The sequence below is a fragment of the Microbacterium sp. NPDC090225 genome (assembly GCF_044772365.1).
Classification (GTDB): domain Bacteria; phylum Actinomycetota; class Actinomycetes; order Actinomycetales; family Microbacteriaceae; genus Microbacterium.
Genome location: NZ_JBIVYS010000001.1, coordinates 2,316,937 through 2,369,664, shown reverse-complemented (window position 1 = coordinate 2,369,664; position 52,728 = coordinate 2,316,937). Strand labels below are relative to the sequence as shown.

Annotated in this window: 64 protein-coding genes (2 of these 64 cut by a window edge); 26 read left to right on the top strand and 38 right to left on the bottom strand. The window is 70.4% G+C overall.

All coding sequences use genetic code 11. From position 1 onward, the window contains the following. From ACIQTT_RS11405 to ACIQTT_RS11390, 4 genes are all read left to right on the top strand, one after another. Positions 1-723, top strand: partial view of a J domain-containing protein gene (locus tag ACIQTT_RS11405; protein WP_402789747.1) — the 3' portion only. The gene continues 195 nt to the left of window position 1, outside the view; the window shows 723 of its 918 coding nt (coding positions 196-918); its start codon lies beyond the left edge, outside the window; its stop codon occupies positions 721-723. A gap of 90 nt (positions 724-813) precedes the next feature. After that, complete coding sequence (locus ACIQTT_RS11400) at positions 814-1,236, top strand: Fur family transcriptional regulator (protein WP_402789744.1); 423 nt, start codon at positions 814-816, stop codon at positions 1,234-1,236. A 76-nt stretch (positions 1,237-1,312) separates the two neighbouring features. Continuing rightward, a complete protein-coding gene (locus ACIQTT_RS11395; RefSeq protein WP_402789741.1) occupies positions 1,313-2,767 on the top strand; it encodes a catalase in 1,455 nt (484 codons plus the stop codon). 196 nt (positions 2,768-2,963) lie between these two features. Next, entirely contained in the window at positions 2,964-3,770 is an 807-nt protein-coding gene (locus tag ACIQTT_RS11390; RefSeq protein WP_402789738.1) for an alpha/beta fold hydrolase, read from the top strand. Positions 3,771-3,878: 108 nt separating this feature from the next. Here the strand turns inward: ACIQTT_RS11390 and ACIQTT_RS11385 are convergent, their stop codons facing one another. From ACIQTT_RS11385 to msrB, 3 genes are all read right to left on the bottom strand, one after another. Then, positions 3,879-4,118, bottom strand: a complete 240-nt coding sequence (locus tag ACIQTT_RS11385; protein ID WP_402789735.1) for a PLD nuclease N-terminal domain-containing protein — start codon at positions 4,116-4,118, stop codon at positions 3,879-3,881. A gap of 108 nt (positions 4,119-4,226) precedes the next feature. After that, positions 4,227-4,772, bottom strand: coding sequence for a peptide-methionine (S)-S-oxide reductase MsrA (gene msrA / locus ACIQTT_RS11380; RefSeq protein WP_402789732.1), 546 nt, complete (start codon positions 4,770-4,772; stop codon positions 4,227-4,229). Next, complete coding sequence (msrB, locus tag ACIQTT_RS11375) at positions 4,769-5,245, bottom strand: peptide-methionine (R)-S-oxide reductase MsrB (RefSeq protein ID WP_402789729.1); 477 nt, start codon at positions 5,243-5,245, stop codon at positions 4,769-4,771. Before msrB ends, msrA begins: the two co-directional genes overlap by 4 nt. A 146-nt stretch (positions 5,246-5,391) precedes the next feature. On the opposite strand from msrB, the gene ACIQTT_RS11370 reads away from it, so the two are divergent. Both ACIQTT_RS11370 and ACIQTT_RS11365 read left to right on the top strand, forming a co-directional pair. Continuing rightward, complete coding sequence (locus ACIQTT_RS11370) at positions 5,392-6,222, top strand: hypothetical protein (protein WP_402789726.1); 831 nt, start codon at positions 5,392-5,394, stop codon at positions 6,220-6,222. 69 nt (positions 6,223-6,291) lie between these two features. Continuing rightward, positions 6,292-7,209, top strand: coding sequence for a DUF808 domain-containing protein (locus ACIQTT_RS11365; RefSeq protein ID WP_402789724.1), 918 nt, complete (start codon positions 6,292-6,294; stop codon positions 7,207-7,209). A gap of 12 nt (positions 7,210-7,221) precedes the next feature. Here ACIQTT_RS11365 and ACIQTT_RS11360 read toward each other — a convergent pair whose 3' ends face one another. Together ACIQTT_RS11360 and ACIQTT_RS11355 are read right to left on the bottom strand one after the other, a co-directional pair. Beyond that, complete coding sequence (locus ACIQTT_RS11360) at positions 7,222-7,923, bottom strand: hypothetical protein (RefSeq protein ID WP_402789721.1); 702 nt, start codon at positions 7,921-7,923, stop codon at positions 7,222-7,224. A gap of 52 nt (positions 7,924-7,975) precedes the next feature. After that, positions 7,976-8,728, bottom strand: a complete 753-nt coding sequence (locus tag ACIQTT_RS11355; RefSeq protein WP_402789719.1) for an SDR family oxidoreductase — start codon at positions 8,726-8,728, stop codon at positions 7,976-7,978. 130 nt (positions 8,729-8,858) lie between these two features. Between ACIQTT_RS11355 and sigJ the strand changes: the two genes are divergently transcribed. Continuing rightward, entirely contained in the window at positions 8,859-9,785 is a 927-nt protein-coding gene (gene sigJ, locus ACIQTT_RS11350; protein ID WP_402789716.1) for an RNA polymerase sigma factor SigJ, read from the top strand. Here sigJ and ACIQTT_RS11345 read toward each other — a convergent pair. Further along, positions 9,779-10,156, bottom strand: coding sequence for a type II toxin-antitoxin system VapC family toxin (locus ACIQTT_RS11345; RefSeq protein ID WP_402789714.1), 378 nt, complete (start codon positions 10,154-10,156; stop codon positions 9,779-9,781). The two genes, sigJ and ACIQTT_RS11345, sit on opposite strands and share 7 nt — an antisense overlap. Continuing rightward, on the bottom strand, positions 10,153-10,323 hold the full coding sequence (locus ACIQTT_RS11340) for a hypothetical protein (RefSeq protein ID WP_402789712.1): 171 nt from the start codon (positions 10,321-10,323) through the stop codon (positions 10,153-10,155). The genes ACIQTT_RS11345 and ACIQTT_RS11340 overlap by 4 nt, the downstream gene beginning before the upstream one ends. Before the next feature lie 213 nt (positions 10,324-10,536). Here ACIQTT_RS11340 and ACIQTT_RS11335 point away from each other — a divergent pair, with 213 nt between their 5' ends. Next, positions 10,537-11,055: a GNAT family N-acetyltransferase gene (locus ACIQTT_RS11335; protein WP_402789709.1), complete on the top strand. Its 519-nt coding sequence runs from the start codon at positions 10,537-10,539 to the stop codon at positions 11,053-11,055. Between the two features lie 2 nt (positions 11,056-11,057). Further along, entirely contained in the window at positions 11,058-11,774 is a 717-nt protein-coding gene (gene pnuC, locus ACIQTT_RS11330; RefSeq protein ID WP_402789707.1) for a nicotinamide riboside transporter PnuC, read from the top strand. Positions 11,775-11,790: 16 nt separating this feature from the next. On the opposite strand, the gene ACIQTT_RS11325 is transcribed toward pnuC, so the two are convergent. The 5 genes from ACIQTT_RS11325 to ACIQTT_RS11305 all read right to left on the bottom strand — a co-directional run bounded on the left by ACIQTT_RS11325 (position 11,791) and on the right by ACIQTT_RS11305 (position 15,712). After that, the gene (locus ACIQTT_RS11325; protein ID WP_402789705.1) at positions 11,791-12,207 is read right to left on the bottom strand and encodes a hypothetical protein; all 417 of its coding nucleotides are present in this window, start codon (positions 12,205-12,207) and stop codon (positions 11,791-11,793) included. A gap of 248 nt (positions 12,208-12,455) precedes the next feature. Further along, on the bottom strand, positions 12,456-13,664 hold the full coding sequence (locus ACIQTT_RS11320) for an MFS transporter (protein WP_402789702.1): 1,209 nt from the start codon (positions 13,662-13,664) through the stop codon (positions 12,456-12,458). A 12-nt stretch (positions 13,665-13,676) separates the two neighbouring features. After that, entirely contained in the window at positions 13,677-14,240 is a 564-nt protein-coding gene (locus tag ACIQTT_RS11315) for a TetR/AcrR family transcriptional regulator (RefSeq protein ID WP_402789699.1), read from the bottom strand. Continuing rightward, positions 14,230-14,826 carry a sugar O-acetyltransferase gene (locus ACIQTT_RS11310; RefSeq protein ID WP_402789696.1) on the bottom strand — a complete coding sequence of 199 codons (597 nt, stop codon included), beginning with the start codon at positions 14,824-14,826 and terminating at the stop codon, positions 14,230-14,232. Before ACIQTT_RS11310 ends, ACIQTT_RS11315 begins: the two co-directional genes overlap by 11 nt. A 43-nt stretch (positions 14,827-14,869) precedes the next feature. After that, positions 14,870-15,712, bottom strand: a complete 843-nt coding sequence (locus ACIQTT_RS11305; protein ID WP_402789694.1) for a helix-turn-helix transcriptional regulator — start codon at positions 15,710-15,712, stop codon at positions 14,870-14,872. Between the two features lie 125 nt (positions 15,713-15,837). Between ACIQTT_RS11305 and ACIQTT_RS11300 the strand changes: the two genes are divergently transcribed. After that, complete coding sequence (locus ACIQTT_RS11300) at positions 15,838-16,806, top strand: SDR family oxidoreductase (protein ID WP_402789692.1); 969 nt, start codon at positions 15,838-15,840, stop codon at positions 16,804-16,806. Here the strand turns inward: ACIQTT_RS11300 and ACIQTT_RS11295 are convergent. Further along, complete coding sequence (locus ACIQTT_RS11295) at positions 16,784-16,963, bottom strand: hypothetical protein (RefSeq protein ID WP_402789689.1); 180 nt, start codon at positions 16,961-16,963, stop codon at positions 16,784-16,786. The two genes, ACIQTT_RS11300 and ACIQTT_RS11295, sit on opposite strands and share 23 nt — an antisense overlap. A gap of 34 nt (positions 16,964-16,997) precedes the next feature. Then, positions 16,998-17,360, bottom strand: a complete 363-nt coding sequence (locus ACIQTT_RS11290) for a DUF4406 domain-containing protein (protein ID WP_402789687.1) — start codon at positions 17,358-17,360, stop codon at positions 16,998-17,000. 56 nt (positions 17,361-17,416) lie between these two features. Here ACIQTT_RS11290 and ACIQTT_RS11285 point away from each other — a divergent pair, with 56 nt between their 5' ends. Continuing rightward, positions 17,417-18,163: a DeoR/GlpR family DNA-binding transcription regulator gene (locus tag ACIQTT_RS11285; RefSeq protein ID WP_402789684.1), complete on the top strand. Its 747-nt coding sequence runs from the start codon at positions 17,417-17,419 to the stop codon at positions 18,161-18,163. A gap of 286 nt (positions 18,164-18,449) precedes the next feature. Continuing rightward, positions 18,450-18,899: a carboxymuconolactone decarboxylase family protein gene (locus ACIQTT_RS11280; RefSeq protein ID WP_247633493.1), complete on the top strand. Its 450-nt coding sequence runs from the start codon at positions 18,450-18,452 to the stop codon at positions 18,897-18,899. A gap of 149 nt (positions 18,900-19,048) precedes the next feature. On the opposite strand, the gene ACIQTT_RS11275 is transcribed toward ACIQTT_RS11280, so the two are convergent. After that, positions 19,049-19,933 carry a helix-turn-helix domain-containing protein gene (locus ACIQTT_RS11275; protein WP_402789680.1) on the bottom strand — a complete coding sequence of 295 codons (885 nt, stop codon included), beginning with the start codon at positions 19,931-19,933 and terminating at the stop codon, positions 19,049-19,051. Between the two features lie 138 nt (positions 19,934-20,071). On the opposite strand from ACIQTT_RS11275, the gene ACIQTT_RS11270 reads away from it, so the two are divergent. From ACIQTT_RS11270 to ACIQTT_RS11255, 4 genes are all read left to right on the top strand, one after another. Next, positions 20,072-21,100 (top strand): zinc-dependent alcohol dehydrogenase family protein, encoded by a 1,029-nt coding sequence (locus ACIQTT_RS11270; RefSeq protein WP_402789677.1) that lies wholly within the window; start codon positions 20,072-20,074, stop codon positions 21,098-21,100. Between the two features lie 25 nt (positions 21,101-21,125). Beyond that, the gene (locus ACIQTT_RS11265; RefSeq protein WP_247624135.1) at positions 21,126-21,536 is read left to right on the top strand and encodes a cupin domain-containing protein; all 411 of its coding nucleotides are present in this window, start codon (positions 21,126-21,128) and stop codon (positions 21,534-21,536) included. Further along, positions 21,533-21,850, top strand: coding sequence for a carboxymuconolactone decarboxylase family protein (locus ACIQTT_RS11260; RefSeq protein ID WP_402789673.1), 318 nt, complete (start codon positions 21,533-21,535; stop codon positions 21,848-21,850). The genes ACIQTT_RS11265 and ACIQTT_RS11260 overlap by 4 nt, the downstream gene beginning before the upstream one ends. Positions 21,851-22,014: 164 nt before the next feature. Further along, the gene (locus ACIQTT_RS11255; RefSeq protein ID WP_402789671.1) at positions 22,015-22,608 is read left to right on the top strand and encodes a GNAT family N-acetyltransferase; all 594 of its coding nucleotides are present in this window, start codon (positions 22,015-22,017) and stop codon (positions 22,606-22,608) included. Positions 22,609-22,755: 147 nt separating this feature from the next. On the opposite strand, the gene ACIQTT_RS11250 is transcribed toward ACIQTT_RS11255, so the two are convergent. Then, positions 22,756-23,937, bottom strand: a complete 1,182-nt coding sequence (locus ACIQTT_RS11250) for an exo-beta-N-acetylmuramidase NamZ domain-containing protein (protein WP_402789669.1) — start codon at positions 23,935-23,937, stop codon at positions 22,756-22,758. Between the two features lie 4 nt (positions 23,938-23,941). Next, positions 23,942-24,808: a MurR/RpiR family transcriptional regulator gene (locus ACIQTT_RS11245; RefSeq protein ID WP_402789666.1), complete on the bottom strand. Its 867-nt coding sequence runs from the start codon at positions 24,806-24,808 to the stop codon at positions 23,942-23,944. A 152-nt stretch (positions 24,809-24,960) separates the two neighbouring features. Between ACIQTT_RS11245 and ACIQTT_RS11240 the strand changes: the two genes are divergently transcribed. From ACIQTT_RS11240 to ACIQTT_RS11225, 4 genes are read left to right on the top strand one after another with little or no spacing between them, the layout of a single operon-like run. Beyond that, positions 24,961-26,247, top strand: coding sequence for an ABC transporter substrate-binding protein (locus tag ACIQTT_RS11240; protein WP_402789663.1), 1,287 nt, complete (start codon positions 24,961-24,963; stop codon positions 26,245-26,247). A 55-nt stretch (positions 26,248-26,302) separates the two neighbouring features. After that, entirely contained in the window at positions 26,303-27,277 is a 975-nt protein-coding gene (locus ACIQTT_RS11235; protein ID WP_402789660.1) for a carbohydrate ABC transporter permease, read from the top strand. Then, positions 27,277-28,197 carry a carbohydrate ABC transporter permease gene (locus tag ACIQTT_RS11230; protein WP_402789657.1) on the top strand — a complete coding sequence of 307 codons (921 nt, stop codon included), beginning with the start codon at positions 27,277-27,279 and terminating at the stop codon, positions 28,195-28,197. Before ACIQTT_RS11235 ends, ACIQTT_RS11230 begins: the two co-directional genes overlap by 1 nt. Before the next feature lie 10 nt (positions 28,198-28,207). Then, complete coding sequence (locus ACIQTT_RS11225; protein ID WP_402789655.1) at positions 28,208-29,179, top strand: serine hydrolase domain-containing protein; 972 nt, start codon at positions 28,208-28,210, stop codon at positions 29,177-29,179. A 131-nt stretch (positions 29,180-29,310) separates the two neighbouring features. Here ACIQTT_RS11225 and ACIQTT_RS11220 read toward each other — a convergent pair whose 3' ends face one another. From ACIQTT_RS11220 to ACIQTT_RS11205, 4 genes are all read right to left on the bottom strand, one after another. Further along, complete coding sequence (locus ACIQTT_RS11220; protein ID WP_402789652.1) at positions 29,311-29,646, bottom strand: rhodanese-like domain-containing protein; 336 nt, start codon at positions 29,644-29,646, stop codon at positions 29,311-29,313. Then, positions 29,643-29,906 carry a hypothetical protein gene (locus tag ACIQTT_RS11215; protein WP_402789650.1) on the bottom strand — a complete coding sequence of 88 codons (264 nt, stop codon included), beginning with the start codon at positions 29,904-29,906 and terminating at the stop codon, positions 29,643-29,645. Before ACIQTT_RS11215 ends, ACIQTT_RS11220 begins: the two co-directional genes overlap by 4 nt. Beyond that, positions 29,903-30,367, bottom strand: a complete 465-nt coding sequence (locus tag ACIQTT_RS11210) for a hypothetical protein (protein WP_402789647.1) — start codon at positions 30,365-30,367, stop codon at positions 29,903-29,905. The genes ACIQTT_RS11215 and ACIQTT_RS11210 overlap by 4 nt, the downstream gene beginning before the upstream one ends. Positions 30,368-30,500: 133 nt before the next feature. Further along, on the bottom strand, positions 30,501-30,920 hold the full coding sequence (locus ACIQTT_RS11205) for a MarR family winged helix-turn-helix transcriptional regulator (protein ID WP_402789644.1): 420 nt from the start codon (positions 30,918-30,920) through the stop codon (positions 30,501-30,503). 179 nt (positions 30,921-31,099) lie between these two features. Between ACIQTT_RS11205 and ACIQTT_RS11200 the strand changes: the two genes are divergently transcribed. From ACIQTT_RS11200 to ACIQTT_RS11185, 4 genes are all read left to right on the top strand, one after another. After that, entirely contained in the window at positions 31,100-31,777 is a 678-nt protein-coding gene (locus ACIQTT_RS11200) for a response regulator transcription factor (protein ID WP_402789642.1), read from the top strand. Between the two features lie 16 nt (positions 31,778-31,793). Then, positions 31,794-33,113 (top strand): ATP-binding protein, encoded by a 1,320-nt coding sequence (locus tag ACIQTT_RS11195; protein WP_402789639.1) that lies wholly within the window; start codon positions 31,794-31,796, stop codon positions 33,111-33,113. Between the two features lie 231 nt (positions 33,114-33,344). Then, positions 33,345-34,154 carry a hypothetical protein gene (locus tag ACIQTT_RS11190; protein WP_402789636.1) on the top strand — a complete coding sequence of 270 codons (810 nt, stop codon included), beginning with the start codon at positions 33,345-33,347 and terminating at the stop codon, positions 34,152-34,154. A gap of 30 nt (positions 34,155-34,184) precedes the next feature. Then, positions 34,185-34,403 (top strand): RNA-binding S4 domain-containing protein, encoded by a 219-nt coding sequence (locus tag ACIQTT_RS11185; RefSeq protein ID WP_402789634.1) that lies wholly within the window; start codon positions 34,185-34,187, stop codon positions 34,401-34,403. A gap of 12 nt (positions 34,404-34,415) precedes the next feature. Here ACIQTT_RS11185 and ACIQTT_RS11180 read toward each other — a convergent pair whose 3' ends face one another. From ACIQTT_RS11180 to ACIQTT_RS11160, 5 genes are all read right to left on the bottom strand, one after another. After that, the gene (locus ACIQTT_RS11180; protein ID WP_402789631.1) at positions 34,416-34,976 is read right to left on the bottom strand and encodes a dihydrofolate reductase family protein; all 561 of its coding nucleotides are present in this window, start codon (positions 34,974-34,976) and stop codon (positions 34,416-34,418) included. 177 nt (positions 34,977-35,153) lie between these two features. Then, positions 35,154-36,512 (bottom strand): O-acetylhomoserine aminocarboxypropyltransferase/cysteine synthase family protein, encoded by a 1,359-nt coding sequence (locus ACIQTT_RS11175; RefSeq protein ID WP_402789628.1) that lies wholly within the window; start codon positions 36,510-36,512, stop codon positions 35,154-35,156. Next, positions 36,509-37,891 carry an NtaA/DmoA family FMN-dependent monooxygenase gene (locus ACIQTT_RS11170; protein WP_402789625.1) on the bottom strand — a complete coding sequence of 461 codons (1,383 nt, stop codon included), beginning with the start codon at positions 37,889-37,891 and terminating at the stop codon, positions 36,509-36,511. Before ACIQTT_RS11170 ends, ACIQTT_RS11175 begins: the two co-directional genes overlap by 4 nt. Next, positions 37,888-39,213, bottom strand: coding sequence for an LLM class flavin-dependent oxidoreductase (locus ACIQTT_RS11165; RefSeq protein ID WP_402789622.1), 1,326 nt, complete (start codon positions 39,211-39,213; stop codon positions 37,888-37,890). The genes ACIQTT_RS11170 and ACIQTT_RS11165 overlap by 4 nt, the downstream gene beginning before the upstream one ends. Then, entirely contained in the window at positions 39,210-40,244 is a 1,035-nt protein-coding gene (locus tag ACIQTT_RS11160; protein ID WP_402789619.1) for an LLM class flavin-dependent oxidoreductase, read from the bottom strand. Before ACIQTT_RS11160 ends, ACIQTT_RS11165 begins: the two co-directional genes overlap by 4 nt. 181 nt (positions 40,245-40,425) lie before the next feature. On the opposite strand from ACIQTT_RS11160, the gene ACIQTT_RS11155 reads away from it, so the two are divergent. Together ACIQTT_RS11155 and ACIQTT_RS11150 are read left to right on the top strand one after the other, a co-directional pair. Then, entirely contained in the window at positions 40,426-40,908 is a 483-nt protein-coding gene (locus tag ACIQTT_RS11155; RefSeq protein WP_402789616.1) for a DUF427 domain-containing protein, read from the top strand. Between the two features lie 4 nt (positions 40,909-40,912). Beyond that, on the top strand, positions 40,913-42,148 hold the full coding sequence (locus tag ACIQTT_RS11150; RefSeq protein ID WP_402789614.1) for a catalase: 1,236 nt from the start codon (positions 40,913-40,915) through the stop codon (positions 42,146-42,148). 280 nt (positions 42,149-42,428) lie between these two features. Here ACIQTT_RS11150 and ACIQTT_RS11145 read toward each other — a convergent pair whose 3' ends face one another. The 12 genes from ACIQTT_RS11145 to ACIQTT_RS11090 form a co-directional block, all read right to left on the bottom strand. Continuing rightward, a complete protein-coding gene (locus ACIQTT_RS11145; RefSeq protein ID WP_402789611.1) occupies positions 42,429-42,812 on the bottom strand; it encodes a type II toxin-antitoxin system VapC family toxin in 384 nt (127 codons plus the stop codon). Then, positions 42,809-43,075 (bottom strand): hypothetical protein, encoded by a 267-nt coding sequence (locus tag ACIQTT_RS11140; protein WP_402789608.1) that lies wholly within the window; start codon positions 43,073-43,075, stop codon positions 42,809-42,811. Before ACIQTT_RS11140 ends, ACIQTT_RS11145 begins: the two co-directional genes overlap by 4 nt. A gap of 231 nt (positions 43,076-43,306) precedes the next feature. Beyond that, positions 43,307-44,869 (bottom strand): ATP-binding cassette domain-containing protein, encoded by a 1,563-nt coding sequence (locus ACIQTT_RS11135; RefSeq protein ID WP_402789605.1) that lies wholly within the window; start codon positions 44,867-44,869, stop codon positions 43,307-43,309. Then, complete coding sequence (locus ACIQTT_RS11130; protein ID WP_402789602.1) at positions 44,866-45,783, bottom strand: ABC transporter permease; 918 nt, start codon at positions 45,781-45,783, stop codon at positions 44,866-44,868. The genes ACIQTT_RS11135 and ACIQTT_RS11130 overlap by 4 nt, the downstream gene beginning before the upstream one ends. A 1-nt stretch (position 45,784) precedes the next feature. Then, complete coding sequence (locus ACIQTT_RS11125; protein ID WP_402789599.1) at positions 45,785-46,828, bottom strand: ABC transporter permease; 1,044 nt, start codon at positions 46,826-46,828, stop codon at positions 45,785-45,787. A 3-nt stretch (positions 46,829-46,831) separates the two neighbouring features. Continuing rightward, entirely contained in the window at positions 46,832-48,400 is a 1,569-nt protein-coding gene (locus ACIQTT_RS11120) for an ABC transporter substrate-binding protein (protein WP_402789596.1), read from the bottom strand. Positions 48,401-48,429: 29 nt separating this feature from the next. Continuing rightward, a complete protein-coding gene (locus tag ACIQTT_RS11115) occupies positions 48,430-48,807 on the bottom strand; it encodes a DUF427 domain-containing protein (RefSeq protein ID WP_402789593.1) in 378 nt (125 codons plus the stop codon). 335 nt (positions 48,808-49,142) lie between these two features. After that, positions 49,143-50,027: a phosphogluconate dehydrogenase C-terminal domain-containing protein gene (locus ACIQTT_RS11110; protein ID WP_402789590.1), complete on the bottom strand. Its 885-nt coding sequence runs from the start codon at positions 50,025-50,027 to the stop codon at positions 49,143-49,145. Further along, the gene (locus ACIQTT_RS11105; protein ID WP_402789588.1) at positions 50,024-50,818 is read right to left on the bottom strand and encodes a sugar phosphate isomerase/epimerase family protein; all 795 of its coding nucleotides are present in this window, start codon (positions 50,816-50,818) and stop codon (positions 50,024-50,026) included. The genes ACIQTT_RS11110 and ACIQTT_RS11105 overlap by 4 nt, the downstream gene beginning before the upstream one ends. Further along, positions 50,815-51,591 (bottom strand): triose-phosphate isomerase family protein, encoded by a 777-nt coding sequence (locus ACIQTT_RS11100; RefSeq protein WP_402789585.1) that lies wholly within the window; start codon positions 51,589-51,591, stop codon positions 50,815-50,817. Before ACIQTT_RS11100 ends, ACIQTT_RS11105 begins: the two co-directional genes overlap by 4 nt. Beyond that, complete coding sequence (locus tag ACIQTT_RS11095) at positions 51,591-52,061, bottom strand: ribose-5-phosphate isomerase (protein WP_402789582.1); 471 nt, start codon at positions 52,059-52,061, stop codon at positions 51,591-51,593. Before ACIQTT_RS11095 ends, ACIQTT_RS11100 begins: the two co-directional genes overlap by 1 nt. Positions 52,062-52,072: 11 nt before the next feature. Further along, on the bottom strand, positions 52,073-52,728 hold the final stretch of the coding sequence (locus ACIQTT_RS11090) for a dihydroxyacetone kinase family protein (protein ID WP_402789579.1). 1,093 nt of this gene lie beyond the right edge of the window; 656 of the gene's 1,749 nt are visible here — the last part of the coding sequence; its start codon lies beyond the right edge, outside the window — the gene reads right to left on this strand; it ends in the stop codon at positions 52,073-52,075.

Here is a 52,728-nt window from a genome sequence, read left to right as displayed (position 1 = left end):
TACGACCGCGCGCGCAGCGGCGGCGACGAGTGGCGCGCGCCCGAGCCCGCCCGCACCGACACCCGCCCCCGCCCGAAGACCTCCGGCGAGGCCGGCGCCTGGCGTCGCGCGCGCTATGCGGCCCTGCTCGAGGAGTGGGCGGGCGAGAGCATCCCCGACCCGTACGCCCCGAGTCTCGTGCGCGCCGCGCCCCGCGCTCTGCGCCGTCTGCTCGCCGACGCCCTCGCCGAGGAGGCCACGGCGCACGCGGTGTCGGGTCTGGGCATGGGGTTCACCCTCTGGCACGGGATCGCGACCGGACCTGCGAGCGCGGGAGACGACGCGGATGCCGAGCACCGCCTCGACCACGTGATCCTCGGTCCGTCGGGTCTGTACGGGGTGATGTCGGCCGACTTCGGCGGGATCGTCGGGTTCCGCCGCGGCGAGATCACCGGCCCCAGCCTCGGGCACCGCGCCCCCGTGACCGACCTGCTGGCGCAGATCCGCTCCGTCGCCCGGGCGGCCCGCGTGACGTTCAGGGGCGCGATCGTGGTGCTGCCCGACGACGACCTGTCGATGCCGTCGACGCCGCTCGGCAGCATCCGCGGCCTGCCCGTCTTCGTCGTGCGCCGCAGCATCCTGCCGACGCTCCTGCGTCAGGGGCTGCCGGGCACACGGGTGATCGGCGGCAACGAGCTGTTCGACATCCGCACACGGTTGCGGCACAGCATCCACCATCTGTGACGGCGCACCTCCGACGCATGCGATCGGGCGACACGCGCGCCGACACGCCGCACTTTTGAATCACTAAAAAGAACAGGTAGTGTCGGAGACATGGAGACCACACTCGATCAGGCGCTTCGCGGCGCCGGACTGAGGGCGACCGCGGGCCGCGTCGCCGTTCTCGAGGCGCTGGACTCCATGGCCCATACGGATGCCGAACGCCTCTACCGGGCGATCTCGGAAGTGCTGCCGACCACGTCGATCCAGTCGGTGCACAACATCCTCGCGGACCTGACGACGGCGGGCCTCGTCCGCCGGATCGAACCGGCAGGATCCGCAGCGCTCTACGAACGGCGCATCGGCGACAACCATCACCACATCGTCTGCACCGCCTGCGGTGCCGTCGCCGATGTGGACTGCGTCGTCGGCGAAGCGCCGTGTCTCACCCCGTCGTCCGCGGGGGGATTCACCGTCCAGACAGCCGAAGTCACCTTCTGGGGCCTCTGCCCCAGCTGCCAGAACGTCGCGCAGTAGTCCGACGCATCCGCCACCGACCCGCCACCCGCGGAGAAGGGCTGTTCGTCGTACTCGCGTGCAGAAGGAGAACACCATGACGCAGAAACCCGCCACCACGACCCAGACCGGCACCCCGGTCGCGAGCGACGCCCACTCGCTCACCGTCGGAGCCGACGGCCCCACCGTCCTGCACGACCGCTACCTCGTGGAGAAGCTCGCCTCCTTCAACCGCGAGCGGGTGCCGGAGCGCAACCCGCACGCCAAGGGCGGCGGCGCGTTCGGCGAGTTCGTCGTCACCGAAGACGTGTCGGCCTACACCCGCGCGGCCGTCTTCCAGCCGGGCGCCACCAGCGAGACGCTGCTGCGCTTCTCCTCGGTCGCCGGCGAGCAGGGCTCCCCCGACACCTGGCGCGACGTGCGCGGCTTCTCGCTGCGCTTCTACACGTCGGACGGCAACCTCGACATCGTCGGCAACAACACCCCCACCTTCTTCATCCGCGACGCGATGAAGTTCCCCGACTTCATCCACTCGCAGAAGCGACTGGGCGACTCCGCCCTGCGCGACCCCGACATGCAGTGGGACTTCTGGACGCTCTCGCCCGAGTCGGCGCACCAGGTCACGTACCTCATGGGCGACCGCGGCCTGCCCCGCAGCTGGCGGCACATGAACGGCTACGGCTCGCACACCTACCAGTGGGTCAACGCCGCGGGCGAGCGCTTCTGGGTGCAGTACCACTTCCTGTCGAAGCAGGGCGTCGAGGCGATGCACGCCGACGAGGCCGAGAAGCTGGCCGGATCGGATGCCGACCACTACCGTCGCGACCTGTTCGACGCGATCGCCGCGGGCGACTTCCCGGAGTGGGACGTCTACGTGCAGATCATGCCGTACGACGAGGCCAAGGCCTACCGCTTCAACCCGTTCGACCTCACGAAGACCTGGTCGAAGAAGGACTACCCGCGCATCAAGGTGGGAACGTTCACCCTGAACCGCAACCCGGAGAACTTCTTCGCCCAGATCGAGCAGGCGGCCTTCTCGCCCGGCAACCAGGTGCCCGGCACCGGCATCTCGCCCGACAAGATGCTCATGGCCCGCGTCTTCGCGTACCCCGATGCGCAGCGCCACCGCGTCGGCACGAACTACAACCAGCTGCCGGTCAACCAGCCGCACGCGGCCGAGGTGCGCAACTACATGCACGAGGGCAACATGCAGTACCGGTTCAACCCAGCCGAGCACCGCGTCTACACGCCGAACTCCTACGGCGCGGCCGGCGGACCCGAAGCCGACCCGCTGGCCGGTGTCGAGGCGAGCTGGGAGTCCGACGGCGAGCTGATCCGCTCGGCGGCGACCCTGCACCTCGACGACGACGACTTCGGTCAGGCCGGCACGCTGTACCGCACGGTGTTCGACGACGAGCAGCGCGCCCGGTTCCTCGACACGCTGACGGGTCAGGGCAAGTCGCTCACGGTCGACGGCATCCGCGAGCGGTTCTTCCAGTACTGGACGAACGTGGATGCCGCGCTCGGAGAGGCTCTCCGCAGCCGCGTCTGATTCGCTGAGCCTGACTGGGTCCCTGAGCCTGTCGAAGGGCCCGCCACGGGATGCTTCGACAGGCTCAGCAACCCATGGCTGAGTCGCTGAGACCCACCACCCCCGTCGAGACCCATCGCCCCGCACGTCGGGGGCGGTGGGTTTCGGCGTTCCCGGTGGGTCTCGACGCGCGCGCACGCCCCGCCGCGGGAGGAGAATGGATGCCGTGGCTGTCCCTCTCTCCGACCTCACCCGCATGCCCGAACCCCAACAGGTCTACGCCGCCGACGGCACCCGCCTCGCGACGTACACATGGGGAGAACTCGACGCCCCGGTCGTCGTGATCGTGCACGGGTTCGCGTCCAACGCCCGCGACAACTGGGTGCTGACCGGCTGGGTGCGCGAACTCACCAAGGCCGGGTACCGCGTGCTCGCCCTCGACCAGCGCGGCCACGGACACAGCGAGAAGCCGCACCAGCCGGAGGACTACAGCATCCGCACCCTCGTCACCGACGTCGAGGCCGTGATGGACGCGTATCTCGTCGACGACGCCCTCTACGTCGGGTATTCGCTCGGCGCTCGCGTCGGCTGGGAGGTCGTGAAGGAACTGCCGCATCGCATCGGCCGCGCCGTGCTCGGCGGAGTGCCGGACGGCATCCCCCTCGCCCGCCTCGACCTCGACCAGGTGCGTGCGTACATCGCCGACGGCACCCCGGTCGCCGACCCGACGACGCAGAACTACATCGCCCTCACCGAACGGGTTCCGGGCAACGACCTGCAGGCGCTCGTGGCGCTGGCCGAGGGCATGCGGTCGTCCGGCGCGATCGACCCCGACCCGACGGATGCCCCGACCCGCCCGATCCTCTTCGCCACGGGCTCGAAGGACGCGATCATCGAGGGCTCGCGCGCCCTGGCATCCGCCGCCCCCGACGCCCGATTCTTCGAGATCCCCGACCGCAACCACTTCAACGCCCCGGGTTCTTCGGCGTTCAAGAGCGCCGCGGTGGAGTTCCTGCAGGCCTGAGGCGGAGGGGCTACTGCCGCCCGCTCGCAGCGCAGGAGATCTCACGCTCTGCAGGACCGGTTTCGGCATCCGCTCCTTCGATGCGTGAGATCTCCTGCGGAGTGTGCGTCACTCGGCGGAGTTCTCCGACACCCCCTCACCCTCGCGCGGGCGAATCACGAACCAGGCGGTCGGGCCGATGACGGGCAGCAGCACGATGATCAGGAACCACAACAGGAAGCGGATGCCATCGGTTCGGCGGTCACGCACGGCGGAGACGAGAGCGACCACCGCATACGCGCAGACGACGAGCCACACCAGGCTGAACACGATGTCGTACGCGGCCGGAACGAGCGGGTTGGCGTCCATACGGGAGTCTCCTCAGCGATCGGATGTCCAGCCTTACACGCCCGCCCCCACGCCCCCACGCACGCGAAAGGCCCGCCGCCTCCGAGAGGCGACGGGCCGGGCGGAGACTCAGACCGCGGTCTCGGCGCGCTTCGGCAGCACCCATCCCGCACGCGGGAAGTGGCAGGTGTAGCCGTTGGGGTACTTGATCAGGTAGTCCTGGTGCTCGGGCTCGGCCTCCCAGAACGGGCCCTCGGCCTCGATCGTGGTGACGGCCCTGCCCGGCCAGAGGCCCGAGGCATCGACATCGGCGATGGTGTCGCGGGCGACCTGCTGCTGCTCGGGGCTGAGCGGGAAGATGGCCGAGCGGTAGCTCGACCCGATGTCGTTGCCCTGACGGTCGCGCGTCGACGGGTCGTGGATCTGGAAGAAGAACGCCAGGATGTCGCGATAGGTCGTCTTGGTCGGGTCGAACACGATCTCGACCGCCTCGGCGTGACCGGGGTGGTTGCGATAGGTCGCGTGGTCGTTCTGACCGCCCGTGTAGCCGACCCGGGTGTCGAGCACGCCGGGCTGGCGGCGGATCAGATCTTCCATGCCCCAGAAACAACCGCCGGCGAGGACCGCCGTCTCGGTGCCGGGGGTTCGGGTGATGGTTCCGGTGTCATCGGTCATGACTGCTCCTCGGAGTCGTGGGTGGTGGTGCCGTCGAAGAGGCCGCTGTAGCGACCGTACCCCTCTTCGTCGAGCTGGTCGGCGGGGATGAAACGCAGCGCCGCGGAGTTCATGCAGTAGCGCAGGCCTCCGGCGTCGCGCGGGCCGTCGTCGAAGACGTGTCCGAGGTGGCTGTCGGCCCCGGTGGATCGCGCCTCGGTGCGCTTCATGAACAGCGTGCGGTCGGTGCGGGTGGTCACGGCATCCGCCTCGATGGGCTTCGTGAAACTCGGCCATCCCGTGCCGCTGTCGAACTTGTCGGTGGAGCTGAACAGGGGTTGGCCCGAGACGACGTCGACATAGATGCCGGCGTCGTGGTTGTTCCAGTAGGCGTTGCGGAACGGCGGCTCGGTGGCGTCCTCCTGCGTGACCTCGTACTGCAGGTGCGTGAGGTCGCTGACGGCCTCGGGCGTCTTGCGGAAGTCGTTCGACATGGTCTGTGTCTCCTTTGTCCGACGCCGCTGGCTGCGACGTCTCTGATCACAACCAGGGAGCGACCCGTTTTGGTCCCGCAGGGCTGAGAGCGGGCTGTGAGTTTTTCTTCGTCACGCGAGCGCGCGGACATGAGACGATTCCGAGGATGGATGCCGCCAACGATGTCGAACTGCGGGAACTCCGCGCACGCGCCTACGGCCCGAGGGCCGACATCACGAACGACCGTGCCGCGATGCGGCGTCTGCGCGAGCTCGAAGCGGCGCGACGTGCCGAGCTGAGTGGTGCGACGGCGGGTCCGGCGGTCGGCGCGGAAGAAGCGGATGCCGTGCCCGCCGAGCAGCTCCCCACCGAGGAGGCGGCGGCGGTCGCCGCCCGCTCCGCTGCCCCCACCGCCGACGACGGCGAGCCCGAGTGGTGGCAGCCGGGCGAGGAACCCGACGATGACGCTCGCGCCGGGGCGACGGCATCCGTTCCCCGTCGGCGACGCGTGCTCTGGGCGCTCTCGGTGATCGCTTCGGCCGCCGTGGCTGCCGGCGTGACCTACGCGCTCACCGGGGTTGCACCGGTGTCGGCATCGTCGGGTGTGCCGCAGACGACGACCCTGCATCCGACCTCGGCGACCCTCGTGCCGCAGGGCTTCGTGGGCGCCATCGAGAGCACTCCCGTGTACGACTTCTACGGCCTCACACTCTTCCTCGGTGAGGGCGGCTTCGGCGGCCCCATCGGGCCCGGCGGCGCCTGCATCATCGCCGTCTCGACCACCGACGTCCCCGCGATCGACTCCTTCGACGGGTCGTCGTGGTCGATCGACGGACCCGTCTACTCCGGCTGCAGCGCAGGGGCGTTCCCCGCGAGCATCGAGATCCCGCTCCACGCCGATGTGCCCGCAGCGCTCCGCGCGCGCTTCTCCGGCAGTAGAGCGATCCAGTTCGTGCTCGACGGCGACCGCATCGGGGTGTTCGTCGACGGCGGCTGAACGATGACGATCGGCGTCTCCGCGACTCGATAGAGTGTCTCGTCTGTACACACACCCTGGGGGACGCACATGTCGGTTGGTCTGCTCGCCGTCGTCGACGACATCCTGAGCGCGGCGATGAAGGCTTCGGCCAAGGCCGCGGGCGTCGTGATCGACGACGCCGCCGTCACGCCGCAGTACGTGCAGGGCATCACGCCCGCGCGCGAGCTGCCGGTCGTCGCGAAGATCGCCGTCGGGTCGCTGGCGAACAAGTTCGTCATCATCATCCCGGTCGCGCTGCTGCTCACGGCCTTCGCGCCGGATGTGCTGCCCTTCCTGCTGATCCTCGGCGGTGCGTACCTCTGCTTCGAGGGCGCCGAGAAGGTGCTCGAGTGGTTCGGGGTGCAGCACGGCCACGCCGACGAGGGCGCCCGCAACGAGAACAAGCTCGTGTGGGGCGCCGTGCGCACCGACCTGATCCTCTCGACCGAGATCATGCTCATCTCGCTGTCGAACCTCGAGGCTGGCCTCGACATCTGGACCACCCTGGCGATCCTCGCGGTGATCGCGCTCATCATGACCGGCGTCGTCTACGGCGCGGTCGCGCTGCTGGTGAAGATCGACGACATCGGCCTCAAGATGGCGAAGAGCCGCGAGAAGCGCGTGCGTCACACCGGCATGCGGATCGTGCGATCGATGCCCGGGGTGTTCCGTTTCATCAGCATCCTCGGAACGGTCGCCATGCTCTGGGTCGGCGGGCACCTGCTGCTGGTCAACCTCGGCGAGGTCGGCGTGCACTTCGGCGCCGACATCCTGCACGGGATCGAGCACATCCTCGAGCCCGCCGGCGCTGTCATCGTCTGGATCGGCGACACCCTCTTCTCGGCGATCGCCGGCCTCGCCACCGGGCTCATCATCGTCGGGATCGTGCTCGGGATCGCGAAGATCTTCGGCAAGAAGCCGAACTTCCACGAGGGCGAGGAATCCCCCGCCGACGTGCACGCCTGACGCTGCGGCGACTCAGCCGCGCCGACGGCGAACGACGATGCGCTTCTCGTCGGCGGGGTTCATCCGGTCGAACCAGACGTCGACGGATTCGCCCTCGACGAGCGGATCGGCGACGTCGATGACCGCGCCGCGACGAACGAAGCGCTGCGTGCCCTGGCCGTCGACGAAGGAGTAGGTGACAGCGGTGAGGATGCGCGTCGACTCACCGAAGTGCGTGTAGCCCTGATTCGTCACCGTTCCGTCGACCGGATCGGAACCGCGCACGATCTCCTCCTCGGTCCTCGCCTGCGTCGTACGACGACGCAGACCCACGACGGCGAGCAGGGCGAACAGCACGCTCACGCCGAGGAGGGAGACGCCGAGAACGATCGGTCCGGCGTTCAGCAGGCAACCGACTCCCGCGCCCGCGGTCACGAGCGCGATCGGCGCGGCCCACCCCGGGAGACGGAGGTTCTTGACCGAGAGCCGTACCCAGAAGATCAGCCCGGCGATCGCCGCGAGACCCCCGATCAGGGTGCCCGTCATCGCCACCAGCAGCCACCCGGTGTGCGCCGACACCTCGTCGGCCGCGGGCTCACGCGCCATCATGAGCACGCACGTCATCAGACCGCCCGCGCCGGCGAAGGCGAGGATGCCGGGGACGAAGAGATCCTTGATGGTCGGAACTCGAGCGGCTCGTGCGCGGCGGGCCGCATCAGGGTCGACGGTGCTCATGCTTCCATCTGAGCACACTCTGAGCGTGCGCTCCAGAGAGGCCCTCCCGACCTCAGCCGCGCGCGTGATCCGGGCTGCGCAGCCATTCGTCGAACGTGATCGCGCCCTGCAGCGCGTCGGGTCCGCCGCGCAGTGCACCCGACGCGAGGCCCCGACCGTAGGCACCGGGCAGCTTCACATCGAGCACCCGCCGACGGATGCCGTCGAACGCGAGCTGCCGTCGGGCGACGTCGACGAGCGTCTCGTCGCGCGGGCCGACGAGGTCCTGCGCGCGCCCGACGGGTCCTGCCTCGGCCACCCGCACCACGTGCGCGGCGACTTCGCGGGCGGCGACCGGGCGCATGAGCGTGCGCGGGGCGACCGCGAAGGGTCCGGCGATCTGCGCGAGCACCTGCCCCGCGAACTCGTGGAACTGCGCCGCCCGCACGATCGTGTGCGGGATCGTGCCCGCCGCGACCGCCCGCTCCTGGGCGAGCTTCGCCGCGTAGTACGCGGTGTCGATGCCGTCGATCCCGACGATCGAGAGCGCCACGTGGTGCGCCACCCCGACCTGCGCCCCAGCCGCGAGCAGGGTGCGCGTGCCGGTCTCGAAGAAGTCCCGCGCCTTCTTCTCCGACAGCGTCATGATGCTGGTGACGTCGATGACGGCATCCGCTCCGGCGAGCGCCTCGGTCACCCCCTCACCGGTGAGCACGTTCGCCCCGCTCGCGCGCGAGAGCACGACGACATCGTGCCCGGCCTCGCGCGCGGTGCGGCTGACGTGGCGTCCGACGGTTCCGGTGCCTCCGGCGACGGCGATCCTCATGGGTCTTCCTCTCGTTCGGGGTGCCCTGCGCGTCACCCTGTCACAGGTCCGACGATGCGGCGGGGTGAAGTGTGAGGTCGGTAGTCTTCGAGAGCACCCGTCTTCGAGAGTGCCCCGACGAGGAGAACCCGTGGACGACGACCAGGACGACGTGTTCGGCGAACGCCGTCGGCTCACCTCCCTCGCCTATCGCATGACGGGAACCCTGGCCGATGCCGAGGACGTCGTGCAGGAGACGTACGTGCGCTGGTATCGGATGACGGATGCCGAGCGCTCCGGCATCCTGAACCCGCCCGGGTGGCTCACCACGGTCGCGAGCCGCATCTCGCTCGACCTGCTGACCTCGGCGCGGCGACGACGCGAGCAGTACGTCGGGCAGTGGCTGCCCGAACCGGTGCCGCTCGACCTGTTCGTGGGCGGGGAGCGGATCGCGCCGGCATCCGTCGCCCTCGACGACCCGTTGGAGCGGGTCGCGCTCGATGAGTCGGTGTCGACCGCGCTGCTCGTGGTGCTCGAATCGATGACGCCGGCCGAGCGCGTCGCGTTCGTGCTGCACGACATCTTCGACGTGCCGTTCCCCGAGATCGCCGAGATCCTCGGGCGCTCGGCGGCGGCCGTGCGCCAGCTCGCGACATCGGCCCGGCGCCACATGCGGGAGAACCGCACGAATGCGGTGCCGCGCGCCGAGCACGACCGGGTGGTGCGGGCGTTCCAGCAGGCGAGCCGTTCGGGCGGCATCGAGCAACTGCTGCGGGTGCTCGCCCCCGATGTCGAGCTGCACAGCGACGGCGGCGGTGTCGTGCGCGCGGCCCTCAACGTCGTATCCGGTGGCGATCGCGTCGCCCGGTTTCTGCTCGGGATCGCGGCGAAGCGCCCCGACATGCAGATCGAGGAGATCGAGACCGGCGACGGGCTCGCACTGCTGTTCCGCGAGCACGGCGAGGTCGTCAGTGTCGTGAACCTCGGCGTCACCGACGGGGCGGTCACCCGCGTGTGGATCATGATGAACCCGCACAAGCTCTCGCACTGGCGCACCGACGTCGCCCCATCTCAGTAGGGCGGGGCGAGTCCGTCGAACATCGGGAAGTGCTCGACGTTGCGGGTGAGAAGCTCGGCTCCGAGCAGATCGGCCGTAGCCGCGACGATGAAGTCGGCGGCGTCGATCCCTGAGTAGGCAGGGCGCCACCGGCGCCCGAGTTCACCGGCGCGCTCCGCGACCGGCCGATCGACCGGGTGCCAGATGATCCGGTCGATCAGCGGAGAGATCACCTCGAGCTCGCGCTCTCGGATCAGGACGAGGAGCTCCGTCCGCACGATCTCACTCGAATGCAGAGCGCCTCTCTCGACCGCAGAGAGCAGGGCCCGGTGCGCGCCGACGATCCCCCGCGTGTGATCGATCAGTACAGACGTATCGATGAGGCTGATCATGAAAGCGCAGCGAGACGCCGCCCGGAGCGGATGCCGTCGACGAGCTGCTCCCCCGACTTGTCAGAGGTCACGGCGCCGAAGGTCGCCGCGAGGGCGCGCCGGGTTTCGCCTTCGTCATCGACGTGGCCGTACGCCGAATGGATCGCCTGACGGATGAGGCTGCTCATCGACAGGCCCGTGCGCTATAGCGGTGAGAGGGGAAGCATCCGCCCATTCTGTCGAGCACGGCGCGTCGGTCGACGGCGTGCAGCCCCACCGGCGCCGATCGGCGCGAAAGCCAAGGCAACGGGTAGCTGTGCAGGAGAACTGGCGCACCAACGCCGCCGCATCCTGATACCGTCGGCGATGCGCTTCCCGCAGCGCAGACCCAGGAGAACCCCGTGCAGATCAGGGATGCCGGAATCGCCGACCTCGAGGCGCTCACCGAGATACACAACCACGCCGTGGTGCACACCACCGCGATCTGGAACGAGGATCCCGTCGACGTCGACGACCGGGCCGCGTGGTTGGGCGAGCGCTCGTGCGACGGATTCCCGGTGATCGTCGCCACGGATGACACGGGTGTGCTCGGGTACGCGTCGTTCGGCCGGTGGCGCCCGCACAGCGGGTTCCGGCACACGGTCGAGCACTCGGTCTACGTGCGCGAGGGGCAGCACGGGCGCGGCATCGGGCGCACGCTCATGACCGAACTGATCGAACGGGCCCGCGCGCAGGGCGTGCACGTCATGGTCGCCGCCGTCGAGAGCGGCAACGCCGCCTCGGTCGCGCTGCACGAGAAGCTCGGCTTCGTCGAGGTCGGACGGATGCCGCAGGTCGGCGCCAAGTTCGGCCGCTGGCTCGACCTCACCTTCCTGCAGCTCACGCTCGACGAGCGGGCCACCCCCGCACCGGCATCCTGAGCATGGATCCCCTGAACTGGCTCATCGACGCCTTCAACTCGAACTGGGTGCTGCCGGGCGGCCAGACGCTCCTCGTGCGCGAGGTCGTCGGCAACGCCTTCGGTCTCGCGAGCGCGATCGGCGGGATGCGCCGCCGCATCTGGGCCTGGCCCGTCGGCATCGTCGGCAACGTGCTGCTGCTGACCGTCTTCCTCGGCTCGGTGCTCAGCCCCGACCATTCGCTGCCGCACCTGCTCGGTCAGGCCGGACGCCAGGTGATGTTCATCGCCGTCGCGATCTACGGCTGGGTGCGCTGGCGCCAGGCCGAGGGCGGTCGGATCCAGCCGCGGTGGGCGCCGACCGGAGCGCGCATCGGTCTGGTGCTCGCCCTGGTCATCGGCACGGTCGCGCTGACCCCGCTCTTCCGGGCGCTCGGTTCGTGGGAGCCCGTCTGGGCCGACGCCTGGACCTTCGTCGGCTCACTGCTCGCGACCTACGGCATGGCCAAGGGCTGGACCGAGTTCTGGCTGATCTGGATCGCCGTCGACGTGGTGGGCGTGCCCCTGCTGTTCAGCTCGGGCTACTACGCCACCGGTCTCATGTACGTGTTCTACGGCGGGTTCACCGCGGTGGGGTTCGTCGTGTGGATGCGCACGCAGCGGAGGGCGGTCGAACCGATCCTCACCGCGCAGACCGGGCTGATCCCGGTGCAGAAGACGCGGCGGGGTCGGCGGCGCTGAGGCTGCGGCATCGGCTCTATCGTTTGCGCGGCGAGCCCGCGCGCTCGGGGACCAGCAGCACGACCCCCAGCAGCAGGCTCACCCCGAGCGCGACCATCTCACCGATCGCCGACTCGAGCGACATGTGCGCGAGATGCAGCGCGTGGTAAGCGAAGTGCAGGGTGCCGAAGACCGTCCAGGCGAGGCCGAGCACGCGGTACGCGACGGGGTGCCGCCAGATCAGCCCGCCGATACTCGCCGCGCCGAGCGCGAGATACATCGCGCCGACGTCGCGGATGAGGTGCTCGTTGAATGGGCCGTCGACCGACACCCACGACCCCAGCACACCGGGGAACGAGTCGTAGAAGCTCTGCGCCGCGAAGTACGCCCAGCCGCCGACGAAGAGGGCGAGAAGGGTCGAGAAGCCGAGGGCGAGCAAGTGGAGTCGTCTCATACCCGTTCTGACGACGCGGGAGGGGTGGGTGTGAGGTCGCGGGCGTGCATAACTCCGGAGAATCGGCCCGCCGCGAGCCGGATTCGGCCGGAATCGGGGTGAGTGCAGCGTTCTCTGAGGAGTTGTGCACGCCGCCGCCGTACCCAACTCAGGAAGATCGGGTCGAATCCGGCCGGCTCCGCGCCGAATCGGCTCGAATCCGACAGATTTCCTGAGTTAGGCCCAGCCGCGGGGCGCCGCCGACCCCGTCACCCGCGCTCGCGCCCGCGCAGCACCCCGGCGAACAGCACCACGGCCACGCCGACCGCGGGGATCAGCAGCAGCCCCACGCGCAGGCTCGTCGCGTCGGCGATCATTCCCACGACGGGCGGAGACAGCAGAAACCCGAGGCGCATGAGCCACGAGACGACCGTGAGACCGGTGCCGTGACGCAGGCCCGGCAGCACATCGGCCTCGTTCATCGCGGCGGGAACCAGGGTCGCCACACCGAACCCGGCGGCGGTGAAACCGATGATCGTGCCGGGGATCGTGGGGAACGCGAGCGCGACGCCCATGCCGACGACCACGATCACTCCACCGGCACGGGCGACGAGTCGCTGACCGAAGCGGTCGACGAGGCCGTCGCCGAGCAGACGTCCGATGAACTGCGCGCCGACGAGCGCGATGAACCCGGTCGCCGCGATCGCCGCGGGGGCGCCGAGCGAGCCCAGGTAGAGGGTCGCCCACGAGTTGCCGGCGTCTTCGACGATCGTTCCGGCCATCGCGATGATCACCAGAGCGATCAGCATCAGGACCACACGAGGACGGATGCCGGCGCGCACCGCCGCGTGCACCTCGGCCGGGTCGGCCACCGCCTCTTCGTCAGCGGCTGCGGCGGCCGCATCGAGACCGGGGAGGCAGAACCGCAGCGCCGTCAGCGATACGGCGGAGAACAGCACCGCCGAGATCGCGAGGTGCACGCCGATCGGCAGGCCGAGCGCGATGGCCCCTGCGGCCATGGATCCACCGAGCACCGCGCCGATCGACCACACGGCGTGGAAGGAGTTGAGGATCGAGCGGCCGTACCCGCGCTGCACGCGCAGACCGTGGGCGTTCTGGGCGACGTCGGTGATGGCATCCATCGCTCCGCCGATGAAGAGGCCCAGCGCGAACAGCAGCACGCTGGGAGCGAGGCCGGCGGCGAGCACGCCGACGCTCGTGAGCACGGTGCCGATGACCGCGACCTTCGCCGACCCGAAGCGTCGGATCAGCGCCGCGGCGGCGAGGCCCGCGACGATCGCGCCGACCGGGAACGAGGCGACGGCGAGCCCGTAGACGGTGTTGTCGAGGCCGAGCTGCTCCTTGATCTCGGGGTAGCGCGGCAGGATGTTGGCGAACAGCGCGCCATTGGTGAGGAAGAGCGCGGCGACGGCGCCGCGGGCGCGACGATCGGCGCGCGTGGGGGTGGTGGTGGTCATGGTCTTCCGAGGTCAGCGAGTGGTGATGCGCTCGACGGCGATGGCGACCTCGGCCGGGTCGCGATCATCGTCGTCGAGGGCGCGGTGGATCGAGAGGCCCTCGATCAGGGCGTCGAGCATCCGGGCGGTCTGCGGGTCGAAGTGGCGCTCGAGGGCGACCCGGCTGCGGGCCATCCACGCCGTCGTGATCGCCCGGTAGGCGGGATCGCGGGCGGCGAGCGTGTAGATCTCATGCGAGAGGACGAGCTCGCGCGCGTCGCCGAACACGTCGCGCAGGATCAGTTCGACCACCGCGGCGCGCGCCTCGGCGGAGTCGGATGCCGCCGCCATCCGCTTCTCGAACCGCTCGCTGATCTCGGTGCCGAAGCGGGTGAACGCCTCCCGCAGCAAGTCGTCGATGCCGTCGAAGTAGTAGGTCATCGACCCGAGGGGAACACCGGCGGCGTCGGCGATGCGACGGTGCGAGGCCCCCGCGACGCCGTTCTCGGCGACGACGTCGAGGCAGGCGTCGATGATGCGGTCGCGGCGCGCGGGGTCGTTCTGTCGTCCGCGTCGGCTTCCCGGCTCAGAGGCCATCGCTCGGGCCGATCTCGCGGATCACGCGCGCCGGGTTGCCGACCGCGACGACGTTCGCGGGGATGTCGCGGGTGACGACGGCGCCCGCGCCGATCACGGAGTTCTCGCCGATGGTCACTCCGGGGCACACGATCGCTCCCCCGCCGAGCCACACGTTGTCTCCGATGACGATGGGTTCGGCCGCCTCGAGCTTGTCGCGGCGCATCGTCGGATCGATCGGATGCGTGGGGGTGAGCAGCTGCACGTTCGGACCGATCTGGCAGTCGGCACCGATCGTGATCGTGGCGACGTCGAGCGCCGTGAGGTTGAAGTTCACGAAGGTGCGTGCACCGATCGAGATGTGGTCGCCGTAGTCGACGTGCAGGGGCGGGCGGATCGCGACGTCGTCGCCGAGGTCGCCGATGAGGTCCTGCAGCCAGCCGCGCGCGGCCGGGTCGCCCGAGATCGTCTGCCGATGGTAGAGGTCGGCCAGGCGCGCGGCGCGGGCCGTGCGGGCGGCGAGTTCGGGGTCGTCGCCGATGTACAGATCGCCGGCGAGCATCCGCTCCCGATGCGTACGGGGGTCGCCCGCGAAGTAGTCGGTCATGGATCGAGGGTACCACTATGTGCGTACGATCGTACGCACTATCTCACACGGCAATGCGCGGCGCCAGGGCCGACAGCATCCGCAGCTTCTCGTGGCTCTCACTGCCGGGGATCGCGGTGTAGACGAGCAGCGCCTGCGACTGCTCCGGATCGAGCAGGCTCTGGCAGGTGAGTTCGAGCGGTCCGAGTTCCGGATGCACGAAGCGCTTCGTCTCGTGCGGGCGGAGCCCGACCTCGTGCGTCTCCCAGATCGCCCGGAACTCCGCGCTCTGCCCCTGCAGGGCATCGGCGAGCGCGGCCGCCCGCGACTCCGGTCCGCGCCGCGCGATCACCTCGCGCAGCCCCGACACCCAGAGCCGCGAGAGGTAGTCGTGCTCCCCCTCGGCGTAGAGCTCGCGGGTGCGCGGATCGCTGAACCAGCGGTAGCCGAGGCTGCGCTCGGGGCCGCGCAACGATGCCGTGTCGCCGGTCAGTGCGATGCCGAGCGGCGTCTGCCGCAGCGTCTCGCCGAGCTCGCTGACGATCTCGGCCGGAGTGTCGCCCAGACGATCGAAGATGCGCAGCATGCCCGGACCGATGTGGTCGCCCGCTCCCCCGCGGGGCGGCGGCTGGTGCCCCGCGAGGCGGAAGAGGTGGTCGCGCTCGTCGATCGTGAGGTGCAGACCCTGCGCGATCGCGGCGATCATCTGCTCCGACGGCAGGGGTCCATCGCCCCGTTCGAGGCGCGCGTAGTAGTCGGCCGACATGTGGCTGAGCGCCGCGACCTCCTCGCGGCGCAGTCCCTCGGTGCGACGGCGCTGGCCCCGGTGCAACCCGACGTCCTCCGGCTGCAGGCTGTCGCGGCGCAGTCGCAGGAACCCCGCCAATGCCTCTCTGTCGATCGCCATCCGGCACCGTCCTTTCGCCGCACCGATCCTCGCACCCGCGGTCGACGCGTATCCACTGCATGACATGTCCTGGATGCGCCGGGCCGACCGCCGCACGCTGGAAGCAGACCACGAAGGAGCACACCATGACCCGCAGAAGCATCGACATCGAGATCCCCGACCTGACCGGCCGGCGCGCCGTCGTCACGGGAGGCAGCGACGGGATCGGCCTGCGCATCGCGACGCGCCTCGCCGCCGCCGGCGCCGAGCTCGTGCTGCCCGTGCGCAACGCGAAGAAGGGCGAGGCCGCGGCATCCGCCATTCGCACCGCCGCCCCCGATGCCCGCGTGCAGATCGCCGCGCTCGACCTGTCGTCGCTGGCATCCGTCGCCGCCCTCGGCGAGCGTCTGCGCGCCGACGGACGACCGATCCACCTGCTCGTGAACAACGCCGGTGTCATGACCCCGCCCGATCGGCAGACCACCGCCGACGGCTTCGAGCTGCAGTTCGGCACCAACCACCTCGGCCACTTCGCGCTCGTCGGGCACCTGCTGCCACTGCTGCAGGCCGGGCGCGCACGCATCACCTCGCAGGTGAGCGTCGCCGCGAACCAGGGATCCATCAACTGGGACGACCTCGGGTGGGAGCGTACGTACAACGGCGGGCGCGCCTACAGCCAGTCCAAGATCGCGTTCGGGGTGTTCGGGCTCGAGCTCGACCGTCGCAGCGCGGCCCACGGATGGGGCATCACGAGCAATCTGTCGCACCCGGGCGTCGCTCCGACGAACCTGCTCGCGGCGCGACCCGAGCTCGGGCGATCACGCGACACCGTGGGTGTGCGCGTGATCCGCTGGGCGTCTGCGCGCGGCATCCTGCTGGGCACACCCGAGACCGCGGCGCTGCCCGCGCTGTATGCGGTGACGTCGGCGGACGCCCGCGCCGGACGCCTCTACGGCCCGAAGGGCCCCGGGCACCTCGGCGGCGCACCGGCCGAGCAGTCGATCTACTCGCGACTGCGCAGCGAGGCGGATGCCGCGCGCATCTGGCGGCTGTCGGAGGAGCTGACGGGTGTCGCGTTCCCTGACGCCGCGATCAGTCGGTCGACCGCGAGCTGAACAACCCGCGCAGCACGAGGAAGACCACGACCGCGACGACCAGCACGATGGCGAGCTTGGCGACGAACCAGAGGATCGAGAACAGCGCGCTCACGATCCACCAGGCGATCACGACCGCCACGATGACGCCGAGGATGGTCCAGAGGTTCTTGGTCATGCCTCCAGCCTAGGTTCCCGGGCGAGGGCGTTGCTCAGGCGGCCGGGATCTCGTCGATCGAGAAGTACACCGGCAGGCCGCGCTCGCGGGCGATCTCGACGTCCTTATCGGCGCCGGCGGATACCCCGGGCAGACGCAGCACCGCATCGCAGTGCTGCAGCAGTCGGTGCGCGGTCTCGTACATGACGTCGGGGCTTTCCTCCGCGTTCTGGTCGGGACCGAGCGTGCGCAGGATCGGCAGGGCGACCCATTCGCCGATCATCGGCACGTGCCCGAGGCGGAAGATCGGAGCGGATGCCTCTTCGAGCCGTTCGAGGTTGGCGGTGATGCGCGCGGGGTCGCCGTCGGTCCCGGAGCGGTAGGGGCCGGCGATCAGGATCAGCAGTGGAGTTCTCATGCCGAAGACTGTAGCGTTAACCGTGCAAGAACGTGCAACTTCATGAAGGAATGCAAATGCTCGGTGCGCAGCGCAAAGCCCACCTGCTCGAGATCCTCGCCCGCGACGGCCGGGTCGTCGCGAAGGACGTCGCCGCCGAACTCGCGCTCTCCGAGGACTCCATTCGCCGCGACCTGCGCGAACTCGCCGACGAGGGCAAGGTCATCCGCGTCTACGGCGGCGCCCTCCCGGTGCCCGCCGCCGACCGCCCCGTCGACGAGCGGTCGGGCCTCGCGACGGCGAGCAAGGAGCGGGTCGCGCGGCATGCGGCCGACGGCATCCGATCGGGGTCGACCATCGTGCTCGACGCCGGCACGACCACTCTCGCCCTCGCCCGCCTGCTGCCGACCGGCGCCGATCTCACCGTGATCACCCCGAGCCCCGCGATCGCCCTCGCGGTCGCCACTCACTCCGACGCCCGCGTCGTCATGATCGGCGGCGAGCTGTCGCGGCACTCGATGGTCGCCGGCGGCGCCCTCGCGATGGAGGCGATCCGGCACCTTGCCGCCGACACGTTCTACCTCGGGGCCACCGGCATCCACCCCGAGCACGGCCTCACCACCGGCAGCCTCGACGACGCCGTCACCAAGCGCGCCATCGCCCAGCGCTGCGCCGAGACGATCGTGCTCGCGAGCGAGGAGAAGATCGGGGCGGTCTCGCGCTTCCCCGTGCTCGACCTCGCCGCCGTGACCGCCGTGATCACCGATCCGCTCGACGAGAATCCGCTGATCGCGGGGCTGGTCTCGGCGGCCGGGCGTTCATAACTCCTCAGAATCGCCGGCGAACCGCCGATCTCGGGCCGCTTTCGGGCTTCGGCGCGAAGTTTTTTCCGGAGTTACGCACACGCACCGCCGTCAGCTGGGTCCCGGAGCCTGTACCCAACTCAGGAACAATGGGGGGAATTGCACTGATATCGGTCGATTCGGGCCCTCGATCCCCGATCTTCCTGAATTGGGTACGCGAGACTGCGCATAACCCCGTCCGTCACACTTCCCCCGGCTACGGCGTCAACACTTCGACGGCGCACCCCGCGCCGACGAAGGAGACAACGTGTCGCACGTCAACATCGGCAAAACCTACCCCGCTCCCTACCAGGCGATGCTCGCGTTCGCGGGCACGGCCGCCGAGGCCGGAACGGATGCCGGGCTCTCGCCGCTGCTCGTCGAACTGGTGAAGGTGCGGGCCTCGCAGCTCAACGGCTGCGCGTTCTGCCTGCGCATGCACGCCGCGGATGCCGTGAAGCACGGCGAGACCGCCGACCGCCTGGCCGTGCTCGCCGGCTGGTGGGAGTCGCAGTACTTCAGCCCTGAGGAGCAGGCCGCCCTCGTCATCGCCGAGCGGGTGACGCTGATCGGCGACCACGGGCGCCTGCCCGATCGCGGCATCACGCCCGAAGACGTGCTGACCGAGAAGCAGATCGCCGCCGTCACCTGGCTCGTCGTCGTGATCAACAGCTGGAACCGGATCGCGATCACGAGCCACTACCCCGTCGCGCCCTGACCGCGCGGGCCTGAACGGAGAGGGAGGGGAGGACGCTCCCCAGCCTCCTCCCCTCCGTGATGCCTCGGTCCGACGGGGAGACGGACCGAAGACGTGGCGCGCGATGAGGGAACGGCGCCATGTACTACGACGAGACCGGTGCGATTTTCTTACGCGGTGTCGGCGGGGACCTCGACCTGCGGATGCTCCGCCGCCCACGAGGCGAGCAGACGCAGCCGCTCGGCCGACGGCGATCCGGGTTCGGCGGTGTAGACCATGAGCACGTTGCCGGGCTCGGCGGTGATCGCGAGTTCTTCGTAGGCGAGCGTCAGCCCACCGACGACCGGATGCCGGAACCGCTTCGTGCCGGTGCCGTGGATCCGCACGTCGTGCGCCGCCCACAGCGACCGGAACAGCTCGCTACGGGTCGACAGCTCGCCCACGAGATCCTGCATGCCCTTGTCGTGCGGGTCGCGCCCCGCCTCGGCGCGCATGATGCCGACGCACATGCTCGCGAAGAGGTCCCAGTCCGGGTAGAAGTCGCGCGACGCGGGGTCGAGGAACTGGAAGCGCGCGAGATTGGGGGTGCGCCCGCCGTCGCCGATCACGGGCGAGTAGAACGCGCGACCCAGCTCGTTGGTCGCGAGCAGGTTCTGGTTCGCGTCGCGCACGAAGGCCACGGCATCCGTCATCGCGGCGAGCGCCCACGTCAGACTCGGCCGCGGGGCGCTCTGCTTCGTCACCCGGCGGCGCGCACGCCCGCTGGCGGGCACGCCGTCGGCGGCGCGCGCCAGGTCGAGCAGATGCGCACGCTCGGCCTCGTCGAGCAGCAGCGCCCGCGACAGCGCATCGAGAACGGATGCCGACGCCCCGGCGAGCGCGCCCCGTTCGAGTTTCGCGTAGTACTCCACGCTCACCCCGGCGAGCGCGGCGACCTCACTGCGCCGCAGCCCCGCGACACGACGGTTGGTGCCGGCGGTGAGTCCCACCGCCTCGGGGGTGAGCCGTGCGCGGCGGGTCATCAGGAACTCGCGCACCTCGGATCGGTTGTCCATCACATCAGGGTAGGTCGCGGGTCGCCGCCGCGGGAGGCGTGAAGGGTGCCCTGCCGGTACACCCCTTCGCAGGGCCTCCCTTTCCCGTCGCGCGAGGCGCACAGTGGAAGCATCCACCCACAGAAGGAGACCACCCACATGCGTGGAGTCGTCATGCACGCCCCCGGCGATGTCCGGACCGAAGAGCTCGAGATGCCCGTCATCGTCGAGCCGACCGACGCGATCATCCGCGTCACCGCGACCTGCATCTGCGGGTCGGACCTCTGGCCGTACCGCGGCCTCGAGCCCCTCGCCCCGCACGGCCAGCGCATGGGCCACGAGTACATCGGCGTCGTCGAGGCCGTCGGCGATTCCGTGACGTCCGTCGTGCCCGGTGACTACGTCGTGGGCTCGTTCGTCGCCTCCGACAACACCTGCGAGATCTGCCGGGCCGGCTACCAGTCGCGCTGCGTGCACCAGGTGATGATGGGATCCGTCGGCACCCAGGCGCAGTTCGCCCGCATCCCCCTCGCCGACGGCACCCTCGTGAAGACGCCCGGCGAGCCCACCGCCGACCTCGTGCCGTCGCTGCTCGCGGCATCCGACGTTCTCGGCACCGGCTGGTACGCGGCCATCGCCGCCGAAGCCGGCCCCGGCAAGACCGTCGCGGTCGTCGGTGACGGTGCCGTCGGACTGCTCGGCATCCTCGCCGCGAAGCAGCTCGGCGCCGAACGCATCATCGCGATGTCGCGGCACGCCGACCGGCAGGCGCTCGCCCGCAGGTTCGGTGCGACCGACATCGTCGAGGAGCGCGGGGATGCCGGCGTTGCCGCGATCAAGGAGCTGACCGGCGGGCTCGGTGCGCACAGCACCATCGAGGCCGTCGGCACCCAGGAGTCGATGGAGCAGGCGATCCGCGCGACGCGGGCCGGCGGACACGTCGGATACGTCGGCGTCTCGCACGACGTGTCGCTCGACGGTTTCGAGCTGTTCTTCTCGAGCGTGCACCTGCACGGCGGGCCCGCCCCCGTGCGCGCCTACCTGCCCGAGCTGATCCAGCTCATCTGGGATCGCGAGATCGACCCCGGCGTCGTCTTCGACCTCACGCTGCCCCTCGACGAGGCATCCGAGGGGTACCGGGCGATGGACGAGCGCCGTGCGACCAAGGTGCTGCTGACGACGGACTGACCGTCGGCTTTCGAGAGGAGACACCATGAACATCGAAGCATCCGTTCCCACCACGAAGAACCCGCCGGAGCAGTTCGCCGGCGACGTCTGGCTCGACGTGATCGCCGCACCGCACGAGGCGGGCCAGCGCGCGACCGTCGCCCTGGTGCGCTTCGCGCCCGGCGCCCGCACCGCCTGGCACTCGCATGCGCGCGGCCAGTACCTGCGCGTGACCTCGGGTGTGGCCCGGTTCGGCGACCGCGACGGCAACATCATCGAGGTGCATCCGGGGCAGACGCTCTACACGCCGCCCGGCCAGGATCACTGGCATGCCGCGGCGCCCGGCTGCTTCATGGAGCACATCGCGATCCTCGAAGCGGGCGACGACCCGGCGGCGACCACGACGTGGAAAGAGCACGTGACGGATGCCGAGTTCGACGGGGCGGTCGGCGCATGACCGGCTGGACGGGCGGGCAGCGTTCCGTCGGCGACATCGCCCCGGCCCTCGCCCACTACACGGATGCCGTGCTGTTCGACGAGGTCTGGGCCAGGCCCGAACTCTCACCGCGCGACCGCAGTCTCGTCACGGTGTCGGCGCTCGTCACGCTCGGGGCCGTCGACCAGCTCGAGTTCCACCTGGGCTTCGCCCGTGACAACGGCGTGACCGAGGAAGAGCTGGTCGAGGCGATCACGCACTTGGCGTTCTACGTGGGCTGGCCCCGGGCCATGGCCGCGATCGCAGCGGCGCGGAAGGCGTTCGCGGCGTCCTGAGTGACGGCATCCGGCTGTTCTCCTGCACGACTTCGGAGCTCTCGGGCGACACGCGGGGGGACGGATGCCGCGACGCGGCGTGTCTCGTCGAATCTCCGAAATTGTGCGGCAGCTGACTCGCGCATACGCGTAGACCGCGGCGCGAGCCCGGGTACCGTGGGCAGGTGTTCGAAGAGACCGTGACCGACCGCCTGATCCTCACTCCCATCGCCTCGGCGGATGCTCGGACCGTCGACGCGATCTTCGCGCTGCAGTCCGATCCCGCGACGTGGGCGCATCTGCCGGAGGCCGTCGAGATCGACATCTCCCAGAGCCGGGCTCGCGCGGCCGATCACGGAAAGTCGTGGGCGGAGTTCGGCCTCGGCTGGTGGCTGCTGAGGCTGCGCGCGCCCCTCGGCGATCTCGACGCCGGGACGGTCATCGGGATCGGCGGGGCGGCGATCCGACCCCACCAGGCCCCCGCCTGGAACCTCGGCTATCGGCTCACTCCGGCCGCGTGGGGCCACGGGCTCGCGACCGAGGCCGGCCGTGCGGGCCTGGCCGCGGCGAACATCGCGCGCCCCGATCTGCCGGTCACCGCCCGCGTGCTCGCCCACAACCGCGCGTCGTGGCGCACGCTCGAGCGGGTGGGTCTCGCGCAGGTCTGGGAAGGAGACGCGCCGGCCGACGACGCCCTCACCTCGGGCGTGCAGCGGCGGGTCTACGCCGATCGACCGCTGTCCTCGGAGGTGCTCGACCGGCTCGTCGCCCTGGGCTGATCCGGTCGCGCCCCCGCACAACTTCGGAGTTCTCGGGCGACACGCCGGGGGACGGATGCCGCGACGCGGCGTGTCTCGTCGGATCTCCGAAGTTGTGCGGGGCGGGGCGCTTCGACAGGCTCAGCGACCCAGAAGGGGCGCGGACCCTCAGGCGTAGAGGAGGTCGTCGGCGACAGCATCCGCCCAGCCCGGCACCGCGAAGCGCTCGGGGTCGTTCCACTCCCCCGCGACGATCTGCGCGAAGGCACCGCGCACGCCGAAGAGCTTCTCAAGCGGGCTCCAGTCCGACTCCCCTGGCATCGGCACGAGCGAGCGCTCGACGAGTGCGCCCGGGTGCAGCTCCTCGATCAGCGACAGCATCCGCACGCCCGCCGATACGGGGCGCAGCGCCTCGGCATCCGTCACGTGCAGGATGATGCCCTCGCACGCCTCGCCCGCGTGGTCGCGCACGAGCGGGGTGAACCCGTAGGGCACGGCGACGAGGCCGGGCAGATCCTGGGCATTGACGGCGGAAGCGTAGCGCTCCCCGTCGAGGAACGGCGCCGCGATCACGCGGAACGGCACGGCAGTGCTGCGACCCTCCGACACGTTCACACCCTCGGCGAGGCAGGTGCCCGGGTACAGCAGCGTCGTGGTGGGGCTCGGCAGGTTCGGCGACGGCGGCATCCAGGTCGCCTCGCCACCGCCGATCGCGGCGTCGCGTGTGAGCCCGCCGACCTCGATCACGTCGAGCTCGACGTCGATGCGACGCGTGCGCACCCAGTGCCGGGCGAGCTCACCGATCGTGAGGCCGTGGCGGATCGGCATCGTCCAACGGCCGACGAGGGACTGCGCGGCCTCATCGAGCATCGGCCCTTCCGCGCGATCGAGCCGCCCGCCGAGCGGGTTCGGGCGATCGAGCACGACGACCGCGACGCCCGCGTCGGCGCAGGCTTCGAGCAGGTGACTCATCGTCCAGATGTACGTGTAGAAGCGGGCGCCGACGTCGGGCAGGTCGACGACAACCACGTCGAGATCGTCCAGATCGGATGCCGACGGCCGCACCGCATCGCCGTAGAGGCTGCGCACCTCGACGCCGGTGACGGGATCGCGCAGGTCGCCGACGAGTTCGCCCTCCCTCGCCCGCCCGCTCAACCCGTGCTCGGGGCCGAAGAGTCTCGTGAACGTGAAATCCGTCGCGGCGAGCGCCTCCCTCCCCCGTACGAGGTCGGACGTGAGCGCGAGGTCGTTCGTCAGCATCCCGACCCTGCCACCGGTGAGGCGGGCGAGCAGATCGGGGCGGATGTCGCGGCGGATCAGTCGGTCGATTCCGAGGTGCAGGGCGGGCATGTGATCAGTCGATTCTGTGGTCGGTGACGGCGTTGAAGGTGCGCTGGAGGTTGTCGGCGATGGTGTCGTAGTCGGCCTGCGCGATGCGGGTGAACAGGAAGTCGAGCACCGCGAGCTGCGCGATGCGGCTGGCCATCGCGCCCGAGCGGAAGGTCGACTCGGAGACGGCGGTGAACAGCACGAGATCGCAGACCCGCGCGAGCGGTGAGCGCGGGTTGTTGGTGATCGCGATGGTGGTGGCGCCCGCGCGGGCGGCGACCTCGGCCGACTGCACGATCTCGAGCGTGCGCCCGGAGTGCGAGATCGCGATGGCGACGTCGCGCTCGTCGAGCAGGGCGGCACCGGTGAGCGCGAGGTGCAGGTCGGTGCGGGCCTGGGCCACGAGCCCGGCGCGGTGCAGTTTCTGCTCGAGGTCTTGAGCGGCGAGGCCGCTCGATGCGGCGCCGTAGATGTCGATACGGCGAGCGCCGCGCACGGCGCCGACGCACGTCTCGAGCACGTCGATGTCGATCTGACGCGCGGTGCGCTCGATGGCGGATGCCTCGGCGAAGGCGATCTTGCGCACGGTCGTGAGGGCGTCGTCGTGGCGGCTGACGTCGCTCTCGGACACCTGGAAACGCTCACGATCGGAGGCCGTGCGGTCGAGTTCGGTGGCGAGGGCGAGGCGCAGATCGGGGTAGCCGGAGAAGCCGAGGCTCTGCGTGAATCGGGCGATGCTGGCGACCGAGGTGCCCACGGCGAGCGCCAGCTGGGTGATGGAGTTGTCGACCGCGCTCTGCGGATCGGCGAGCACGTGGGAGGCGATCCGGCGCTCGGTGGGCGTGAGCACGGAGAGCCTCTGGTGGATGGCGGTCATCGCGCTGGTGGTCACGCGAACAGGATTGCAGATTCGAATCAATAAGTGAAAGGAATTTTCAGAAACCCCTTGATCTTCTGTAACTGATTGCCCAAAGTAGGGCAGAGGCATTCACAGCAGAGCGCCCCGGTCCCGTCCGACGGCTCTCATCAACCGAGAGGATTCCCATGCGACACCGCACCACCCGACTCGCGTTCACCGCGGGCCTTCTCGTCACCGGGCTCGCCGTCGCGGGCTGCGCTCCGGCCGCGTCCAGCGGCGACGGAGACGGCGAAGAGGTCACCCTCAAGATCTGGTCCTGGCAGGCATCCTCGTCGCCGAAGTGGGAAGCCGTCTTCGACACCTACGAGGAATCGCACCCCGGCGTGACCATCGAGTTCGAGGGCTACCAGCCCACCGAGTACAACCAGATCCTCGCCACCGGCCTCGAGGGCAGCGACGGACCCGACATCGCGATGCTCCGCGCCTACGGCGGCATCCAACCGGCGATCCAGTCGGAGCAGATCCTGCCGATCGACGACATCGTCGACGGTCTCGACCAGTTCGACCCGACCGTGCTGCGCGCCGCTCAGGGCAAGGACGACGGGGCCACCTACGGCGTGCCCTTCGCGTACCAGACCATGCAGATGTTCTACAACAAGACGATGTTCGACGAGATGGGCCTCGAGGAGCCCACCGACTGGGACGAGTTCATCGAGCTGCAGGACACGCTGCTCGACGAGGGCGTCACGCCGATGGCGCTCGGCGCCCGCGAGGACTGGGTGCTGCCGATGTTCCACGACATCGTGGGCTCGGCCAACTACGGCGGCGCCGACTTCGAGGAGAAGGTGCTCGCCGGCGAGGCCGACTTCACCGACCCGGCCTACGTGTCGTCGCTGCAGATCGTGAAGGACATGCAGCAGTACCTCGACAAGAACGTCAACGCGATCGCCGTCGCCGACGCCGTGCTGCAGTTCACCTCGGGCCAGGCCGCGCAGTGGCCCGGCGGCTCGTTCGACCTGCCGACGTTCCAGAACTCCGCGCCCTCCACCGAGTGGGGCGTGTACGAGGTGCCGCCGGCGCCCGGCAGCGCCCTCGACCACGCGGTCACCCCGGGTTACGCCGACGGCAGCTTCGGCATCAACGCCGCGAGCGACAACCAGGAGGCCGCGACCGAGCTGCTCAACTGGATGACCACGACGGAGTTCGGCCAGCTCGTCGCCGACGAGGTCGACCAGTTCTCGGCGCTCCCCGGCGTGACGTACTCCGACCCGCTCATGCAGGAGATGAACGAGGCGTACACCGCCAACCCCGCTCCTTACCTGCTGCTCGTCGACTTCCGCTACGGCGACCCGACCGGCACCGCGGTGCTCGGCCCGGACATCCAGGCGATGTTCCTCGGCGACAAGACGCCCGAGCAGCTCGGCGCCGACCTGCAGTCCGGGGTCTCCACCTGGTTCACCCCGGGTTCCTGATCCGAACACGAGGGGGCGTCGATCCGGCGCCCCCTCGCGGAGCGAAAGACACACCATGGCCCTGACCCTCCCCCTCCGGCGCGACCCCGCCTCCTCCGGCGCCCCGAAGCGCCGCACCCGCGCGGGCATCGCGCTGAGCACCCCCACGGCGGCGCTGTTCGTGCTGCCCGCCGCCGTGCTGTTCGCGGTGCTGATCCTCTACCCGATGCTCGCCGCGCTCAGCTACTCGTTCTTCGACTGGCAGGGCACCAAGCAGGGCGGCTTCGCCGGCGTCGCCAACTACATCACGCTCCTCACGAAGGAGCCCTACGCCTCCGAGCTGTGGAACGCGTTCGGGCACAACCTGCTGCTGTTCGCCGGGGCGCTCGTCTTCCAGAACTCGCTCGGTCTCGGCATCGCGACGCTGCTGCACCGGCGCAAGCGCACCAAGCGCTTCTTCCAGACGGTCTTCGCGCTCCCCTATCTCGTGAGCCCGATGGTCATCGGCTATCTGTGGTCGCTCATGCTGTCGCCGCTGTTCGGTCCGGTCAACGCGATCCTGCGCGGGGTCGGCCTCGAGAGCCTCGCCCTGCCGTGGCTCGGCGACCCGCAGCTCGCGATCTGGGTGATCGTGCTCGTCAGCGCCTGGCAGTGGATCGGCTTCCCGATCCTGCTCTACGGCGCAGCCCTCGGCGGCATCCCCGAAGAGATCGAAGAAGCCGCCTCGCTCGACGGCGCCACCGCCGGCAAGCGCTTCCGCTACATCACCCTGCCGATGCTCACGCCCACGATCGGCATCATCACCGTGCTCACCTTCATCGGCAGCATGGAGGCGATGGCGATCCCGTTCGCCCTCGCCGGATCCAACGGCGCCCCCGCAGGCTCCACCGACGTGATGATGCTGCTCTTCTACCGCACCGCTTTCGAGTCAGGGAACCCGAACTCGATCGGGGTCTCCTCCGCGCTCGCGACGGTCCTGTTCATCTTCATCATGGTGATCTCGGTCGTGATCACCTCGACGATGCGTCGCGCCGAACGAAAGCTGTTCTGATGAGCACCGCCACCGAAACCCGTCCGGAGACGACCACCGAGGCCATCGTCTCGGGACGTCGCCCCACCGCGTCCCGACGCCGGTCGAGCCGCACGAACGACACCCCGTTCATCGGGCGTCTGTTCGCGAACGTGTTCCTCTGGGGCTACGCGCTCGTCGCGATCGGCCCGCTGCTGCTCATGGTCAACAACTCGCTGCGCACCCAGCAGCAGATCGCGACCGAGCCGCTCGGGCTGCCCGTGCCGCCCACGTTCACGAGCTTCCAGAGCGCGTGGATCACGGCATCCTTCGACACCTACTTCGTCAACTCGATCACCGTCACCGTCGGCTCGGTCATCGTGACCACGGTCGTGTCGGTGCTCGCCGCCTACGCGTTCGCGCGAGCGCGGGCGAAGTTCTTCCGGGGCGTCGAGGCGGTGTTCCTGTCGGGCCTCATGCTGCCGGTGCACCTCGCGATCCTGCCGCTGTTCTACCTGCTCGACTCGCTCAAGATGACCAGCAACGTGTTCAGCCTGATCCTCGTCTACGGCGCCCTCGGCATCCCGTTCACGACCTTCGTGCTGACGGTCTTCTTCCGCGCCCTGCCGATCGAGCTCGAAGAGGCGGCGCGCATCGATGGCGCGGGGCCGTTCCGCACCTTCGTGCAGATCCTGCTGCCGCTCGTGCGACCGGCGCTCGCGACGGTGATCGTCTTCCGTTTCGTGCCCGTGTGGAACGACTTCTTCTACCCGCTGATCCTGCTGCGCGACCGCCATTCGTACACGCTGCCCGTCGGACTCACCCGCTTCTTCGGCGAGTACTCCACCGACTGGCCGCAGCTGTTCGCGGGACTCACGATCGCGACGATCCCCCTGGTCGTGCTGTTCCTGCTGGCGACGAAGCAGATCATCAACGGCCTCACCTCCGGCATGAGCAAGTGAGTCGCGCGTGGTGAACGGCGCTCCGGGCTCGGCGTGGGCATCGCTGCGGTCGATCGACGGAGTCGAGGAGCGGCTCGTGCTCGGCACCGCCTCCGACGAGGAGCGGATGCCGGTGACCCCGGCGCACCTGTTCGACCTGGCGTCGCTCACCAAGACGTTCACGACCGTCGCCGCCCTGCGGCTCGTCGACGCCGGGCTGCTGGGGCTGGACGAGCCCGTGCGCCCGCTGCTGGCGGTGGGCGCGGGTGACGGCGCCGAGCGGATCACGCTGCGGCACCTGCTCACCCACACGTCGGGGCTACCAGCCGAGGGAGGCGCCTGGCGGAGCGGCCTCGCGGGCGACGAACTGCGCGCCCGAGTCATCGGCAGCGACCTGCTCGCCGCCCCCGGCACCGCGCATCGTTACTCGGACGTCGGGTTCATCGCGGTCGGCGCGCTGATCGAGCACGTCGCACGGCGGCCGCTGGACGCGGTGATCGCCGAGGTCGCCGCGCTGCTCGGGGCATCTTCGCTGACGTGGCGGCCCGAGCCGTCGCTCGCGGTCGCCACCGAGGTGCAACCGCATCGCGGGCTCGTGCAGGGCGAGGTGCACGACGAGCTCGCCCACGCGCTCGGTCGGCCCGCCGGTCACGCCGGCCTGTTCGGCACGGCGGACGACGTGGCGAGCCTCGCGCGGATGATCCGCGACGACGGCGCCGGGGCGGAGGGACGTGCGCTGTCCGCCGACGGCATCCGCCTGATGACGACGCCGGTCGCGACGGCGGATGCGGGGTACGGCCAGGCGCTCGGCCTGCGCGTACACGACGCGGCCTGGATGGGCAGGGCGGATGCCGTCGGCCACACCGGCTTCACCGGTACCGCGTTCGCGGTCTCGCCGCGTACGGGCGACTTCGGGGTGCTGCTCACGAACCGCGTGCACCCGACTCGTGAGGGCACCGACGTGAGCGCCGTGCGTCGCGAGTTCTTCTCTTTCCTGGGGTGAGGTGGGCCGGTTCCTCGAGGCGGGACGCTTCGACAAGCTCAGCGACCCAGTGTCGGTTCCGGAGCGAGCGCAGCGAGACGAAGGGCCGCTTCAACCTGGGTCCCTGAGCCTGTCGAAGGGCCCGCGCCGCGCTACTCCCCGCTCACCAGTTCTCCCCCGGCGGCGCGCCAGTCGATCAGCCCGCGCGCCATGTTGGTCGCCTCGAAGCCCAGCTCGGCGAGCAGGTTCGCGGCGCCGCTCGACAGCAGCCCTCCCGTGCAGAAGGTGAGGAGCATCCGGTCATCGGGGAGTTCGTCGGCGCGGCCTTCGAGCTCGCCGAGCGGGATGTGGATCGCAGCGGGGATGTGGGCGCGGCGCCAGTCCTGAACGCGTCGCACGTCGACCACGATCGCCCCGTCGGCGATGAGCCGCTGCGCCTCCTCGGCGGTCACGGCGGGCGGGCGCCGGAAGAAGTGCCGCACGCTCACCGGCGGGCTTCCTTTCGCACGTTGACGAGGGTGAGCGCACCGCCGGCGACCGGGATGAGCGCCATCAGGCGGGTGCGCAGCATCAGGTCGCGCGCGAACAGCGCCGTGACCGCGACCGCCAGGAACAGCGCGCCGTGCACCGGCCCGAGCACCGAGGCCACCCCGTCGATGTGCACGGTGGCGAGGTTGATCGACAGCACCACGATGCTCAGCAGTTCGAGCACCGACAGCACCTCGAGCACCCGCAGCACGGGCCTCACGCGGCACCCGGCCGCACGATCATGAGCACGACGACCGCTGCCCAGAGCAGGTTGAAGACTCCGGTGAGCATGCGCATCATGCGCAGACCGCCCGGGTCGAGGGAACCAGTGAGCGCATCGCGCTGGGCGGGCACGATCCGCAGCGCCAGCAGCGCACCGGCGACGGCGGTGAGCACCATGGCGATCGTGATCCAGATCTCGCCGAGACGCCCCTGCACGGCCGCGAGCACGAGTCCGATCACGGGCACGACGAGCGCCAGGATGCCGTAGACCCGGGTGATGCGATGCAACACCGTCGCGACGGCGGGTGCGGTCGCGACCGCGGGCGCGGTGGCGACGGCATCCGCCCCTGTGCCGGTGGCCGGTGCCGCGAATCGCGGGAAGAGGCTGGTGGTGACGGCGACGGGGCCGACGAAGAGGATGCCGGCGAGCACGTGCGCGGCGAGCAGGATGTTCTCCATAGCTTTAGTCTAGCTAAAGGTTCTCGGGCGGCGAGACCTCACTTCGGTCGCGAGACACCATCAGCGACGTGGGTGTCTCACGGCGGAAGTGATGTCTCGACGAAGGAGTGGGCGGCTCAGCGCGGGGGGCGGCTCAGCGCGGGGCGCGCATCAGGTCGGCGACGTGGGCGCGCAGCGCCTCGGTCAGCGACGGATTCTTCGCCGCGAACTCCGCATCGAGAGCGGCGATGCGTGCCCCGGCATCCGCCAGCAGCCGATCCCCCGCCGGCGTCACGCGCAGGTGCGAGGCGGCGCCCGCTCGCTCGGTGTCGTCTTCGACGAGCCCATCCTTCTTGAGTCCCGCCACTGCGACGTGCGCACTCGGCGCCGTGATGCGCGAGCGGCGCGCGAGTTCGCTGAACGAGAGTCCCGGCATCGCGCGGATGTGCCCGAGCAGCGCATAGGTGCGCGAGGTGAGACCCACCGGTTTCAGCGCCTCGGCGAACGCCGCCTGCCACGCCGCCGTCACGGTCAGCAGCGCGACCGTGGGGCTGAACGGGGGCGTCTCGGACATCTGCTCAGGCTACCCGGGTCGCCTCCGGCATCCGTCCGCCCCCGTTGCGGAGGAGATCTCGCGGATTGCAGGAGCGGAGGCCCGAACTGCTCCTGCGCAAGGAGAGTTCTCCTGCGTGGAGTGCGCAAGACAACCCCGACTTCAGCCGCGCTTCAGCAGAAAGGCAGCACACTGGAGGCATGCGCATTCTGGTGGTCGACGACGAGGTGCGTCTCGCCGACGCCGTGCGCCGCGGACTCGAGGCCGAGGGCTTCGCGGTCGACGTCGCCCACAACGGGGTCGACGGCCTCTGGCGGGCGCGCGAGACCCGGTACGACGCGATCGTGCTCGACCTGATGATGCCCGGCATGAGCGGATGGAAGGTGTGCGAGGCGCTGCGCGCCGAGGAGAACTGGACGCCCGTGCTCATGCTCACCGCCAAGGACGGCGAGTGGGATCAGGTCGAGGCTCTCGAGACCGGCGCCGACGACTACGTCACCAAGCCGTTCTCGTTCGCGATCCTCGTCGCCCGCATCCGCGCCCTCGTGCGTCGCGGGGCCGTCGCGCGCCCGGCCGTGCTCGAAGCCGGAGACCTGCGCCTCGACCCCGCTGCCCACGACGTCTGGCGCGGCGAGACGCCGATCACCCTCACCGCCCGCGAGTTCTCGGTGCTCGAGTACCTGATGCGTCACCGCGGGCAGGTCATCTCGAAGCGCACCCTCATCGAGGGAGTGTGGGACGACGACTTCGACGGCGACCCGAACATCGTCGAGGTGTACGTCGGCCACCTGCGGCGCAAGGTCGACAAGCCCTTCGGCCGTGAGGCGATCGAGACCATCCGCGGCGCCGGATACCGACTGGCGGCCGACGGTGGCTAGGCGCGGCTGGCGGTCGGTGCGCGGCCGCACCACCCTCGCCGCGACGGTCGTCGTGGCGGTGGCGCTGGCGATCGGAGCGGTGTCGTTCTACGGCATCCTGAGCGGGAGCATCCATTCGGCCACCGAGCGCTCCGCCGAGCAGCGCCTCGACGAGCTCACCGAACGGCTCGACCAGCCGGGCGGACGCGGGCCCGACGGCGCCGACGGCCTCGGCGATCTCGGGGGGCTCGACGACGAGATCGTGCAGATCATCGCCGACGATGGGTCGGTGCGCGCCGCCAGCGAGGAGGCGCGGGACACCCTCGGCTCGACCGCCCTGCCGACCACCGACGACGCGATCACGATGACCATCGACGACGAGCCGATGCTCGTGCTGTCCGACGACCTCGACGACGACCGGACCCTCGTGCTCGCCGTGTCGATCGAGAACGACGCCGAGACCCTGTCGACCGTGGCGGTGCTGCTCGCGGTCGCCGTTCCGCTGCTGTTGCTGCTCGTCGCCGTGACGACGTGGCTCGTGACCGGGCGTGCGCTGCGGCCGGTCAGCCGCATCCGCGAGGAGGTCGACGGCATCACCGCCGAACGCCTGCACCACCGGGTGGCGGTGCCCGACTCCGCCGACGAGATCGCGGCACTCGCGACGACCATGAACGGCATGCTCGATCGGCTCGACGCGTCGGCGACGGCTCAGCGACGATTCGTGTCGGATGCTTCGCACGAACTGCGCTCGCCGCTCGCCGTGATCCGACAGCACGCCGAGCTCGCCCAGGCCCACCCTTCGACCACGAGCATCGGCGAGCTCGCGGAAGTCGTGTCGGACGAGGGGCTGCGACTGCAGGGCATCGTGGAGTCTCTGCTGCTGCTCGCCCGCCTCGACGAGGGTGCCGGAACCGTGCACGAACCGGTCGACCTCGACGACATCGCGCTCGGCGAGGTGCGACGACTGCGCGCGACGGGCGTGGAGGTCGACGGCTCCGGCATCCGCGCCGCCCGCGTCTCCGGCGATCCGCGCCTGCTCGGTCAACTGCTGCGCAACCTCGCCGACAACGCCGCCCGGCATGCGCACGGTCGCGTGGCGATCGGGGTCGCGCCCGCCGACGGGTACGTGTTCGTGACGGTGGAGGACGACGGCGCGGGTGTGCCGGTCGACGAGCGTGAGCGGGTGTTCGAGCGCTTCGTGCGGCTCGACGAGGCCCGCAGCCGCGACGCCGGCGGCAGCGGACTCGGTCTCGCGATCGTGCGGGGCATCGCCGCTGCCTCGGGCGGAACGGTCGTCGTCGACGACTCCCGCTGGGGCGGCGCACGGTTCGTCGTGACGCTGCCGCTCGCGCGGTAGGCCGGGCGTCTCGGGGCGGGCCGCTTCGACAGGCTCAGCGACCCAGTTCCGTCAGCGGCCCGGCTCCTTCGGCGGGGCGCTTCGACAGGCTCAGCGACCCAGTTCCGTCAGCGGCCGAGCCCACGGGGTCCCTGAGCCCGTCGAAGGGCCCCACCGCACGGAGCCGCGTTCCTGAAGACCGCTTCAGGACGCTTCAGGGTGGCTTCAGCGGTGCCGCGGGAGCATGAAGCCATGAACGACAAGACCCCGAACCCCGACCAGACGCCCGAGTCCACGCCCGACGCTCAGACGGTCCCCGTCACCCCGACGACGGATGCCGCGGCGCCCGCCCCGACCGCGACCCCGGCGGAAGCATCCGCTGCTCCCGCCCCGAAGCCCGGCCGCAAGCGCGCCCTCCTCATCGGCGGAGGGATCGCGGCGGCCGTGGTGCTCGCCGGCGGCGGCGTCGCGATCGGAGCCGCGATCGGCGACGAGTTCGGCGACGACGACGACCGCCCCTCGATGTCCGACGGCCCGCGCCACGACGACGACCGCGGCGACGCCCGCGGCGACGCCCGCGGTCAGGACGATCGGGGCGACCGCTCCGACGACGGCGCACCGCAGCAGGGCGGCCCCGTGACCGGAATCGGCTCGGGCTCCGCCGACGAGATCGTCGAGATCGCGGATGCCGCCCGCGGCGCCGCCGACGGCGAGGTCACCTCGATCGACGCGAAGCGCGACGGCACCTGGGAGGTCACGCTCGAGACAGCATCCGGCGACGAGTCCGAGGTGCGCGTCACCGCCGACCTCGCGGCCCGCATCGTGTCGACGGATGCCGCCGACGGTGACGACACCGGCCCGTCGCTGACCCTCGACGAGGCGACCATCCGCTCTCTGGTCGCCGCCGCGCTCGACGAGGCCGAGGGGCTCATCACCGACCTCGACGTCGACGACGACAGCGTCAGCCCCTACGACGTGTCGGTACTCACGAGCGACAACCGCTCGATCGACATCGACCTCGACAGCGCCTTCGCCGTCGTCGGCACCGACCTCGACGACTGAGGCCCGCGCCGGGGCGGATACGATGCAGGGATGAGCGCTATCGACGACGTCTCCATCGGCGGTGAGGTGATCCGCCTCGGCCAGTTCCTGAAGTTCGCGGGACTCATCGACTCCGGCGGCGACGCGAAAGAGGCGATCATCGACGGCTTCGTGAAGGTCAACGGTGAGGTCGACCGCCGCCGGGGCCGCCAGCTGCGCGACGGCGACCTGGTGTCGTTCGAGGCCCGCACGGTGCGCGTACGCCCTTGACCCCGGTCGTCGTCAAGCGCGAGCGACCTGATACCTCAGGTACATCAGGCCACCGTCGAATCGGTGCTCGTCGATCAGGTCGAGATCGAGCCGCACCCCGTCGGGGAAGAACCTGAGTCCGCCGCCCACGATGCCCGGCCCGATGAACATCTGGAACTCGTCGACCAGCCCCGCGCGGATCGCCTCGCCCGCGATCGTGGGGCCGTCGATCGTGAGATCGTGCGACAGCTCGTCCTTCCACCGCGCGATCACCTCCGGGTCGAACTCGCGCTCGATGCGGGTGCGGGCGCTCGACACCTCGGTCAGCGTGCGCGAGAAGACGATCTTGTCGGCCTTCTGCCAGCTCAGGGCGTAGTCGATGCCCTCCTGCGGCTGGTCGGGCTCGAGGTGCGCGGTCTCCCAGTACGACATCGTCTCGTACATGCGCCGGCCGTACAGGTAGGTGCCGACGTCGTCGAACCGTTCGGTGATGAAGGCGTGCACGCCCGGGTCGAGCGCCCAGTCGAATCCGCCGTCCGGACCGCTCGCGTACCCGTCGAGCGACGTGATCATGGAGTAGATGAGGCGTCCCATGGGGCGACGGTACCCCGCCCGATCGGGCGGCGATAGGGGGTACACGGCGGCGGGGCCCTTCGACAGGCTCAGGGACCCAGTTCCACCACCCGCCTGGGTCACTGAGCCCACCCGCCTGGGTTGCTGAGCCTGTCGAAGCGTCGCAGGCGCCCACGAGAAGACGGGCGGATGCTCCGCTCAGACCGCGAGCAGCCGCCGCGGCGAGAGCGCCTCCACCACCGGCACCTCCGCGGGCGCCGATGACGCCCCCGCGACCCCCGCGACCTCACCGAGCGCCCGATCGAGATCCGCGACCAGGTCGTCGAGGTCTTCCAACCCGATCGACAACCGCAGCAGACCGGGGTGGATGCCGGCGGCGGCGAGCTCTTCGGCATCGCGCAGCACGTGAGTGGTCGTCGCGGGGTGCAGCACGAGGGAGCGCACGTCGCCGAGATGGGTCATGCGGGTGAAGACGCGCAGCGCGTCGGTGAAGGCGCGGGCGCCGTCGACCCCGCCCCGCACGGTGACGGCCAGCACCGCCCCGAACCCGCGCGTGAGATAGCGCCGGGCGACGGCGTGGTGCGGGCTCGACGGCAGTCCACCGTAGTCGACGGATTCGACCTGCGGATGCCCCTCCAGCCAGCGCGCCAGGTGCAGCGCCGAGTCGGACTGCCGCTGCACGCGCAGCGACAGCGTCTCGATCCCCTGCAGGATGAGAAAGGCGTTGAGCGGCGACGGCACCGGCCCGTACCGCATCGCGACGCGGCGGGCGAAGTCGAGGAACGCGGTGTGCGGCGAGCGCTCGGCGAAGGTGAGGCCGTCGGGCCCGGGCGTGCGGGCGATCTGCGGGTAGGCGTCGGCGTGGGCTGCCCACGGGAACGTGCCGCCATCGACGATGACCCCGCCGAGAACGGCGCCGTGCCCCGCGAGGAATTTGCTCGCCGAGTGAACGACGATGTCGGCGCCGTCTTCGAGGGGCCGCAGCAGGTAGGGCGTCGCGAGGGTGTTGTCGACGACGAGCGGCACCGCGTGCCGATGGGCGAAGCGGGCGAGTGCCGCGACGTCGAGCACGTCGTTCTTGGGGTTCGGGATCGATTCGGCGAACACGACGCGGGTGTTCGGACGGATGCCGCGCTCCCACGCCGCGAGGTCGTTCGGTTCCGCGACGAAGTCGACGGTCACGCCGAGACGGGCGAGGTCGTCGCGGAGCAGTTCGCGGGTGCCCTCGTAGATGCTCGACGAGGAGAGCACGTGGTCTCCCGCCGACACCAGGGCGAGGATCGAGGTGGCGACCGCGGCCTGTCCGCTGCCGACGAGCAGCGCCCCGGATCCCGACTCGAGATCGGCGATGCGGCGTTCCGCTGCAGCGTTCGTGGGGTTGCCGACGCGCGTGTAGCTGAAGCCGTCGTCGGTGCCCGCGAAGCGGGCATGCGCCTGGTCGAAGTCGTCGAACACGAAGCCCGCACTGAGATGGATGGGCGTCGCGCGCGGGGCGTGCGTGCCCTGACGCTCCTCACCCGCGTGCAGCTGCCGCGTGCTGAACCCGAGGCCGGTCATGAGAGCACCGGCTCGCGCAGCGTCGGCTCGGCATCCGCGGCGGAGTCCGGCACCCGTCGCTCGGGCCGTGCGCGACCGAAACGCTCGCCGAGCGTGCTCTCCTCGTAGGAGCGGCGGGTGAGGCCCCGCAGCTGGAGCTCGGGCACGACCCGGTCGACGAACTCGCGGAACCCGGTCGGCTGCGTGAGCGCCTGCACGACGAAGCCGTCGGCCGCTCCCTCCTCGAACCGCTCCTGGATGTCGTCGGCGATCTCGAACGCGGTGCCGACCGACACCGACTCCCAGAACGACTCGGCGTACAGCTCGCGCGCCGTCAGCCTCTCGCCCGCCTGCAGCCGCGCGAGGCGGCGATTCGGCGACTTCGACTCGTTGGCGATGCCGGCCGCGCCACCGGATCCGCTGTCGAAGTCGAGCGCGATCACGGCATCCGGATCCGCGCCCAGCACCTGACCGATCGAGTGCGCGACGTCTTCGACGATCAACGCATCGGGCGTCGTCGCGAGGATGCGCGCGGCCTCGGCCCGGGCATCCGCCGCCGTCTCGCCGACCACCGGACGGTACTGCGGCAGGATCGCCACGTCTCCGGGGTCGCGCCCGTGGGCGACCACGCGCGCCTTGAGCCCGGCGTAGAACCGCTGCGCCTCGGCGAGCGGCAGCGAGCGGGCGAACACGGCATCCGCTGTCGCCGCCGCCAGTTCCTGCCCGGCCTCCGATCCGCCGGCCTGGAAGAGCAATGGATGCCCCTGCGGAGGTCGCGCGATGTTGAGGGGCCCGCGCACCGCGAAGTGATCGCCCCGGTGATCGGTCACGTGCAGCTTCCCGGGGTCGGCGAAGAGTCCGCTCTTGCGGTCGGCGAGGATCGCGTCGTCGGCCCAGCTGTCCCAGAGCAACTGCACCACGTCGACGAACTCCCGCCCGCGCTCGTAGCGCAGCGCGTGGTCGAGGTGCGCGTCACCGCCGAAGTTGCGGGCCTCCTCCGGGTAGCGCGAGGTCACGAGGTTCCACGCGGCGCGTCCGCGGCTGATGTGGTCGAGCGAGGCGAGCGCGCGGGCCACGTGGTACGGCTCGTTGTAGCTGGTCGAGACCGTGGCCGCGAGACCGATCCGGCTCGTGCGCGCGGCGAGAGCCGACAGCAGCGTGAGCGGTTCGAGCCGGGTCTGCCCGTAGTGGTCGACGCCCGAGGGGAAGCGATCCCAGAAGTACAGGCCGTCGGCGAGGAAGAGCGTGTCGAAGATGCCACGCTCGGCGGTCTGCGCGAAATCGGCGTAATAGTCGATGTCGACGTGCCGGTGCGGCTCGGCGTCGTCGTGACGCCAGCCCGAGACGTGCGACCCTCCCGGGTGGAAGAGGAAGGCGGCGAGGAGCAGTCGACGGGTCATGCGGCGTACCTTCCGGCGGGGCGGGCGAGGCCGAGGTTCTCGCGCAGGGTGTCGCCCGCGTACTCCCCCGGGTAGATTCCGTGATCGGTCAGGCGGGGCACGATGTGCTCGACGAACCGGGTGAGGGTGTCGGGAAGGGTCGGCGCCATCAGGATGAACCCGTCGGCCGCACCGTTCTCGTACCTCTCGATGAGGTGGGCGGCGAGGGAGTCGGGGGTGCCGACGGTGAAGCGGCGGCGCAGCACCTCCCACGCCAACTCCCGCAGCGTGTAGGTGCGCTGCGCGAGCAGGTCGGCGATCGCCTTGTACCCCGATTTCGACTGGTTGAAGTTCTCGTGGTCGAAGTCGAAGGTGAACGTCTCGTCGACGTCGCGTTCGCCCAGGTCGACGCCCAGGTAATGCGCGAGCAGGTCGACCTGCACCCGCTCGGGAGTGAGCTCGGCAAGCTCGCGGAACCGCTCCTCGGCATCCGCGTCGGTGTCGCCGATGATCGGCGAGAACCACGGCAGCACCTTCAGATCATCGGCTCCGCGGCCCGCGGCGAGCGCACGCCGCTTGTAGTCGTCGTAGAGCTTCTGCCCCGAGGCGAGCGATCCGCCGCCGAGGGTGAAGACGGCATCTGCGGTGCGGCCCGCCAGCGCGCGGCCGGCCTCCGAGGCCCCGGCCTGGAAGAGCGGCGGATGCCCCTGCACCGGGCGAGGGATGTTGAGCGGTCCGCGCACGGCGAAGTGCTCGCCGCGATGTTCGAGCACGTGGAGCTTCGAGCGATCGGCGTAACGCCCGGAGCTCTTGTCGAAGACGAAGGCGTCGTCGTCCCACCCGTCCCAGAGACCGTTCACGACGTCGACGAACTCGGCGCCGCGCTCGTAGCGGATGCCGTGGTCGAGGTGCGTGTCGCGACCGAAGTTGCGGGCCTCCTCGTCGCTCGCGCTGGTCACCAGGTTCCACGCCGCGCGGCCGTGGCTGAGGTGGTCGAGCGAGGCGAGCTTGCGGGCCACGTGGTACGGCTCGTTGTAGGTGGTCGAGACCGTGGCGGCGAGCCCGATCTTCGTCGTCAACTGCGAGAGCGCGCTGAGCAGGGTGAAGGGTTCGAGGCGCACGTTCGTACCGTGCTCGATGCCCGAACGGAACCGATCCCACACGTACAGCTCGTCGGCGAGGAACAGGGTCGCGAAGCGCCCCGCCTCGGCGGTCTGCGCGAAGCGCGTCCAGTAGTCGAGGTCGAGGTACGACGACGCGTCGGCGCCCGACCTCCAGCCGGTGATGTGCTCGCCGCCCGGGTAGAACACCCCGGCCGCGAACACGAGCGGTGCGCGGCTCATGCGGCCACCTCCCGGCGGATCGCCGCGTTCAGCGCGGGTGCGACATCGGAGGTGAAGAGTTCGAGGGCGTCCTTCTGCTGCTCGAGCGAACGGTAGAGGCCGTCGAGCTGCAACTGGATCTGCGTCGTGTGGGCGAACGCCGGATGGGTCGCGATCGACGCCGCGATGTCATCGGCGGTGCCGTAGTGCAGGTTGAGCCGCTCGGCGATCTGCGCGGTCGAGTCGGCCTGCGGCAGGAAGTCCCGGGCCCACTGCCACTTGGCGATCAACCCTTCCTCGGCCTGAGCGAGGGCTTCTTCACGGGTGCGGCCGGGGAAGATCCACGTCGACAGCCCGAGCCGCGGCACCGCCCCCTCGGCGAGACCCCGGTGGTACGCCTCGGCCGAGACCTCGCCCGGCACGACCTGGGTGGTGCCGATGAGCACGCCCTCGCCGCGCTGCCCGGTCTCGTACGCGCTCTGCGCGGTGAGGGTCGCATGCCAGATGCGGTCGGCGAGGCCCGGCCGCGCCGGCGCGATCACCTCTCCGTCGACGGTCACCGCCTCGCCGCGCAAGGCACCGGCCAGCCGATCGACGGCCTCGAGGTAGGCCCGGCGGCTCTGCGTGCGATCACCGATATGCGGGATGCCGAAGGCGGATGCCGTCTGCGGTTGCCCGCCGTTCGCGAGCCCCAACTCCAGACGCCCCCCGCTCAGCGCATCGAGCACCGCGGCATCCTCCGCCACCCGCAGCACCTGCTCGAGCGGAAGCGTGATCGCCGCCGTGCCCAGCCGCAGCGTCGAGGTGCGCGCGGCGAGCGCGCCCAGGAACACGAACGGCGACGGCAGGCCACCCAGCCGCCCGGCATCCGGTTTCGCCAGATGGAACTGACGCACCCACGCCGACCCGACACCCAGCCCCTCGGCATGGACGAACAGATCGAGGTAGTCGAGATACGTCTGCTCGACCGCGCCGCGATGATCGGCGAGGTGCGCGAACAGACCGATGTGCAGGGACTCGGTGACGCCGGCGGGCGAGTGGGTGGTTGACATGGCGCCACGTTAGGGCGGCCCCTCGACGAGCGGAACGGTGCGGTTCACGGGGCGTCAACACCGGTCACGCGGCGACCGCGCGCGTCATCCGAGGTCATGTGTCGTCACCGGGAGGAACCATCGTCGCGCGATCCGGGCGACGGGACTTGGATGGGCGTGTCATTCGACCGAGGAGGAGACGATGCTCGAACCCACCGCGACGCTCGCGATCCAGCACGCGACCTTCCTCTTCGGCGCCCGGCCACACCGAAGGAGGAACACCATGACCGATTCCGCCGTGCTCGACGCCCCCGGCATCGCCACCAACGGCCTCGTGCACCTGACAGCGCACGAGGGAACGGTGGAGGTCTGGAGCGCAGGCGAACGCATCGCCACCAGCTCGAACGTGATCGAGCTGCACGAGGTCGACGTGCCCACGCGGCTCTACTTCCCGCGGGGCGATGTCGACCTCACCCGGTTGCGCCGCGTCGAGAACACGACGTTCTGCCCGTTCAAGGGCGTCGCCAGCGACTACTGGGCCCTCGCCGACGGTGCGGATGCCTCGCCCGTCGCGTGGTCGTACCCCGAACCCATCAGCGCATTCGCGCCCATCGGCGGGCACATCGCGTTCTACGACTCGCTCGAGATCCGCCCTGTGGGCGACGGCCCCGGCGCGAAGGCCTGACCCGGTGAGCACGGGGACCATCGCGCGTCGTGCCGATTACCCGGCCGCCGACCCCGGACCGGTCCCCGTGCGTATCCGCCACTCGAAGGGCGGCGGCGCGCTCGGCTTCTTCGAGACCACCGGCGACGTGCGCGCCTTCACGCACGCGGGGCTCTTCCAGCCCGGCATCCGCACCGATGTCGTCGTGCGCTTCTCGGCGACGCTCGGCTACCGCGGCAGCCGCGAAGCCTGGCGCGACCTGCGCGGCTTCGCCGCGAAGTTCCTCACCCCCGACGGCGAGTACGACCTCGTCGGCAACAACTCCCCCGTCTTCTTCCTGCGCGACGAGTCGAAGTTCGCCTCCCTCGTCGTCGCCCACAAGATGTACCGCGACGGCACGGTCTTCGACTACGACCGGCTCTGGGACTTCTGGACCCGCAACCCCGAGTCGGCGCACCAGGTGGCCTGGCTGCTGAGCGACCGCGGCATCCCGCGCTCGTGGCGGCACCAGGACGGCTTCGGATCGCACACCTTCCAGTGGGTGAACGCCGCCGGCGAGCGGTTCTGGGTCAAGTACCACCTGCGTACCGATCAGGGGATCGCGAACCTGTCCGACGACGAGGCCGACGCGATCCAGGCGACCGAGGTCGACCACCAGCGGAACGACCTGCGCGCCGCGATCGACCGGGGCGAGCATCCGTCGTGGACGCTGTCGGTGCAGATCATGCCCGACGACGACGCCCGCACCGCGGCGTTCAACGCCTTCGACCTCACCAAGACCTGGCCGAAGGCGTCGTACCCGCTGATCGAGGTCGGGCGCCTCGTGCTCGACCGCAACCCCGACGACGAGGTCGCCGAGATCGAGCAGGCGGCCTTCGCACCGTCGAGCTTCGTGCCCGGCATCGGGCCCAGCCCCGACCCGATGCTGATCTCGCGCATCGACAGCTACTGGCGCTTCCACCAGCACCGGGTGCAGGAGGGGGTCGCCAGCCGCGTGGTCGCGCCGTTCACCGCATCCGCCCCCGGCTGGGACGACGACCTCGCCGCGCGCGCCCGGGAGTGGGACGCGGGCGACGACTTCCGGCAGGCCGGCGACCTCGTGCGGAACGTGCTCGACGACGCCGGCCGGGCGAGGTTGCGCGGAGTGGTGGTGTCGCAGCTCGCCGAGATCACCGACCCGGCGCTGCGCGAGCGCGCCGTGGAGTTCTGGCGCCGCATCGACGCGGCCGAGGGCGCGGCGATCGCCGACGCCCTCGGGTGACTCTCTCGCTGCGCGGAGGAGCCCGTCGTCTCGCTGCGCGGTTCCTGAGCGAGGAGCGAAGCGACGAGACGAAGGACGCGGGCCCAACTCAGGACGGTTGTCCCAGATCGGGTCGGATTCGATCGGTTCGCCCTTGTCGACGTCGGTTTGTCCTGAGTTAGGGACGCATCGGCCGGCATGACTCCTCAGAAACGGCGCACTGAGCCCCCGAATCCGGCCGGATCGGCGCGATGCGCGCGCGTTCTGAGGACTTATGCGCACGGTTGCTCTGCGACCGGGGTCAGAGTGCGCCGACGAGAAGGCCGGATGCCGAGGCGACGGCTGCGAGGCGCCCATCGAAGGTCGCGAGCGGAACAGCGTGATGCTGCGCCGTAGCCAAGACGCACGTGTCGGGCATCTTGAGCCTGTGCGTTGCACGGAGCCGCGCGAGCTGGAGCGCCTCGTCGGGCCCCGCACCGACCTGCTCCACACCGATCGATCGCAGATCTCGCAGAACGGTCGAGTCGATGCCCAGGAGTGCCGGGCCGACCAGCACCTCGGCCAGGGTGAGCGGGTGCATCAGGTACTGCGGCGGGTTGCGCTTGAGCAGCTCGATGGCGGCGACGTGGTGCGCATCGTTCTGGTTCAGGAAAGCGATCGCCACCGAGGCGTCGAGAACGATCACTCGTCCCAGTCCTCGCGCAATTCTTCGAGGTATCGGACCGGATAGACGGCGCTGTAACGGCCGGCGATGACGTCGATGCGTTCGCGTCTGCTGCTTTCCGCGCCCGAGACCCGCGCCTCGATCACTCGCGCGCCCTCGTCGAGAAGGCGGAGCAGCAGGACGCTCTCCCGGACCTCGTCCGGCCACTCGCGACGAGCGACCTCGATCGCATGCGCTACCTGGGGCGTGTGCGTGATGTTGGTGCGCGGATGCTTCGTGGGCATGAAGAAAGTGTAACACCGCAGGGGAGGTGCGACACCGAACTTCTCGCGGCCACAGCTCAGGACAGATGCCGGTCGAACGGCGGGACCAGCCATTTCCAGGCCTTCGGGTCGGGTTTGTCCTGAGTTAGGGACGCATCGGCCGGCATGACTCCTCAGCAACAGCGCACGGAGCCCCGAAACCGGCCGGATCGGCGCGATGCGCGCGCATTCTGAGGAGTCGTGGGCGCGGGCCTACGCGGCGATGACGTCGCGGAGACCCCGCGTGGTCTCGCCGCGCAGGCTGCGGGCGGCATCCACGAGGGATGCCGAGTACGGATGCCGGGGCGCACCCAGCACGTCGTCGACCGCTCCGGTCTCGACGATGCGCCCGCCGTTGAGCACGGCGACGCGGTGCGCGATGCGGCGAACGACGGCGAGGTCGTGCGTGATGAAGAGGTACGACACCCCTGTGCGCTCCTGCAGCTCGACGAGCAGGTCGAGCACGCGCGCCTGCACGCTCACGTCGAGCGCCGAGGTCGGCTCGTCGCACACGACGAGGGGGCTGCGTCCGGCGAACGCCCGGGCGATCGCGACGCGCTGCTTCTGGCCGCCGGAGAGTTCGTCGGGCAGCTTGTCGAGCACGTCGCCCGGGAGTCCGGTCGAGAGGGCGAGCGCCTCGGCATCGGTGTCCCCGCGCAGCAGCTGGATCGATCGAGTGAGCGTCTGCCGCACGGTGCGCCGCGGGTTGAGGGAGGCGTCGGGGCTCTGGAACACGAACTGCACCGGAACGGCGTTCGCGGCATCCGAACCGTCCAACGACACCGTCCCCTCGGCGCGCGCGAGCCCCGCGATCACCCGGCCGAGCGTGGTCTTGCCGCTGCCCGATTCGCCGACGAGGCCGAGCACCTCGCCGCGGCCGATGTCGAGGTCGACGCCGTCGAGCGCGAGGTGCGCGCCGTAGCGCTTCGTGACTCCGCGCACCGACAGCAGCGGCTGCGCGTGCTCGGGTTCGACGGGCCGCGACCTCGCCTCGAGCGAGGGGACCGCATCGACCAGCAGACGCGAGTAGGGGTGCAGCGGGGCGTCGACGACGCCGGCGGCCTCGCCGTGCTCGACGAGGATCCCGCGCTCGAGCACCCCGATCCGCTCGGTGTGGCTCGCCACGAGCGGCAGGTTGTGGCTGATCAGCAGCGTCGCGAAGCCGCGCTCGCGGCGCAGACGGTCGACGAGCGCGATGACTTCGGCCTCGACCCGGCTGTCGAGTCCGGTGGTGGGTTCGTCGAGGATGAGCAGGCGCGGGTCGGCGGCGAGCGCCATCGCGATGACGACGCGCTGCTGCTGCCCTCCGGAGAGCTCGTGCGGGAATCGGTGAACCAGCGAGGCGGGGTCGGGCAGACCGACGTCGGCGAACGCGGCGATGGTCGCCGTCCGCGCCGCCGCCGAGCGCAGCCCCTGCAAACGGTACGTCTCGGCGACCTGGCTGCCGACCGACCGGGTCGGGTTGAGCGCCCGCGCGGGCTCCTGGTAGACGAAGCCGATCGAGCCTCGACGGTACTCGCGCAGCGCGCACGGCCCGAGACCGAGCACGTCGTGCTCGGCGACGGTCAGCCGCTCGGCACTCACCCGTGCCCCCGCCGGCAGGTAGCGCGCCAGAGCGAACGCGATCGTGCTCTTGCCCGACCCCGATTCCCCCACGAGTCCCAGCGATCCACCGGGCTCGATGTCGAAGTCGACGCCGTCGACGGCCCGCCGCCGCTGCCCCTCGACCTCGTAATCGACGGTCAGTCCGCGCACGCTCACCAGTGGCTCGGTCATCGTCGGAACACCTCTCGGAAGTTGTCTGCGATCAGGTTGAGGGAGACCACGAGCGAGGCGATCGCGAGGGTCGGAAACGCGAGCGTCCACCACGCGGCCTGCAGGTAGGTGCGGTTCTCGTTGACCGCGAGCCCCCAGTCGGGCGACGGCGGTGCCGAGGCGAGTCCGAGGAACGACAGCGATGACGAGATGAAGATCGCGCCGGCCACGCTCAACGTCGCCTGCACGAGCACCTGCGGCCAGACGTTGGGCAGCAGCTCGCGGAAGACGATCCGCCCGGCGCTCTCCCCCTGCACGCGCGCACTGGTCACGTACTGCTTGCCCATCTCGACGAGCACCGCGGCCCGCACGATGCGGGCGATGCCGGGGCCGAAGAGGATGCCGACCGCCACGATGATGGTGGGCGCGCTGCCCCCGAAGGCGCCCACGATCACCAACAGGAAGATCAAGGTCGGCAGGGTGAGGAACACGTCGAACCCGCGCATGAAGATCTGGTCGACCCACCCGCGGCGATAGCCGGCGATGAGTCCGAGGGTCGATCCCAGGGCGGTGGCGAGCGCCGCCCCGATCGGTCCGACCAGCAGCGCCGGTTCGGCCCCGGCGAGCACGCGGGCGAACACGTCGCGACCGATGCGGTCGGTGCCGAACCAGTGCTCGGCGCTCGGCGGCGAGAGACGCGCGCCGCTGTCGGCGAACGGCTCCAGTCCGACGAGGCGCCAGCCCACGGCGGCCGCCACCCAGAACAGCACGATGAGCGCACTGATCACGAAGGTCGGTCGGCGCAGGAGAGCCGCCCAACGACGGGGCCGCGGCGAGCGCGCGGCGGGACGACGGATGCCGGTGGCGACGGCATCCGTCTCGATGATCTCGACCGCGGCCGGGTCGGCACCGCGCACCGCTTCGGTGAGTGCCATGTCATTCCCCTTCGTCGAAGCGCACGCGCGGGTCGATGAGCACGAGGGCGATGTCGGTGACCAGGAGCGCGAGCAGCGACACCACACCCGTGACCATCACCCCGGATTCGAGCAGGAAGATGTCCTTCTCGACCGTCGCCGACACGAGCAGGGCACCGAGCCCCGGATACCCGAACAGGGTCTCGACGATCGCACTGCCCCCCAGCAGTGTGCCGACGTAGACGCCCAGCAGCGAGACCGTGGGGATGAGCGCGTTGCGCGCCACGTGCCCGACTGCGAGCCGCGAGCCGTGCACCCCCTTGATGACCGCGGTGCGGTAGTACTGCGAGTCGAGGGTGTCGAGTACTCCCGTGCGGGTCATGCGCGCCAGCACCGACAGGTAGCCGAGCGCGAGCGTGATCGCCGGCAGCACGAGCGCCCGCAGCACCTCGCCGGGAGGGCCGTCGAGGCTGATCGACGACTGGATCGGGAACCACTTGAGCCACAGGCTGAAGACGATCAGCAGCAGCACCCCCACCACGAACTCCGGCACCGAGGCCAACGACATCAGCGCGATCGTGAGGGTGCGGTCGGTGCGCGACCCCTCGCGGCGCGCCTGGATCGCCCCGAGCGCGAAGGCGATCGGCACGAGGATGACGAATGCCACCGCCCCGAGGAAGAGCGAGTTGCCGAGGCGGCCCAGCACGAGCTCCCGCACGGGGGCGCCGTAGATGAGGCTGGTGCCCCAGTCACCGGTGACGAACCCGAACAGCCAGGCGAAGTAGCGCGAGACCAATGACCCGGTCAGCCCGTGCGACTCGTTCCAGGCTTGCACCTGCTCCGAGGTCGCGTACTGCCCGAGGGCGTTGCGTCCGGGATCACCGGGCACGACCTCGATCAGCCAGAACACGAGCACCGATACGACGAGCAGCACGAGCGGCACCTGGATGAGGCGCTGTCCGATCAGCCGCGGTACCTGGCTGTGGCGGGAGCGGAGGACCGCCAGCCCTCGTCGGGCGGACGACGCCGTCGAGGCGTTCGCGCCCGATGAGAAGCCGACGGTCATGGGTCACTCGCTCTCGATCGAGATGCCGGCGAAGTTGTAGCCCGACCAGAAGTCGATCGGGGCGACGAAGTCGCCCGTGACCCGCTTGTTCTGCAGCACCTCCGAGCGCACCAGGGCGGGGATGATCGTCGGAACATCCGTCCACTCCGTCTGCGAGATCTCGGTGATGAGCTGCTCGCGCTCGGCTTCGTCGGTCGTGGCGTCGAAGTCGGCGACGAGCGTCCCCAGGTCGGGGTTCGCGTAGTGCGCGGCGTTCCAGGCCGCCCCCTCCGCGTAGAACAGTCCGTAGTACTGCGAGGGCACGCGCTTGCCCCAGCTGGTGATGGTCAGCGGTGCGTTCAGCCAGGGAGAGTCGTCGCCCTCGGCGTAGTACTGCTCGTCGGAGAGCACCTCGAGCTGCACGTCGAAGCCGTCGATCGCATTGAGCTGCTGCTGCAGCACCTCGCCGTAGAGCTGGAACGACGTCGTGATCGTGAACGACACCGTGCGCCCGTCGAGCAGATCGGCGACCTTGTCGAGATCCTGCGCACGCTGCTCGATGTCGAGCGGCTGGGGCAGGTAGTCCGGCAGCACGGGGAAGTCGTTCCCCGGTGCGGCCGTGCCCCCGAAGACGAGGTCGACGATCGCGTCGCGGTCGATCGCCCAGGCGAGCGCCTGCCGGATCGTGACGTCGTCGAACGGCGCCTCGGTGACGTTGAGGTGGATGCCGTAGAAGTGGCTGTACCCGGCCGAGAGCGTGTCGTAGTCGTCGACGTTCACGGTCGCGAGAACCTCGGGCGACACGGTGATCCGGTCGATCTCACCCGCCTGGAACGCGAGCACGATCGCCTGCGGATCCTTGTAGACCTTCAGCTCGATGCCGTCGAGGGCGATCTCATCGGCGTTCCAGTAATCGGGGTTCTTGACGTAGGTGACGCTGCGGCCGACCTCGTAGTCCTCGAGCAGGAACTGCCCCGCACCGACCGGGTTCTCGAGCCAGGAGCCCGGTTCGTAATCGGCGGGCAGGATGCCGGTGTTGTTGCCGGCGAGCAGACGCGGGAAGTCCGAGAACGGGCGCGCGAGCGTGAACGTCACGGTGCCTTCGTCGGCGGTGGAGACGGAATCGAGGATGCCGGTGAACGCGCTCTTCGCGGGCGAGATGCTGTCGTCGCCGATGAGGGCGTCGAACGTCGCCACGACGTCGTCGGCGGTGACCGGTTCGCCGTCGTTGAACGTCGCCCCCTCGCGCAGCGTGAACGTCCAGGTGAGCCCGTCGTCGGATGCCTCCCAGTCGGTCGCGAGACGCGGCAGCGCCTCGCCGTCGACGGTGAAGCTCACGAGCTGCTCCGTGACGAGCCCCGTGATCAGCTGCGCGTCGCCGTCGGCCACCGTGAGCGGGTCGAGCTCGGCGCCGGGATCGCTGATGCCGATGCGGTACACCGCGGACGCGGCATCCGCCGTCGTGTCGTCGGCGGGCGTCGCGGTCGCGCAGCCGGCGAGCGCCAGCAGGGTCGCGCTGAGGGCGGCGACGAGGGCGAGGGGCCTGCGGCGCTCCGGCACGGGTGCCGTCGGGGGCGAGGAGAGAACGGTCATGGGCGGTGTCCTTGGTGTCGGGTGCGGCGTTACTGCGGGAGGAGTTCGGCGGCGTCCACCTGGACGCGCTCGGAGTAGAAGGCGACGTACCCGGCGATCGGCTGCAGGTAGTCGAACGGCGTCGGATACGACCAGGCGACATCGGTGGCGGGGTCGCTCTTCAGCGCCCAGTAGTCGTCGGCGTCGCCCTTGACGGGACAGTGGCTCGTCGACGCGGTCTCCTGCAGCAGGTCCCAGTCCACGTCTTCGCGCGGCAGGTAGTAGCGGTCGGCGTGGTTCGACTCGTGCAGCACGATGGCGCGGGTCGAGTCGGCGAGCACGGCGTCTCCGGCGAGCACGCGCACACGATGGGCGGCGGGCTCGGTGGTGACGGTGTGGGCGGGCTTCTGCGCGGTGGTGTCGGACATGGCGGCGGCTCCTGGATCGCTCGGGCGTGCGGTGGGTACGCCTATAGAACCGTCAGATCGCTCGGGCGCCTATCGACGTTCCGCACCGTGAACAGACGTTCCGCACGATGACGTCACATTTCCGCGTGAGTCGCGCGCGGCGGGCCCTTCGACAGGCTCAGGGACCCAGTTCCGGCGCGGCGGGCCCTTCGACAGGCTCAGGGACCCAGTTCCGGCACCCCTCGGTCACTGAGCCCACCCGCCTGGGTTGCTGAGCCTGTCGAAGCATCGCAGGCGCACACGATAAAGGGGCGGATGCCGCAGCATCCGCCCCTTCCTCGAAACCGCCCCGCGGCCTACCGCTCGATGCGGTCGAGGTGCAGCATGCGGGCGAGGTTCTTGTCGAGCTCGTCGTCGCGGAAGATCTTCTTCCAGTCGTCTTTGATGATCGACTCGCGGCCGTAGTCCATGGCGATCAGGCAGGCGTCCGAGAACGGGTTGTCGCCGCGCAGACCGTTGGCGAGCGCGACCTGGGTGTGACCGTAGAGGATGCTGCGCGCCGCCGCCTCCGGCACGCCCATGGTCTTGACGGTCTCGTCGAGCGCCTCGTTGAGGAGCGCGCCGATCATGCAGGCGACGGTCTCGACGAGGGTCGGCTCGAGCTGCGCGAGCTGCTTGATCGTGACCCAGTGCACGTCGATGACGGGGGCGTAGATCGCGCGCACGGTCGCTTCGACGATGGCCTGCTTGGCGGGGTCGTCGCTCTCGATCGCGGCGATCGCGTCCTGCGGGGCGGCGATCCCGCCGAAGGTGTCGGCCCACTGCTCGGGCGTCTCGCGCTGCAGGAAGATCGACGGGTGGCACGGGTGCGCGACCGCCTGGATGACGTCGTCGCGCGTGGTGAGCAGTCCGGCGTAGGCGGCGGCCGGGTCGAGCGTGAGCACGATCGCGCCGGGGCGCAACTGCGGCACGAGGTCGGCGGTGACCGGGCCGAGGGCGAGGTCGGGCACGGCGAGCACGACGATGTCGGCGTCGGCGACGGCGGTCGCGGCATCGGTCAGTTCGCGTCCCGCGTCGATCGTGCGCTGCTGGCCGGCCGGCGAGTTCTCGACGTACCAGACCGTGTGGTCGGTCTTCACGAGGTTGTTCGAGACGCGCATGCCCATCTTGCCGCCCGCGCCGATCACGGCGATCCTGTAGGTCGCCGTCTCGGTCGCCGCGGCTGTCGAAGTGTCGGTCATGGGGTGCTCCTCAGCAGTTCGAGTGTGATGCGGGTCCATTCCCGCTCGGTTCGGATGGTGGTCGCGGCGTCGCCCTGCCAGGGCAGCCAGTGCTCGACGATCTCGTTGATGCCGCGCTCGCGCGGACGAACGGTCTCGAGCAGGTGGGCGTAGTCGTGGAGGCCCGAGCCCATCGCGGTGCCCGAGTAGGTGAACCCGACCCAGCCGTCCTGCCGGGCGAAGGCGAAGTCCTTCACGTGCACGTTCTTCACGAGTCGCGCGGTCTGCTCGGTGCAGGTCTGCGGATGCTCGAGCCGGGCGACCACGTTCGCGGGGTCGAGGCAGATGCCCAGCCGCGGGCTGCCGACCCGGTCGATCACGCCGAGCAGGTCGGCGGTCGCGACCTGCTCGTAGGTCTCGAGGGCGAGCGTGACGCCCGCGCGTTCGAAAGCGCGCATGCTGCTGCGCAGCGAGGTCTCGGCCTCGGCGAGCGTCGGGCGCGAGTCGGGGCCGTAGAGCATGCCGCGCACGAGTCGCGCGTCGAAGACCTCGGCGAGGCGCAGGTAGCGGGTGAGGTGCTCGGGCACGATGCCCTTGGTACCGAGTTCGATCGTGAGGCCGAGATCGCGCGCGGCCCGGGCCGCATCGCGCACCTCGGCATCGCTCATCGTGTCGAGCGGCGCGAAGTCGCAGATCTGGAAGAGGTCGACGCCTTGCGCCTTGGTGTCTTCGAAGGCGCCGATCAGGGTGAGCTGTTCGGGTGCGCGATCGGAGTGCTGCCAGAAGTACGCATAGGTGCCGAGGCCGATCATGCGGCGCCGCCTTCGCGACGGCGGGCCAGGGCGGATGCCTCGTCGAGCACCGAGACGAGGGCATCGGGGTCGTGCGCGAAGCGCCCGAGGAACACCCCGTCGACCGCGTCGCCGAGGGCGGCGAGCAGCCCCGGTCCCGCCGCGCCGCCGTAGATCACGACCGACGCCGCGCGGGCGGCGTCGGCGTGGAGGGTCGCTCGCAGCGCCGTCGCGACGACGCGCACGTGCTCGTGGGGCGCGGGCTCGGGGGCACCGATCGCCCAGACCGGCTCGTAGGCGACGATCACGGCGCCGGCGGGGGCATCCGTCAGCGCGGATCGCAGTTGGGCGACGGCGACGTCCGCGGCATCCGTCGGTGACTGACGCTCGCTCTCGCCGATGCAGAGCAGCGGGGTGAGCCGGGCTCCGAGTGCTGCGCCCACCTTCGCGGCGACGACCTCATCGGTCTCGCCGTAGAGGCGGCGGCGCTCGGCGTGCCCGATTTCGGCGATCGTGGCGCCGACCTCGGCGAGCTCGGCGGCGGTGACCTCGCCCGTGAAGGCGCCGGGCTCGTCCGCCGAGACGTCCTGCCCACCGATGCGCACCGGCGTTCCGGCGAAGGCGGCGAGCGCGGGCAGCACCTGCAGATAGGTCGGGGTCACGAAGAACGACACCGCACCGGAGCGCACGGCGTCGTGGTCGCGCACACGCGCGGCGACGTCGTCGAACCAGGCGCGCGCCCGCTCGTGCCCGAAGTACGTCTTCAGGCTCACCCCGACCGTGACCTGCGGCATCAGCAGGCGCCGGTGGTCTCGTACGCGTCGATGACGGCGACCTTCTCGGCGCTCGCGCTGGTGGTGTCGAACCGGTAGCCGAGCCACTCGCGCACGAGGCGACGGGCGAGCTCGATGCCGACGACGCGCTGGCCCATCGTGAGCACCTGGGCGTTGTTCGAGAGCACGGCGCGCTCGACCGAGAACGAGTCGTGCGCCGTGACGGCACGGATTCCCGCGACCTTGTTGGCCGCGATCGCGACGCCGAGGCCCGTGCCGCAGATGAGCAGAGCACGGTCGGCCTCGCCCGCAGCGACCAGTTCGGCGGCGGCGATCGCCACGCGCGGGTAGGCGGTGTGCCCGTCGGCGTCGACGCCGACATCGACCACCGACGCGACGCCGGGGTTCTGCTCGAGGTCGCCCTTGAGGATCTCCTTGTAGTCGAATCCGGCGTCATCGCAGCCGATGACGAGGCGCAGCTGGTCGGTCATGTCGTCTTCCTTCAGTCCTGTACGGCGAGATCCCGGGCGGAGTCCCGAGTGGCGAGGAGCTCGCCGAGAGCGGTGGCGATCAGTGCGAGCGAGATCGCACCGGGGTCGGGGGTGCCGACGGAGTGCTCGCCGTGGGTGCGCGCTCGACCCATCCGCGGCAGCAGATCGGCGGTCGCGACGGCGGCGTCGGTGGCGGATGCCGCGGCCGAGGCCCAGGCATCCCGCAGCCGCTCCCCGTCGCGGGCGCCCGCCTGCAGGGTCGCGGCGAACGGCACCAGCGCGTCGACGAGGGTCTTGTCGCCGACCTCGGCCCTGCCGTACTCCTGCACCCCGCGCAGTCCCTCGGCGACACCGGCGGCGACGGCCGCGGCATCCGGTGTTCCCGCGTCGCCGAGGCGTGCGGCGACGGCGTTCAGGATCACGCCCCAGAGGGCCCCCGAGGTGCCACCGGCCCTGTCGGCCCAGGCGTCGGCCGCGGCGGCGAGGGCGGTCCGGGCCCCCGCCCCGGCATCCGCCGCGGCGATTCCCGCGGCCAGCGCGGCGTGCGATCCGCGCTGCATGCCGATGCCGTGGTCGCCGTCTCCGGCAATCGCGTCGATCCGTCCGAGCTCGTCGGCGTGGGTGTCGATGGTGTCGACGATCACCCGCAGCGCCGCGCGCACCGTCT

What these genes read in the sequence shown, in the direction of transcription:
- ACIQTT_RS11290 (WP_402789687.1), bottom strand. Translation starts at nt 17,360, where the DNA reads ATGAGAACTCCACTGCTGATCCTGATCGCCGGCCCCTACCGCTCCGGG.
- ACIQTT_RS11265 (WP_247624135.1), top strand. Translation starts at nt 21,126, where the DNA reads ATGAACATCGAAGCATCCGTTCCCACCACGAAGAACCCGCCGGAGCAG.
- ACIQTT_RS11395 (WP_402789741.1), top strand. Translation starts at nt 1,313, where the DNA reads ATGACGCAGAAACCCGCCACCACGACCCAGACCGGCACCCCGGTCGCG.
- ACIQTT_RS11285 (WP_402789684.1), top strand. Translation starts at nt 17,417, where the DNA reads ATGCTCGGTGCGCAGCGCAAAGCCCACCTGCTCGAGATCCTCGCCCGC.
- pnuC (WP_402789707.1), top strand. Translation starts at nt 11,058, where the DNA reads ATGGATCCCCTGAACTGGCTCATCGACGCCTTCAACTCGAACTGGGTG.
- ACIQTT_RS11325 (WP_402789705.1), bottom strand. Translation starts at nt 12,207, where the DNA reads ATGAGACGACTCCACTTGCTCGCCCTCGGCTTCTCGACCCTTCTCGCC.
- ACIQTT_RS11120 (WP_402789596.1), bottom strand. Translation starts at nt 48,400, where the DNA reads ATGACCGTTCTCTCCTCGCCCCCGACGGCACCCGTGCCGGAGCGCCGC.
- ACIQTT_RS11165 (WP_402789622.1), bottom strand. Translation starts at nt 39,213, where the DNA reads ATGAGCCGCGCACCGCTCGTGTTCGCGGCCGGGGTGTTCTACCCGGGC.
- ACIQTT_RS11310 (WP_402789696.1), bottom strand. Translation starts at nt 14,826, where the DNA reads ATGACCGACTACTTCGCGGGCGACCCCCGTACGCATCGGGAGCGGATG.
- ACIQTT_RS11370 (WP_402789726.1), top strand. Translation starts at nt 5,392, where the DNA reads ATGGATGCCGCCAACGATGTCGAACTGCGGGAACTCCGCGCACGCGCC.
- ACIQTT_RS11110 (WP_402789590.1), bottom strand. Translation starts at nt 50,027, where the DNA reads ATGACCGACACTTCGACAGCCGCGGCGACCGAGACGGCGACCTACAGG.
- ACIQTT_RS11230 (WP_402789657.1), top strand. Translation starts at nt 27,277, where the DNA reads ATGAGCACCGCCACCGAAACCCGTCCGGAGACGACCACCGAGGCCATC.
- ACIQTT_RS11185 (WP_402789634.1), top strand. Translation starts at nt 34,185, where the DNA reads ATGAGCGCTATCGACGACGTCTCCATCGGCGGTGAGGTGATCCGCCTC.
- ACIQTT_RS11390 (WP_402789738.1), top strand. Translation starts at nt 2,964, where the DNA reads ATGGATGCCGTGGCTGTCCCTCTCTCCGACCTCACCCGCATGCCCGAA.
- ACIQTT_RS11385 (WP_402789735.1), bottom strand. Translation starts at nt 4,118, where the DNA reads ATGGACGCCAACCCGCTCGTTCCGGCCGCGTACGACATCGTGTTCAGC.
- ACIQTT_RS11240 (WP_402789663.1), top strand. Translation starts at nt 24,961, where the DNA reads ATGCGACACCGCACCACCCGACTCGCGTTCACCGCGGGCCTTCTCGTC.
- ACIQTT_RS11315 (WP_402789699.1), bottom strand. Translation starts at nt 14,240, where the DNA reads ATGGCCTCTGAGCCGGGAAGCCGACGCGGACGACAGAACGACCCCGCG.
- ACIQTT_RS11275 (WP_402789680.1), bottom strand. Translation starts at nt 19,933, where the DNA reads ATGGACAACCGATCCGAGGTGCGCGAGTTCCTGATGACCCGCCGCGCA.
- ACIQTT_RS11295 (WP_402789689.1), bottom strand. Translation starts at nt 16,963, where the DNA reads ATGACCAAGAACCTCTGGACCATCCTCGGCGTCATCGTGGCGGTCGTG.
- ACIQTT_RS11365 (WP_402789724.1), top strand. Translation starts at nt 6,292, where the DNA reads ATGTCGGTTGGTCTGCTCGCCGTCGTCGACGACATCCTGAGCGCGGCG.
- ACIQTT_RS11320 (WP_402789702.1), bottom strand. Translation starts at nt 13,664, where the DNA reads ATGACCACCACCACCCCCACGCGCGCCGATCGTCGCGCCCGCGGCGCC.
- ACIQTT_RS11135 (WP_402789605.1), bottom strand. Translation starts at nt 44,869, where the DNA reads ATGACCGAGCCACTGGTGAGCGTGCGCGGACTGACCGTCGATTACGAG.
- ACIQTT_RS11190 (WP_402789636.1), top strand. Translation starts at nt 33,345, where the DNA reads ATGAACGACAAGACCCCGAACCCCGACCAGACGCCCGAGTCCACGCCC.
- msrA (WP_402789732.1), bottom strand. Translation starts at nt 4,772, where the DNA reads ATGACCGATGACACCGGAACCATCACCCGAACCCCCGGCACCGAGACG.
- ACIQTT_RS11340 (WP_402789712.1), bottom strand. Translation starts at nt 10,323, where the DNA reads ATGAGCAGCCTCATCCGTCAGGCGATCCATTCGGCGTACGGCCACGTC.
- ACIQTT_RS11175 (WP_402789628.1), bottom strand. Translation starts at nt 36,512, where the DNA reads ATGACCGGCCTCGGGTTCAGCACGCGGCAGCTGCACGCGGGTGAGGAG.
- ACIQTT_RS11160 (WP_402789619.1), bottom strand. Translation starts at nt 40,244, where the DNA reads ATGTCAACCACCCACTCGCCCGCCGGCGTCACCGAGTCCCTGCACATC.
- ACIQTT_RS11125 (WP_402789599.1), bottom strand. Translation starts at nt 46,828, where the DNA reads ATGACCGTCGGCTTCTCATCGGGCGCGAACGCCTCGACGGCGTCGTCC.
- ACIQTT_RS11360 (WP_402789721.1), bottom strand. Translation starts at nt 7,923, where the DNA reads ATGAGCACCGTCGACCCTGATGCGGCCCGCCGCGCACGAGCCGCTCGA.
- ACIQTT_RS11355 (WP_402789719.1), bottom strand. Translation starts at nt 8,728, where the DNA reads ATGAGGATCGCCGTCGCCGGAGGCACCGGAACCGTCGGACGCCACGTC.
- ACIQTT_RS11270 (WP_402789677.1), top strand. Translation starts at nt 20,072, where the DNA reads ATGCGTGGAGTCGTCATGCACGCCCCCGGCGATGTCCGGACCGAAGAG.
- ACIQTT_RS11300 (WP_402789692.1), top strand. Translation starts at nt 15,838, where the DNA reads ATGACCCGCAGAAGCATCGACATCGAGATCCCCGACCTGACCGGCCGG.
- ACIQTT_RS11130 (WP_402789602.1), bottom strand. Translation starts at nt 45,783, where the DNA reads ATGGCACTCACCGAAGCGGTGCGCGGTGCCGACCCGGCCGCGGTCGAG.
- ACIQTT_RS11100 (WP_402789585.1), bottom strand. Translation starts at nt 51,591, where the DNA reads ATGCCGCAGGTCACGGTCGGGGTGAGCCTGAAGACGTACTTCGGGCAC.
- ACIQTT_RS11095 (WP_402789582.1), bottom strand. Translation starts at nt 52,061, where the DNA reads ATGACCGACCAGCTGCGCCTCGTCATCGGCTGCGATGACGCCGGATTC.
- ACIQTT_RS11305 (WP_402789694.1), bottom strand. Translation starts at nt 15,712, where the DNA reads ATGGCGATCGACAGAGAGGCATTGGCGGGGTTCCTGCGACTGCGCCGC.
- ACIQTT_RS11345 (WP_402789714.1), bottom strand. Translation starts at nt 10,156, where the DNA reads ATGATCAGCCTCATCGATACGTCTGTACTGATCGATCACACGCGGGGG.
- ACIQTT_RS11180 (WP_402789631.1), bottom strand. Translation starts at nt 34,976, where the DNA reads ATGGGACGCCTCATCTACTCCATGATCACGTCGCTCGACGGGTACGCG.
- ACIQTT_RS11260 (WP_402789673.1), top strand. Translation starts at nt 21,533, where the DNA reads ATGACCGGCTGGACGGGCGGGCAGCGTTCCGTCGGCGACATCGCCCCG.
- msrB (WP_402789729.1), bottom strand. Translation starts at nt 5,245, where the DNA reads ATGTCGAACGACTTCCGCAAGACGCCCGAGGCCGTCAGCGACCTCACG.
- ACIQTT_RS11105 (WP_402789588.1), bottom strand. Translation starts at nt 50,818, where the DNA reads ATGATCGGCCTCGGCACCTATGCGTACTTCTGGCAGCACTCCGATCGC.
- ACIQTT_RS11205 (WP_402789644.1), bottom strand. Translation starts at nt 30,920, where the DNA reads ATGTCCGAGACGCCCCCGTTCAGCCCCACGGTCGCGCTGCTGACCGTG.
- ACIQTT_RS11235 (WP_402789660.1), top strand. Translation starts at nt 26,303, where the DNA reads ATGGCCCTGACCCTCCCCCTCCGGCGCGACCCCGCCTCCTCCGGCGCC.
- ACIQTT_RS11115 (WP_402789593.1), bottom strand. Translation starts at nt 48,807, where the DNA reads ATGTCCGACACCACCGCGCAGAAGCCCGCCCACACCGTCACCACCGAG.
- ACIQTT_RS11400 (WP_402789744.1), top strand. Translation starts at nt 814, where the DNA reads ATGGAGACCACACTCGATCAGGCGCTTCGCGGCGCCGGACTGAGGGCG.
- ACIQTT_RS11170 (WP_402789625.1), bottom strand. Translation starts at nt 37,891, where the DNA reads ATGACCCGTCGACTGCTCCTCGCCGCCTTCCTCTTCCACCCGGGAGGG.
- ACIQTT_RS11200 (WP_402789642.1), top strand. Translation starts at nt 31,100, where the DNA reads ATGCGCATTCTGGTGGTCGACGACGAGGTGCGTCTCGCCGACGCCGTG.
- ACIQTT_RS11155 (WP_402789616.1), top strand. Translation starts at nt 40,426, where the DNA reads ATGCTCGAACCCACCGCGACGCTCGCGATCCAGCACGCGACCTTCCTC.
- ACIQTT_RS11250 (WP_402789669.1), bottom strand. Translation starts at nt 23,937, where the DNA reads ATGCCCGCCCTGCACCTCGGAATCGACCGACTGATCCGCCGCGACATC.
- ACIQTT_RS11140 (WP_402789608.1), bottom strand. Translation starts at nt 43,075, where the DNA reads ATGCCCACGAAGCATCCGCGCACCAACATCACGCACACGCCCCAGGTA.
- ACIQTT_RS11210 (WP_402789647.1), bottom strand. Translation starts at nt 30,367, where the DNA reads ATGGAGAACATCCTGCTCGCCGCGCACGTGCTCGCCGGCATCCTCTTC.